The sequence below is a fragment of the Flavobacterium collinsii genome (genome assembly GCF_902804485.1).
Classification (GTDB): domain Bacteria; phylum Bacteroidota; class Bacteroidia; order Flavobacteriales; family Flavobacteriaceae; genus Flavobacterium; species Flavobacterium collinsii.
Window position 1 is genome coordinate 1 of the sequence record NZ_CADCST010000083.1, and the last position, 57,671, is coordinate 57,671.

The 57,671-nt window shown below is 36.4% G+C and carries 36 protein-coding genes (1 of these 36 running past the window's edge); 22 read left to right on the forward strand and 14 right to left on the reverse strand.

The window, feature by feature from the left end:
- The 7 genes from FLA105534_RS11245 to FLA105534_RS11275 all read left to right on the forward strand — a co-directional run bounded on the left by FLA105534_RS11245 (position 1) and on the right by FLA105534_RS11275 (position 9,602).
- Positions 1 to 177: a gliding motility-associated C-terminal domain-containing protein gene (locus FLA105534_RS11245; protein WP_262888447.1), complete on the forward strand. Its 177-nt coding sequence runs from the start codon at positions 1 to 3 to the stop codon at positions 175 to 177.
- A 624-nt stretch (positions 178 to 801) separates the two neighbouring features.
- Positions 802 to 1,152 (forward strand): hypothetical protein, encoded by a 351-nt coding sequence (locus tag FLA105534_RS11250; RefSeq protein ID WP_173966214.1) that lies wholly within the window; start codon positions 802 to 804, stop codon positions 1,150 to 1,152.
- Between the two features lie 81 nt (positions 1,153 to 1,233).
- Entirely contained in the window at positions 1,234 to 2,208 is a 975-nt protein-coding gene (locus FLA105534_RS11255) for a helix-turn-helix domain-containing protein (RefSeq protein WP_173966215.1), read from the forward strand.
- Complete coding sequence (locus FLA105534_RS11260) at positions 2,205 to 3,200, forward strand: helix-turn-helix domain-containing protein (protein ID WP_173966216.1); 996 nt, start codon at positions 2,205 to 2,207, stop codon at positions 3,198 to 3,200. The genes FLA105534_RS11255 and FLA105534_RS11260 overlap by 4 nt, the downstream gene beginning before the upstream one ends.
- 189 nt (positions 3,201 to 3,389) lie before the next feature.
- Complete coding sequence (locus tag FLA105534_RS11265; RefSeq protein WP_173966217.1) at positions 3,390 to 3,938, forward strand: hypothetical protein; 549 nt, start codon at positions 3,390 to 3,392, stop codon at positions 3,936 to 3,938.
- A gap of 20 nt (positions 3,939 to 3,958) precedes the next feature.
- Positions 3,959 to 8,605: a DUF6892 domain-containing protein gene (locus FLA105534_RS11270; RefSeq protein WP_173966218.1), complete on the forward strand. Its 4,647-nt coding sequence runs from the start codon at positions 3,959 to 3,961 to the stop codon at positions 8,603 to 8,605.
- Between the two features lie 295 nt (positions 8,606 to 8,900).
- Positions 8,901 to 9,602 (forward strand): DUF1963 domain-containing protein, encoded by a 702-nt coding sequence (locus FLA105534_RS11275; protein ID WP_173966219.1) that lies wholly within the window; start codon positions 8,901 to 8,903, stop codon positions 9,600 to 9,602.
- 371 nt (positions 9,603 to 9,973) lie between these two features.
- Here the strand turns inward: FLA105534_RS11275 and FLA105534_RS11280 are convergent, their stop codons facing one another.
- Positions 9,974 to 10,444, reverse strand: a complete 471-nt coding sequence (locus tag FLA105534_RS11280) for an Lrp/AsnC family transcriptional regulator (RefSeq protein WP_173966220.1) — start codon at positions 10,442 to 10,444, stop codon at positions 9,974 to 9,976.
- Between the two features lie 210 nt (positions 10,445 to 10,654).
- Between FLA105534_RS11280 and FLA105534_RS11285 the strand changes: the two genes are divergently transcribed.
- From FLA105534_RS11285 to FLA105534_RS11325, 9 genes are all read left to right on the forward strand, one after another.
- Positions 10,655 to 11,449, forward strand: coding sequence for a DUF1338 domain-containing protein (locus tag FLA105534_RS11285; RefSeq protein WP_246253219.1), 795 nt, complete (start codon positions 10,655 to 10,657; stop codon positions 11,447 to 11,449).
- A gap of 330 nt (positions 11,450 to 11,779) precedes the next feature.
- On the forward strand, positions 11,780 to 13,333 hold the full coding sequence (gene amaB / locus FLA105534_RS11290; RefSeq protein WP_173966222.1) for an L-piperidine-6-carboxylate dehydrogenase: 1,554 nt from the start codon (positions 11,780 to 11,782) through the stop codon (positions 13,331 to 13,333).
- Between the two features lie 155 nt (positions 13,334 to 13,488).
- Complete coding sequence (locus FLA105534_RS11295) at positions 13,489 to 16,620, forward strand: SusC/RagA family TonB-linked outer membrane protein (RefSeq protein WP_246253220.1); 3,132 nt, start codon at positions 13,489 to 13,491, stop codon at positions 16,618 to 16,620.
- Between the two features lie 24 nt (positions 16,621 to 16,644).
- Positions 16,645 to 18,144 (forward strand): RagB/SusD family nutrient uptake outer membrane protein, encoded by a 1,500-nt coding sequence (locus FLA105534_RS11300; RefSeq protein WP_173966223.1) that lies wholly within the window; start codon positions 16,645 to 16,647, stop codon positions 18,142 to 18,144.
- A gap of 255 nt (positions 18,145 to 18,399) precedes the next feature.
- Entirely contained in the window at positions 18,400 to 20,406 is a 2,007-nt protein-coding gene (locus FLA105534_RS11305; protein WP_173966224.1) for an MGH1-like glycoside hydrolase domain-containing protein, read from the forward strand.
- Positions 20,407 to 20,647: 241 nt separating this feature from the next.
- Positions 20,648 to 22,783: a beta-galactosidase gene (locus FLA105534_RS11310; protein ID WP_173966225.1), complete on the forward strand. Its 2,136-nt coding sequence runs from the start codon at positions 20,648 to 20,650 to the stop codon at positions 22,781 to 22,783.
- Positions 22,784 to 23,265: 482 nt separating this feature from the next.
- The gene (locus FLA105534_RS11315) at positions 23,266 to 25,563 is read left to right on the forward strand and encodes an aminotransferase class III-fold pyridoxal phosphate-dependent enzyme (protein ID WP_173966226.1); all 2,298 of its coding nucleotides are present in this window, start codon (positions 23,266 to 23,268) and stop codon (positions 25,561 to 25,563) included.
- 159 nt (positions 25,564 to 25,722) lie between these two features.
- Positions 25,723 to 28,674, forward strand: coding sequence for an FAD-binding and (Fe-S)-binding domain-containing protein (locus FLA105534_RS11320; RefSeq protein WP_173966227.1), 2,952 nt, complete (start codon positions 25,723 to 25,725; stop codon positions 28,672 to 28,674).
- A gap of 392 nt (positions 28,675 to 29,066) precedes the next feature.
- Positions 29,067 to 29,315 carry a hypothetical protein gene (locus tag FLA105534_RS11325; protein ID WP_173966228.1) on the forward strand — a complete coding sequence of 83 codons (249 nt, stop codon included), beginning with the start codon at positions 29,067 to 29,069 and terminating at the stop codon, positions 29,313 to 29,315.
- Between the two features lie 539 nt (positions 29,316 to 29,854).
- On the opposite strand, the gene FLA105534_RS11330 is transcribed toward FLA105534_RS11325, so the two are convergent.
- From FLA105534_RS11330 to FLA105534_RS11345, 4 genes are all read right to left on the reverse strand, one after another.
- Positions 29,855 to 31,351 carry a TolC family protein gene (locus FLA105534_RS11330; protein ID WP_173966229.1) on the reverse strand — a complete coding sequence of 499 codons (1,497 nt, stop codon included), beginning with the start codon at positions 31,349 to 31,351 and terminating at the stop codon, positions 29,855 to 29,857.
- A gap of 8 nt (positions 31,352 to 31,359) precedes the next feature.
- A complete protein-coding gene (locus tag FLA105534_RS11335) occupies positions 31,360 to 34,473 on the reverse strand; it encodes an efflux RND transporter permease subunit (RefSeq protein WP_173966230.1) in 3,114 nt (1,037 codons plus the stop codon).
- A 29-nt stretch (positions 34,474 to 34,502) separates the two neighbouring features.
- Complete coding sequence (locus FLA105534_RS11340) at positions 34,503 to 35,612, reverse strand: efflux RND transporter periplasmic adaptor subunit (RefSeq protein ID WP_173966231.1); 1,110 nt, start codon at positions 35,610 to 35,612, stop codon at positions 34,503 to 34,505.
- Between the two features lie 224 nt (positions 35,613 to 35,836).
- The gene (locus FLA105534_RS11345) at positions 35,837 to 36,199 is read right to left on the reverse strand and encodes a hypothetical protein (RefSeq protein ID WP_173966232.1); all 363 of its coding nucleotides are present in this window, start codon (positions 36,197 to 36,199) and stop codon (positions 35,837 to 35,839) included.
- A gap of 247 nt (positions 36,200 to 36,446) precedes the next feature.
- Here FLA105534_RS11345 and FLA105534_RS11350 point away from each other — a divergent pair, with 247 nt between their 5' ends.
- Together FLA105534_RS11350 and FLA105534_RS11355 are read left to right on the forward strand one after the other, a co-directional pair.
- The gene (locus FLA105534_RS11350) at positions 36,447 to 37,298 is read left to right on the forward strand and encodes a helix-turn-helix domain-containing protein (RefSeq protein WP_173966233.1); all 852 of its coding nucleotides are present in this window, start codon (positions 36,447 to 36,449) and stop codon (positions 37,296 to 37,298) included.
- An 86-nt stretch (positions 37,299 to 37,384) separates the two neighbouring features.
- Positions 37,385 to 37,948, forward strand: coding sequence for a DUF417 family protein (locus tag FLA105534_RS11355; protein WP_173966234.1), 564 nt, complete (start codon positions 37,385 to 37,387; stop codon positions 37,946 to 37,948).
- Between the two features lie 66 nt (positions 37,949 to 38,014).
- Here the strand turns inward: FLA105534_RS11355 and FLA105534_RS11360 are convergent, their stop codons facing one another.
- From FLA105534_RS11360 to FLA105534_RS11385, 6 genes are all read right to left on the reverse strand, one after another.
- Positions 38,015 to 39,046 carry a hypothetical protein gene (locus FLA105534_RS11360; protein ID WP_173966235.1) on the reverse strand — a complete coding sequence of 344 codons (1,032 nt, stop codon included), beginning with the start codon at positions 39,044 to 39,046 and terminating at the stop codon, positions 38,015 to 38,017.
- 243 nt (positions 39,047 to 39,289) lie between these two features.
- A complete protein-coding gene (locus tag FLA105534_RS11365; protein ID WP_173966236.1) occupies positions 39,290 to 39,961 on the reverse strand; it encodes a hypothetical protein in 672 nt (223 codons plus the stop codon).
- Positions 39,962 to 40,040: 79 nt separating this feature from the next.
- Entirely contained in the window at positions 40,041 to 40,787 is a 747-nt protein-coding gene (locus FLA105534_RS11370) for a DUF5018 domain-containing protein (protein WP_173966237.1), read from the reverse strand.
- A 14-nt stretch (positions 40,788 to 40,801) separates the two neighbouring features.
- Entirely contained in the window at positions 40,802 to 41,611 is an 810-nt protein-coding gene (locus FLA105534_RS11375; RefSeq protein WP_173966238.1) for an HmuY family protein, read from the reverse strand.
- A 9-nt stretch (positions 41,612 to 41,620) separates the two neighbouring features.
- Complete coding sequence (locus FLA105534_RS11380) at positions 41,621 to 42,340, reverse strand: HmuY family protein (protein WP_173966239.1); 720 nt, start codon at positions 42,338 to 42,340, stop codon at positions 41,621 to 41,623.
- Between the two features lie 26 nt (positions 42,341 to 42,366).
- On the reverse strand, positions 42,367 to 44,754 hold the full coding sequence (locus FLA105534_RS11385; RefSeq protein ID WP_173966240.1) for a TonB-dependent receptor: 2,388 nt from the start codon (positions 44,752 to 44,754) through the stop codon (positions 42,367 to 42,369).
- Positions 44,755 to 45,517: 763 nt separating this feature from the next.
- Here FLA105534_RS11385 and FLA105534_RS11390 point away from each other — a divergent pair.
- Positions 45,518 to 48,778 carry a T9SS type B sorting domain-containing protein gene (locus FLA105534_RS11390; protein ID WP_246253221.1) on the forward strand — a complete coding sequence of 1,087 codons (3,261 nt, stop codon included), beginning with the start codon at positions 45,518 to 45,520 and terminating at the stop codon, positions 48,776 to 48,778.
- A 14-nt stretch (positions 48,779 to 48,792) separates the two neighbouring features.
- On the opposite strand, the gene FLA105534_RS11395 is transcribed toward FLA105534_RS11390, so the two are convergent.
- On the reverse strand, positions 48,793 to 49,719 hold the full coding sequence (locus FLA105534_RS11395) for a phytanoyl-CoA dioxygenase family protein (RefSeq protein ID WP_173966242.1): 927 nt from the start codon (positions 49,717 to 49,719) through the stop codon (positions 48,793 to 48,795).
- 480 nt (positions 49,720 to 50,199) lie between these two features.
- On the opposite strand from FLA105534_RS11395, the gene FLA105534_RS11400 reads away from it, so the two are divergent.
- The 3 genes from FLA105534_RS11400 to FLA105534_RS11410 all read left to right on the forward strand — a co-directional run bounded on the left by FLA105534_RS11400 (position 50,200) and on the right by FLA105534_RS11410 (position 56,028).
- Positions 50,200 to 51,255 carry a hypothetical protein gene (locus tag FLA105534_RS11400; RefSeq protein ID WP_173966243.1) on the forward strand — a complete coding sequence of 352 codons (1,056 nt, stop codon included), beginning with the start codon at positions 50,200 to 50,202 and terminating at the stop codon, positions 51,253 to 51,255.
- A 3-nt stretch (positions 51,256 to 51,258) separates the two neighbouring features.
- Positions 51,259 to 52,524 carry an amidohydrolase family protein gene (locus FLA105534_RS11405; RefSeq protein ID WP_173966244.1) on the forward strand — a complete coding sequence of 422 codons (1,266 nt, stop codon included), beginning with the start codon at positions 51,259 to 51,261 and terminating at the stop codon, positions 52,522 to 52,524.
- A 597-nt stretch (positions 52,525 to 53,121) separates the two neighbouring features.
- The gene (locus FLA105534_RS11410) at positions 53,122 to 56,028 is read left to right on the forward strand and encodes a S8 family serine peptidase (RefSeq protein WP_173966245.1); all 2,907 of its coding nucleotides are present in this window, start codon (positions 53,122 to 53,124) and stop codon (positions 56,026 to 56,028) included.
- Positions 56,029 to 56,244: 216 nt separating this feature from the next.
- Here the strand turns inward: FLA105534_RS11410 and FLA105534_RS11415 are convergent, their stop codons facing one another.
- Positions 56,245 to 57,276, reverse strand: a complete 1,032-nt coding sequence (locus FLA105534_RS11415) for a hypothetical protein (protein ID WP_173966246.1) — start codon at positions 57,274 to 57,276, stop codon at positions 56,245 to 56,247.
- A 59-nt stretch (positions 57,277 to 57,335) separates the two neighbouring features.
- Positions 57,336 to 57,671: the 3' end of a sulfatase-like hydrolase/transferase gene (locus FLA105534_RS11420; protein ID WP_173966247.1), read on the reverse strand. It continues 1,197 nt past the right edge of the window; only the last 336 of its 1,533 coding nucleotides appear in the window; its start codon lies beyond the right edge, outside the window; the stop codon is at positions 57,336 to 57,338.

Consider the following 57,671-nt stretch of genomic DNA (forward strand, 5'->3'; position numbering starts at 1 on the left):
ATTTTCAAGACCAGTAATTATGGAAGCAATGGTAATGTTTTCAGAGGAATTTCAGAAGGAAGGGTTACAATCGATAAACAACGCGGAGTACCAACCGGAACTTATTTTTACATTCTTCGTTACGAAGCAGATGGTATCATGATCGAAAAAACCGGATATCTCTATGTTAAAAATTAAGAGAGAAATCATCTTTTTTTCTAAACCCTACAGATTTTTAAATCTGTAGGGTTTGTTTTTTAGATACCCTATTAATTAAACTGAATTAGTAACACATTTTTTAAGTGTTAGAAAATACACTTATGTATCTATAACGACCAGTTATTACACAGTTGCGCCAGTTATTACACAGTCACTTGGTTAACGGTAAACTGAAGTTAACTTTGTATAAAGGTTCAATAAAGAAGAAAAAAAATCTATTCACGGTTAGTAATCTAAAATATAGTATAAAGGTTTGCTACTTAAAATACCGTATAGAAGAAGATACAACTCTGTTTGCTTTACTATAGTAAAATACCTGAATTTATAGACTTGAATAAATAAACGTTCCTAATATGTCAAAACAAATTAAAGTTAACAGTTTAATATAAATTTAGTTTTTATAACATGTTTCAATTTTCAGGATTTATAGCTATGGCTTTTGCGCTATTTGTTGGCTCGATTTGTTTTAGATTATTAGAACGTATGAAACATGCTCCGGTATTATCTGGTAGAGATATTCAATCTATGGTTTTGTGAAGAGAGTTGTGGATAAATGTATGTTAGAGTTAATTGTCAGAAAGATAAAATGTAAAGACATTGATTATGGAAAAGAAAAAAGGTTTGGTGTTCGACAGTCAAAGTTATTTTGGCCGTTTTTTAAAGTATGAGTTTAAGCATGATTTTGTATTCGATTCGTACAAAAGTATCGAACACTTTGAAGACTCGTTAGAAAGTTATAGTCTGGTAGTTTTTATGATATATAATGAAAATGAAATAATCGACATGATGAGGCTTTATAAAAGGGGCGTCCCGCTTATCGTATCTTGTCTGAACAAGGAGTTGAAACTGAAACTGGAGAAAATTACAGACGTCGTTCTTTTTGATTGTGCCAAAGTTAAAGCCGAAATGAGATTGGAATTGGAATATTGTATCAATTTAATTGCACAAGTATAGTAGTTTAAATTGTTATACTTTTTTATTGGAATGGTTTACAATTCAGATTGGAGTATGTTCAACCGCCTAGATTTATTTTTTATGAAAAAGATTATATGTCATTATGATTCTGGTCTAAATTGGGCCGGACCGTTGGCCAAACAACTTAGAGGCAAAGTAGAAGGAAATTTTATTAAAGCTTCCCCCCAAATACATACAGGAAGCCGTTATTTTTTAGATTGTGGAGAAGGCATATCTGCATTGTATCTTGATATTGAATACAAAGCGGATGTTATTATGGTTCAAAAAAGTAAAAAGAACGACTTTATTGGAATTTATTATGATTTGACTGATGTAGGTGAAATTAAATTTTCCTCGAAAAATAACTCGAAAGCAATTGGAAGATGGGGATTTGATTTATCTGTTATTGATGGAACATTAGAATTGGAAAGTTTAGTTAAGAAAGGAAGTCGAACATTTGCTTTGTGCTTGTTTGTTCGAAAAGATTTATTCTATTCCTTTAATAAAAAAGATAAAAAGCTTCACAATCTCTTTCAGTCTGAAAATGGTATTCTGGCAAAATTTGGTAGAATGAGCCCTGAAAGTTTTTCCCATCTTACAGATTTGCGACGAAAAAAAGTTGGAAGCAGCGCCTTTGATATAGATTTGGCTGCTACAGCTTATTTGTTAATTTCGGATCTTTTAGATACCGTTTTGGTAGACAAAACTAAGAATTCGGGAATTACTGAAAACGATATATTGAAAATAATAGACACGGAAAAAGTACTGGCTCAGAGCTTAAAAGGCGCTTTTCCAGGAATAGAGATACTTTGTGATCAGGTGAATATGTCGCCTTCTAAGTTCAAACATGTTTTTAAAAAAGTACTAAAAACGAGTCCGCAATCTTATCATATGAACACTAAGCTTTACCGGGCAAAAGAACTTTTGGAACAGCAACAGTTGTCTGTAACTCAAATTTCGCAGCAATTTGGTTTTTGCAATGCGGCATATTTTGGATCAGCTTTTAAAAAAAGATATAATATGTCACCAAAAACATTCACACAACAACTGACATGAAAGAAATTGAATATTATTATGGATTATCGCCCTCCTGGTATATAGAGCTGGCGGAAAAAATGGGAGGCACGTTAAAAGAAGATAAAATCCTGATTTTACCGGATAGTATCGGAAACGGATTTTCGTTTTTTACGGAAGTCATTCCGGGAATGTCTGTTATTTTATTAGATTTTGTATTAACGACGCCGGTTAGAGTAAAGCACTTAGGAAATCAGGACGATTTGTACATTATAAACTTTGATCTTAGCGAAGAAGTCAACACGATTCAGATTCGCGATATCGCTTATAAAGTTGGAAGCAAGGCTAATTTAGGGCTTTTTGTCTGGAAAAATACTATTGAAAACACGTACGAACATGCGGCCGGAAAAAGAATATTTGCAATACGTTTGATAGTAGATCAAAAATTATTGGATCCTTTATTTGCAAAAAAAACAGACGAAAATGAACCTTCAAAACACAACGATAGATTTGATAGGAAAGAGCTCTATTTTCAAGATCCCATTGATAGTAACAGTAGAATACTAATCGATTCAATAATGTATAGAACAGCTTCGAATCAGTATTTTAATTTCTACCTGAAAGGGCTAGCTTTAAAACTGTTGGGGAATTTTATTCACCGTTATTCGGATGTTGTTCCGGTATCACAAGGAATCAAAAAAATAGATTTGGAAGCGTTGGAGGCTTCTAAAAAATATTTAATCAAAAATTTAAAAAATAAGTTTCCCGGAATCTTAAAGCTGACAGAAATAGCGAGTATGTCGGCAAGTAAGTACAAGAAACTTTTTAAAGAGATAGAAGGAGTTACACCAAATGATTTTTTTAAGAGAGAGAAAATTGTCCTTGCTCATAAATTACTTTGCAGCGGATCTTACAACTCTGTTATTCAGTTAGGATACGATCTTAATTTTACCAGAGTTGACCACTTTTCAAAAGAGTATTTTAAATTTTTGGGAAGAAGTCCGTCCGAAGATTTAGTTGTAAAAAACAGTTGAGTATTTTTTAATAATTAAGGACGCTTCTTTAAAGCTGAGGCTTTGGCAGATCCTTTTACTATAAGCCATAGGATATTCATTAGAAGAAAAAGATTTTAAGTTTTCTTTCGAGTAATGATTTCATTAAAATTATAATTATTGATTTTAGGTTTAAATTCAAACCTGAGTGAATAAAGTTCTAAGTTCATCATGATAAAAATTATTGCTATACTGATTTTAAGTTTAGTTTCCTTTCAGAAGAAAAGTGCAGCCTTTCCTGGGGTTAATTATCGCTCTGTTAAACCTATCGAAGTCAAAACTTCCGAACTTTTAGGTGATACTACTAAACGTAAATATCTGGATAAATGCATTCGGGTTAATGCTCCCGTTAAAATAATATCCTCGACTTTGATGAACAATGAATATTCGAGTTTTAAAGACATTCGTCTGACTTTTAAAAACGTAACAAAGAAAGACATTCAGGCAATTAAATTTCAGTGGTATACAGAAAATGCTTTGGGAGAGCCTTCAAACTTAAAGTCGTCATTTTATCTCCGCGGTGAAAGCTGTGGACTTTATACAGATCTTTTAAAAACAAAGAGAATATCAACAGTAGTTTTCGAAGAGTTTTCAAGTGATGCGAAACGTATTATTGCGGCACAAGCCTACGAAGTGGTTTTTTCAGACGGGACAAAATGGAAACCTAGAAATCAAAAGTACCTAGATGTTCATTTGATTAAGCATTATAGAAAATGGTAATTACAATAAATAGATAGAGCATGAAAAGTATAAAATTATTAAAGTTAGAGCAATATAATGATTCTAGTAAATATAAATTGGTTGAGGATGGAATATACATTGATTTAAATGATTCTGATGAAACTAAGTATAGAATTGCAATCTCTTATGAACTGGAAGAAGATGAAGATAATCAGTACCCGCTTGAAGACTTATTAGATAAATTCTCGTTATATGTTTCCAAAGATTTTCCTGACTCTAAAAATTATGGGAAGCACATCATAAAAGTAGAATTAGGTGGCAGACTTGAAGAAGTTCAGAAAATAAAAAACATCTTAGGAAAACGGGCCTATAATTACAAGTTTATAATAGAAGGAGATATAGTTTATAATAATCTAGTAATCGAAGAAGAAATAAAAAATGAAGATGAACAATACATTTTTGAATTAATTTCTCAAAACATAAAAAGAGGGTTTCTGTCTAAAGAAGAATTAAAAGAAATAATCGATGATTTAGTTTTAGAAGAAGAATTAGAAGAACAGATTTCATCTGATTGGATATACAGTGTGATTGAAAGTGAATTCGAGAAACTAATTTATGAAAGTAAATTTTGGAGTCATCCTACTGCTAATGAAAAACTGGAAAGAGTTTTTGACAAATTACGTACTGATTATAAATTTATTGCCTTACATGATGCAGGATATACAGTTGAAGAAGGCGAAGAGGCGGTACTCGAGGAAGAAATCAATTTAATAAAAAATAAAGGGTATTGTTCTGAAGGTTATTGTTTTTATCAAGAGCAGGATTCGCAAAGAGCAATAGAGTCTGGTATTTTACCTATTGCTTTTCAAAAACTAAACAATGAAGATGAGGAGATAACGCTACAGATTGGCTGTTTGGTTTACGCCAAACTTAAAGAAGAAGGATTTAAGGTAAACTGGAATGGGAATGCTTTGTCAAGAATAGAGATTATTAATTTTAATTGGCAAAAAGTATATGAGAAACCTCGTGCTATAGAGGAGAAACCTCGCATAATAGTTGTTCCAGAATACAAGAAATTTAAAGAGATAAAATATTTACTTCCTGCGAGCAGTTCGGCATTAGGTTATAAGGGAGACGGAGGTATTGATGATATGATTTGTCTTTATATTTCTGGCGATTGGGAAATCGAAAATTTAGATTTAGATGATATAAATGACGAATTTGGAAATCGGGTGTATCTAATCTTAATTATAGGTAATCTGACTGTAAAAAATATATACTGTAAGAATAGTGATATGGGTACATTTTTAACGGTTTTAAATTCGCTGGTTGCTGATAATATGGTTGTTAGTGGTCAGGAAATTTATATTGGCGGGAGATTAACAGTTAAAGATTTATTTTGGGGATATTATCCAGGTAACATAGTAGTTAACTTATTTCTTACTGCAAACGTTTTTATAGTTAGTAATTATACATACATTTTTTTAGATAAGGATGAATCCGGTCAACAACTATCAGTTGTAAATTACTTATTTTCAGATCAGGATGAAGAGTATGAATTTCAAAGATCAAAAGTATCTGCTTTTTTCAGAGAAGACTGCATAATGGGGTCGCCTAATATTGTTGATGATTTGAATGGTTGGAATGATTGGTTAAATGCGGATCAAATGATTGAAAATCTAAAAAAAGGAAAACCAATTTTACGCGAAAATTTCCAATTGCAAGAGCCGCCAGTAGTAGAAATCCCTTTTGTTTTTGAAAGTAAAGCATTTAACAATGCAAATTTGTTGCGGTTGAGGGAATCTCCATTGTTTTTGGATAATTATACGCCTCATGCAACGGAACGTTTCCAAATAATAGAATATTGGAAAGATGATGATTTCAAAAGAGTGTTGGTGAATAAAGAGGAGATGTTTTCTGAGATAGTATATTTTCAGCAGGATGATCGAGCTCTGATGATGCAGTATGTAAAAGTAAAACAAAATATACTTGAAAAGCTACGAGGGAATACATCCCAATATCAAATCAGTATTTCCTGCAGGACTATTAAAGATGGTACAGACGATAATTGGGAGGTATATAATTCTCTTTTAGAACAACATAAAAAATACCTTTCTTTAACACAAGATTTTTGGGAAGACCTGCTTACAGAATGGTCCGAAATGGAATATTATTACTTGCAATTTCAAAAGACAGTTACTGTAGAAAAAATAGAATACATTCTCTCCTTGCCAGTTGTTAAGGCAAAATTCAGTGATTACTATAATGTAAGAAATGAATCGATTTGGTTTAAGTTTAATTGGAAGTTCAGACAGATCGATACTGAACAAGGCCAGTGTCAACGCATTACAATTATCCGTGATTTCTCAACATTATATGGAGATAAGTATGAATTCTATCATTTTGATTTGAAGAAACTGGAGAATGGTAATGTGGTTCCGGTACTTTATACGCAAGATGAAAATGGAGATGAGTTCGATAACTACGAAGTAACGGTTTCTGACAGTGGTAAATTTAAAAATGCTGCGAAATATTTTAAAACATTAGAAAACAGAATGGAAGATATTAATCGGGAATATCTGAAAGGGCTCCAAAGAAGACAAGAGTACATTGATCAAATACCTAAGACCACTCCTTTTAAGACTATAAATTACAATGGCTTTGATTTTAAGTTAATTAGCCTGCACGAAGCCCACGAATTATTAAAAGACCTAAAAGATCTTGAAGGCAAAGAATATCTTTATGATGTATTTGATTTTTACAGTTTTCCTGTTGATGTTACTAAAGGTGGTTACTTCTTATTGGCGGAAGAAGATGTGGTTTTGTCTAAGTTGGAATTAGAAGGGGAGGTTTTTGAACTACAGGAAACTACTTCTGAAATACACGATCTCTATATTTTAGGGATTATATTTCTAAAAAATGTCATGGTAGAATCCCATATTTATACCCCTTGGGATGATTTTTCCCCTGCTTTAATTGTAATGGGTGATTTGAAATGCAGAAATATTCATTTGTCAGGGAACACGAATTATATTGAGGGATCTCTTTATTGTGAATTTTTGTTTGCAGAAAATCCAGGCAATTTATACGTAAAAGATAAGTTTAAAGGCGATTGTATCGTTGCGGATGCAATGCAGTGTTATTTTGGAGAAATTGTGACGATAGCGATTGTAAGCATGTATTGCATATATAGTTACAACAAGATAATGGATTCAGAGGGAAATATTCAGAAACAAATGAATTTTTATCCCGACACGCATTTTCTAGAAGATGTTTTGAAAGCAGAAATAATATATAACGACGGAACAGGATCTAGGTGGATGATTAACAGTAAAGTTCTGGATGATTGGATTACTAAAGGAAAATCACCTATTGACCGAAATAAAGATTTTCAATATCAAATATTAACTGATACCAGTATTTCTCCCAGATTTAATGCTATTTTTAATCAAGAACTACTCCTCAGCGAAAATTATAGAATTACTGATGACGAAACGAATCATACCTATGCATTTACCTCTTTTGAATGGAATGGTAAACCTTACAGAGAGATAAGTTGTAGTGAAGAGGATGTATTTGGTTATAGAGCTAGGATTTTGCATAGTATAGAAGAAAATGTCTACACAGCTCATCTGGATTATCTAGACATCGTTACAAAAGAACCGAAGCTGAGATTCTCGAGTACACTGGACGATACATTTACCTCTACAAAAGCAGCAAAACATGGCTTCTGTTTGGCAGAAATGGCTTTAAAGTCAGAGATTAAAATAGCTGAAATAAATAGTAACACTGAGAAAATAGCAGATTGTAATAAAGAACAAGATTTTCTAATGGAGACATTGATTCTCAAGACTCTTCCAATTGAATATAAAAATTTCATAGATGAAGATGATTTGTCAGATTTTGCACCATTTAAATTTGAGACGCAAGATGGAAAAATAGAATCTTTGGTAATGAAGTTTTTTACGCTTCAAGGAGATGATGATGTATTGTTGCTTAACAAAATTAAAGAGTTTACAACATCTCAAGTACTTCCCGAAAGTTTAATTCCTATAGCAGTCGATCCAATAAAGAATCTTATTCTAATTGCAGTTACGGGCAATAATATTGGAAAGGTCTATTATTGGGCAATGGATGAAGAAGACCATGAGGAGACATTTACACCTAAACATTTGCATTTAATATCGGAAACGTTTGGTGATTTTATAGGATTAAGAAAAACTTTTGAGAAATTAGATCCTGTGCAAGATCTTAATAAATATAGTTTTAAACCTGTAGAAGGAGAAAAGATAGAGTTTACAGATTTTAATTTTAAACTTGCGATCATTCAGGAGCTGATGTATGAAAAGGAATTGATTTTTCCGAAGTTTGATCTTTGTGAGTTTGTAGACCGTTACAGAGGAAGAGAAATAGACCTTGAAGAAGAAGGATATGATTTTATACCAGAAGTTACAAGCTATTTTGAAAAATTAGAAATCGATAAAAAGTTTGCAGCAGAAATTGTCGAAATATATCAGGATGGTAGTAACGGTGTTTATATGAATATGTTGTGGTTTTGGGATGGCGAGGATGATGAATTCAATATAAAATCATTTAAAGATGTAGAACAATTTCCAAATCTTAGAAAGATGACTTTGTTTTATGATACTCCTTTTAAGGAACGACAATATTTAAAGAGTAGAGGAATAGAGATTGAAGATGTTTAGATCAAATTAGAAATAAAGGAATAAAAAAGCACCCGAATTTGGGTGCTTTTTTTATAGAATATAGGTTTTGTTTCATAAACTATTTCTAATATTGATCGAGAGATTTATGTAAAAGCATAATCCTCTTAATCTGTAGCAAAAGGTTAGATATTGACTTAATTTTTATATGGCTCGTTCCTACGGAACTTTCTGTGTCCTGTTTTTTTCAACGGATTAAAATCCGTTGCTACAAAGTGGATCGTTCCTTTGGAACTATCCAGAATAAATAGTTGTTAACTTTAAAAAAAAATCAAAAATGGATGAAGTACAAAGAATAAAAAAACAGCTTGCAAAAACAGCTACTGAATTTATAAGTGGCGGATTTAGACCAACAAATTCAGCTTCTGAAAGTTGGATTGGAAGAGTTTATTTATATAAAGAAGCGGAAGGGATTCCTCTGGACGATAACAACGAATTGATGTGGCCACTGTTTCAATTATGTTTGGAGGGTTTGCCTTTTGTTCCCGAGATTTTAAAAAGTACAAAAACGATTTCTGTCTTTATTTCTAAGAATATTCCAATGGATTTGACTCCTAATGGAAATAATTGGACATTACGTGAATATGGCATTGACGATACACTTATTATTAAAGATTTAAAAAATCCTGTTTCACATCTAAAAGCTTTCCCATTATCAAATAAATTAATTGAGGAAGATTATCCTGTTTGGGAAGATTGTTCCTCCATACCAGAGGATGTTACGGACAAGATACTTGAACTTGAAGAATCAAAAACTATTGATAATTATTACGACATAGTTGAAAATAATTATAGTCATAAAATTGGAGGTTATCCTAGTTATTGCCAATCAGGAATCGATTTTGGGAACGATTTTGAGTTTGTTATACAGATTTCTTCTGATGAAAAAGTTAATTTAAATATTGTTGATAACGGCAATATTTATCTGGCAAAAAATAGCAAGACTGGACAATGGGTCTATTATTGTGATTTTTATTAGATAATTTAAGTGTGACACGATCCAAAAACTTTAATCGTTAGGTTCCGAAGAAAAGATTGATTTTACAGTAACGGATTTTAATGTGTTGGAAATAAAGAAACATGTTAAAAAAGTTTCGTAGAAACGATCCATTTTGTAGCAACGAATTTTAATCCGTTGGAACCAAAAACAATATGTGGAAAAAGTTCTATAGGAACGACTCATTTAAATTTTGAACCCTCGTGGAGTCACACATCTTGTTTTATGTAAAGATTATAATATTTTGCAACAGCTTTACGGCTCCGCATCTTAGCGAGAGATTCTAATCTCCACAAACAAAAGAAGCTGCGGCCTTTGCGTAGCCCCTTGTGCTCCTTGCGGTTTAAAAAAAATCAAACCGGAAGATTCTTCTCAAATGCCGATCCGAAAGAAAAAAACGAATCTGTACTTCCAACACCTTCAATCTGGTGAATTTGTTCGTATAAAATTTTACGAAGTTCTTCGTTATTGATAGCGACAATTTTTATGAACAAAGCATACTTTCCGGAAACCCAATGGCACTCTACAACCTCTGGAATTTCTTTTAATTTTTCGGCAATTGAATAGGAAAAACGCGCCTCTTTGGTTACAATTCCGGTGTACGTAGTAGTCTCAAAACCAATTTCTTTTGGATTTAACTTTACCGAAAAACCGGTAATCACTCCCGATTCCTGTAACTTCTTAACCCTTAAATGAACTAATGAATTGGAGATGTTTAATTCTTTGGCTAAATCCGAAAAAGAGATTCTTCCATTTTTGCTTAGCATTTGTATGATTTCGCGATCTAAATAGTCAGTATTTTCATTCTTCTTGATGTTTGCCATGGTTAGTGCTAGTTTAGAGATTTCTATTATTTTGACAATTCTTAAGTTAAAACGGGTTTTATAAATGTCAAAATTACAAAAAAAACAGTGTGAAGTGTCGAATTTTAAATAAACGTATATCTATGGTGTTATAATAACACTATTATATATAATTTTGTGTCATAATCACACTATTTTAACAAAACAGAAATGGATAAAAATCAATTACTTATGAAATTATGGGAGCAGTATGCCAATATTACCCCATCTGCAAGAAAAATACATGAATTACTAGAAGAAAGAGGTGAAGTGATAAAAAATGACCATATCGCTATTCGTACTTTCAATGATAAGCGTGTAAATATTGAGGTTCTGGAAAAGCCTTTTTTGAATGTTGGTTATGAAGCAAGAGGAGAATATAATTTTGAAAGTAAAAAATTGTTTGCCAGACATTACGAACACCTTACAGATAAAGATGCTCCAAGAATTTTTATTTCGGAGTTGGAGTTGGAAAAATGTTCTCCTGAATTGCAGGAGACTGTACAGGGTATTCTGAACAGTTGTGACGCAGATTTATTTAATAATCCTGAGTTGGTTTTGAGTGGTTCTGTGTGGAATGGAAATTCACAGGCAGTGTATAAATCATTATTGGACGAGTCAGAGTATGCGGCATGGATGTATGTATATGGATTCAGAGTCAATCACTTTACCATTAATACCAATGCTTTAAAAGAGTTTAAAACTTTAGAAGAACTTAATCACTTTTTGGAAGAGAGTGGATGGAAATTAAATGCATCGGGTGGAAAAATCAAAGGTACTCCGGAGCAATTACTGGAACAATCCAGTACACTTGCTGATTTGTATCTAGTCGATTTTGAAGAAGGTGCCTTAGAAATACCATCTTGTTATTATGAGTTTGCACTTCGTTACCCAATGGCAAACGGAGAATTGTATCAGGGATTTGTAGCCTCATCTGCCGATAAGATATTTGAGAGTACCGATGTAAAGTTGCAGGAAATTAAATAATTACAAGAAATAAATTAATTGAGTATAAGGAAAAAAATCTGATTTAACACATAGAAACATAGATTGTATGTGAAAAAAAAGAATGTAAAAAAAGAAATACATTTCTTTCACATAGCCGGTAATGTGTATTTAAAATAAGTGAAACGTCTTTTTATAAGTACAAAACCTATGTCTCTATGTGTTTAAAAGAAATTCCCCCAATTAAGTACAATCATTTTACAACCAGCTTTTAAGATAAAAAATAGTTGAAGAGACGAAGGTCATTTTTTGCCTTTCGAACTTCTTTTTAAAGAGATTAAAAGTTGAATAATCAATATTAAAAAAGTCGTAATGGCAGTAACAGAATTACAATTCGGAATAAAACAAGCTTTAAGCCAATTGGGCATAAAGGATATTAATGAGGGAACTTCAACCGGATTGAACCATTTTTCAAACGGCGAAATCCTTGAAAGTTATTCTCCGGTTGATGGGCAATTGATTGCAAAAGTTAAAACATCAACGGCTGCAGATTACGAGAAAGTAATGGAGTCGGCAACGGCTGCTTTTAAACAGTTCAGATTGATGCCGGCACCGCAACGTGGAGAAATCGTACGCCAGTTTGGTGAGAAGCTGCGTGAGCGCAAAGAAGCATTAGGAAAATTGGTTTCGTACGAAATGGGGAAATCCTTGCAGGAAGGTTATGGAGAAGTGCAGGAAATGATTGATATCTGCGATTTTGCAGTAGGGCTTTCACGTCAGTTACACGGATTAACGATGCACTCAGAACGTCCGGGACATCGTATGTACGAGCAATACCATTCTTTGGGAGTGGTAGGAATTATTTCGGCATTCAACTTTCCGGTGGCTGTTTGGGCATGGAATACAGCATTGGCGTGGATTTGTGGTGATGTTTGCGTTTGGAAACCTTCAGAAAAAACACCTATCTGTGCGATTGCCTGTCAAAACATTATAAGTGAAGTCATCAGAGAAAACAATTTACCGGAAGGTATTTCGGGGTTAATCAATGGTGATTATAAAATAGGAGAACTACTGACCAAGGATACTCGTATTCCTTTAATTTCGGCTACCGGTTCTACCCGTATGGGAAAAATTGTGGCGCAGGTAGTTGCAGGACGTTTGGGAAGATCATTACTGGAATTAGGCGGAAACAATGCGATCATTGTAACACCTGATGCCGATATTAAGATGACGGTTATTGGTGCTGTTTTTGGTGCCGTTGGAACGGCGGGGCAAAGATGCACGTCAACCCGTCGTTTAATCATCCACGAAAGTATTTACGATAAAGTAAAAGATGCGATAGTGGCTGCCTACAAGCAACTTCGCATTGGAAATCCGCTGGATGAGAACAATCATGTTGGTCCTTTAATTGATACTCAGGCGGTCGAAATGTACCAACAAGCTTTGGAGCAAGTGGTAGCTGAAGGTGGAAAAATTCTGGTAGAAGGCGGTGTACTTTCAGGCTCCGGATATGAAAGCGGATGTTACGTAAAACCTGCTATAGCCGAGGCCGAGAACTCATTTGAAATTGTACAGCACGAAACTTTTGCCCCAGTCTTGTACTTACTAAAATATTCCGGAACTGTCGAAAATGCAATCGCAATTCAAAACGGTGTAGGACAAGGTTTGTCTTCTGCAATTATGACTAATAATTTAAGAGAAGCCGAATTGTTTTTATCTGTTACAGGTTCTGACTGTGGAATTGCAAATGTCAATATTGGTACATCCGGTGCCGAAATTGGTGGAGCATTTGGCGGAGAAAAAGAAACAGGCGGAGGGAGAGAATCCGGCTCCGATGCCTGGAAAGTGTATATGCGCAGACAAACCAATACCATTAATTACACGACTAGTTTGCCATTGGCACAAGGAATTAAATTTGACTTATAAGCCGAATTAGAACTAAAGCTTATATAAAAATCAAAACAAAGAGAATACCTGCATTGAATAAGACAGTTTTACAAAAGACTGTCTTATAAGGTGCCCGCTTACAAATAAAAAACAAACAAAAAACGAAATTTTAATTAACCAAAACCATTACCAAAATGAAAAAACTACTCATTAGGAAATTAAATTTTATTCCTTTACTGTTATGCTTGTGGTTGCCAAACATCAACTTTGCGCAAGTAAATCAGGCGCAAAAAACCATTTCCGGAAAAGTCATTGATGATAAGAATAATACGTTGCCGGGCGTGAGTATTTCTATTAAAGACTCTAAATATAATGCCGCAACTGATATTGACGGAAATTATACTTTAGTATATTCATCAAGTCTTGTTAATCCGGTGATTGTTTTTTCATACATGGGATTTATTGAGAAAAGTGAAGCGGTAAACAACCGTTCGGAACTTTCAATTATCATGCAGGAAGAAACCAATAAACTGAATGAAGTAGTGGTTATTGGTTATGGTTCTCAGAAAAAAAGTAACGTTACCGGGGCAATTTCTACTGTTAAAAAAGAAAGCCTCGAAACAAGAGCTACAACAAGTCCGGCTGAAGCACTTCAAGGCTTGGTTGCAGGGGTAAACGTGCAAAAAAGCGGTGGTGTGGCAGGGGCTTCTGTGAGCGTAAAAATCCGTGGGGTAAATACCTTTGGAGCTACAGAACCACTTTATATTATTGATGGATTTCAAGGGTCTATTAATACTATAAATCCAACCAATATTGAATCTATGGAGGTACTGAAAGATGGTGCTGCAGCGGCAATTTACGGATCTGTTGCTGCGAATGGTGTTATTATTGTAACGACTAAAAACGGACAAAAAGAAGGTGTAAAAGTAGATTTTAGCTCTTTTTTAAGCATCACAAATCCATCCAAAACATTAGATTTATTAGATGCTGACGGATACCGCACCGTTCACAAAAGAATGTATGATGAATACAATAAATATGCAACTTCGCCAAAAGCGCTTCCTGCTTATATAAACGCTCCATCTGATATCAATACAGATTGGCAGGATGAAGTTTTTCGTTCCGGATTTACACAAAACTACGGTTTAGGAATTCAGGGAAGACAAGGAGATTTTAAATTTGCTTTGTATGGTAACTTCGTAAAACAGAAAGGAATTGTAATTGACAATCAATTTGGTTCGCAAACGGCCAGTGCAAGAGTAAGTTTTAAAAAATCTATTTTTGACATAGACGGGAAAATGGCCTATATCGGAACACAAAATGCATTGCCTAATTTTCAATTGAAAGAGGTATACACCATGTCTCCTTTAGTTCCTGTTTATGATGATAAAGAAGAATATGGTTATGGATTAACGAACAAAAATGGTCTGCCAGCCGGAACAAACCCTGTTGCCGAAGAACATTTTAAGAAAAGCAATGATGTAGGACAGGATATTACAGCTAATATTGCGGCAACAGCTAATATTGCACCTTGGTTAAAATATAAATTAGCGTATTCTTACCGTGTGAAGAACAACCAGCAAACTGCACATTTTCCACCGTACATTGCCAATCCAAAAGAGGTACATCTTTATCCGTTGCAAAGTGAGTTAAGAACAACCTGGAACGAGCAAATATTAGACAACATTATAACAATTGATAAAACTTTTGGTAAACATGTTTTTGGTTTAATGATTGGTAACACTTTTAATAGCCAGGCATCTAACTGGAATGAGGTAAGTGTAGAAGGAAAAACAACAGATTATACAGTGGATAACGGACAATTGGTTTCTATAGACCGTCCATCAGGATTTCTTGATCCGGGATTTGAAACTATTGGTGCCGGAAAAGGAGGAACGTATGCTGCAGACGGATCAAAGTTTCAGTACAATCGTGTTTCTTTCTTTAGCAGGTTAAATTATTCTTACAATGATCGTTATTTGTTACAAATGACCGTTAGAAGAGACGGTTCTTCTAAGTTTGGAGCCGACAGCCGTTGGGGAACTTTCCCATCTATTGCATTAGGATGGAAAATTGAACAGGAAGATTTTTTCCCGAAAGATATTTTTATCTCTACTTTAAAATTACGTGCCAGCTGGGGACAATTGGGTAACGAGGCAGCTTTAGGATATTACTCTGCAAATACATTGATTAATACAGGTAATAGCTTAGGTTCAGGTTATGTTCAGGGAATTGGAAGCAACCCTTGGCCAGGAAGCATTGCAAAAGCTTTGGAAAACAGAAACCTGCAATGGGAAACTACAGATTCTAAAAATATTGGTATCGATTATACCCTTTTAAAAGGAAAAATTAGCGGTTCGATGAACTACTACCACAATGTGACCGATAATTTATTAATCACAAAAAGACTGGCTCCATCTGCCGGAGTGGATGACCCGATTCTTAACGTAGGTAAAATTAGTAACAGCGGATTTGAATTTGAAGTAAATTACCGCGATCAGGTTAATGAATTAAAATACAATGCAGGTTTGAATTTTACAACGCTTAAAAACAAAGTGGTAGCACTTGCTAATGAAGGACAGACCATTTATGGAGAAGGATTAAAATTCGGAGACGAGCATTTTCCAACTCAGGCACGCGTAGGAAACCCTATTAGTGGATTCTATCTGTACAAAACAGATGGTATTTTTCAAACTACTCAAGAGGTAGCGGCTCATAATAAAAATGGTGTTTTATTACAGCCAAATGCTCAGCCGGGAGATATTCGCTTTAAAGATTTAAACGATGATGGTGTTATTGATGATAAAGATAAAGCCTATGCCGGAACCGGTTTACCAAAAGTTGAAGTAAATCTTACTTTAGGTGCAAGTTATAAAGGCTTTGATTTCTCAGCTTTGATTGGAAGCGGTTGGGGGAATAAATTGTACAACGGAAACCGTTATTTTTATGAGTCTATGAACTCCGGAACCAACATGCTGGCTTCGACTTTAAATTCATGGACACCTGATAACCACAGTGATATTCCAAGAGCTGTATTGCAGGACCCTAACGGAAACAGCCGTGAGTCAGATCGTTTTCTGGAAAGTGGAAATTTTATAAGAATGCGTCAATTGCAATTAGGATATACTGTCCCAAGCAGCATGTTGGGCAAAGCAAAAATGGACAAACTTAGATTTTATGTGAGTGTAGAGAATTTATTTACTATCACTAATTATTCTGGTATTGATCCTGAGTTTTCACGTGCATCTGTGCTTAATACTGGTATTGATCGTTTTGTGTATCCATTTACAAGATCGTTTGTATCGGGTATTCAGTATATATTTTAATTCTATTTTATAAAAGACACCATCATGAAAAAGATATTTTTATTATTATCCACTATAGGTCTGTTGACTATTACAAGTTGTAGTGATTATCTGGAGCAACAATCTCCAGACCAACTTACCTCAGATAATTTCTGGAGAAATAAGACTGATGCAGAATCAGCTTTGGCAGCAACGTACGGACAGCTTGAATGCGCCACTAACCGATGGTCTTTCGCCGAGATAAAATGGCCGGTAGAAGCATATCGTGAAGATATAAACGAACTGGGGAGTGATGCTTTAAATTACCAAAATTGGGTAGAACTTTCGACTTTTACTTATACCAATGGAAACAGCCAGTTTACCAGCTATTGGGGAATTAATTACAGAGGAATCAGTAATGCCAATCAGGTTATTGATAAATTACCACAGGTTCCGGCTTCTAAATTAACAGATGGGGATCGCAAACAAATTGAAGCTGAAGCTCGTTTTTTACGTGCCTATTACCACATGAAATTGCTTTTAAACTGGGACAAAATTTATGTTAGAGATAAATATGTAACCAAAGAAAGTGATCTGAATATTCCTCTTTCTACACGTGCAGAAGCTTGGGATTTTATCACAAAAGAATTTAAAGCGGTTGCAGATGTGTTGCCTGCAAAACAATCTACAGATAAAACAGGTCGCGCAACAAGTGGTGCAGCGAATAGTTACCTTGGTTTTGCATATTTAACCAGAGCTTACGAAGAAACAGCTCAAAAACAAAGTTTCTTAACCGAAGCACTTACTGCATTGAATAAAGTACAGGGGTATGAGTTAGTTAAAGACTATGTTTCCATGTTTGATGGAACGACAAAAAATAGTAAAGAGTCTATTTTTGAATTGCAATTTTCAGAAACTAGTGCCAATGGAGCTTTTTATCGTAATGCTCTTCACTATTGGATGGCAGCCGGAGAACTAGGAGGATGGGATGAAATTCTTCCAAGTGCGATGCTGATAAATGAATTCAAAAAAGAAGGAAAAATTGCTACTACAGGAAATTATGATACCCGTTTGTACAGCACAATTTTCTTTAAAGACCCTTATTTCAATGATGCGAATAATCCAATGGTATTAGGCGCTACTTATGATGAAAGATTTGAAGGTAAAGACAAACCAGTCTATCGCAGGTACATACCAAATACTCAGGAAAAAATGGATCAGGAGTTTACAGCGATCAACATTCCTTTAATGAGATATGCAAATGTATTGTTGATGCAAGCTGAGGTATTGAATGAGTTGGGACGCACGGGAGAAGCTATTCCATACATCAACAAAGTTCGTGAAAGAGCTGATATGCCAGCGATGACGGGAACTACTACAGCAGCTGTTAAAGCTCAGATCGAACATGAAAGAATTATAGAGTTTCCGTTAGAAAACTATCGTTTTTATGACTTACGTCGTTGGGGAAAAACTAAAGCAGCACTTGATGCAGTGGGGCGTACCGGTTTTGATACCGCAAAAAATAGCTTTTACCCAATTCCATTAACAGAAACACAAGCAAATTAACGATTTAACAAAAAGAAATCAATTCCTAAAAGTTGATTTTCAATAAAGATTTTAATCCTGCAAGGTCTTTTTCAGACCTTGTAGGTTTAATTTTTATATCCAGAAACCTCACATATTAAAAAGATTGAAAGATTGAAAGATTGAAAGATAAAAAAGATTAAAAAAAATCCACTAAATCTAACGCATAGCACTTAAGTTAAAGAAAGATTTATTACATTATCTAACTAAAAAACACACCAAAAAAAACAAAATAACATGAACAAAAAGGAAATACTTTTTATTCTTGCGTCCTTTTTTATAGTACAATCCGGTTGGACACAAAAGAGCTATCCAAACTTAGAATCGGGCAAAAACAGTCTGAACTATAAAGGAAACCCAATCAATGCCACAGACCGAAAATCACTGGCATTCTCAGACAAAGGGGCATGGTTCGCATTTGGATTTTTAGAGCCCTCAGCAGTTCAGGGGGGATTCTCGGGACCATTTTTAATGACAGAACAAAACGGTGTTTGGTTAAGTCCTTCGTTTGTTTCGTTGCAGCTTCAGGATGAAAACAAAAAAGAGGTTATCCAGTGGAAAAATGCTTTGGTTAGTCAAAACAGCTACAACAGCCATCTGGAGCAAGAGTTTAAAAATGATAAACTAACGGTAAAACAGCAGTTGGTTTATTTATCGGGACATTCAGCTTTACAAAAAACAAGCATTACCAATACATCAGGAAAAGCGATAACACTTTTTCCTTCGTACAGTTCGACACTTTTTTTAAATGATTTACAATTGTCTAAAGAAGGCAAAATGTTAAAAATTGTTTCTACAAAAAGTACTGCAACAGGTTATATTCAGTTTTTGAATAGTACTCCCGAAATTGAGATCACCAAAGAGGGGTACAATACCCAAACAGAGAAACTGGTATTAAAACCAAATGAAACCAAAGAAATAGTCGTTTCACAAACCTTTATTTTTCCGCAATACTCCTGGAAAAGTGAGAACGAAAACATTGCCAAAACAGTATTTACTACACTGCTGAACAACACACAAAAAGAAAAAGAAAATCAATTAACGCAATTAATTACCAGAAAGAAAAATATTTACAAAGACGTCGTTTACTCAGATCTGGTAGCTAAACTGGCATTGACTTTACAAAACAATACGCGAATTGCGGCCGAAGGTTTAAAACACGGAGGTCTCTTTCCTAGTTACAATTACGAGTGGTTTCATGGTTTTTGGGCGTGGGACAGCTGGAAACATGCGGTTGCAGTAGCCAATTACAATCCAGAACTGGCGAAAGATCAAATGCGCGCTTTGTTTGATTATCAGGAACCGAATGGGTTTATTCCGGATTGTATTTACAGAAACAATTTTCTTGAAGAAAACAACTACCGAAACACCAAAGCACCGCTTGCGGCTTGGGCAATCTGGAAAATTTATGAAAAAACAAAAGATGTTAATTTTATAAAAGAGTTCTATCCGAAGTTAAAGTTATACCACAACTGGTGGTACAAAGACAGAGACCACGATCAGGACGGTTTATGCGAATTTGGCTCTACCGACGGAACTGTGATTGCAGCAAAATGGGAAAGCGGAATGGACAATGCCGTTCGTTTTGATGATAGCAAAATCCTTAAAAATGGAGAGAAAGCATATTCCTTAGATCAGGAAAGTGTTGATTTAAACTCTTTTTTATATGCCGAAAAGAACTATCTGCAGAAGATGGCAGAAGTTTTAAAACTAACAGAAGAAGCAAAGAAATGGAAAGAAGAAAGTACTGCTTTGAAAGTTAAAATTCAAAATCAGTTTTGGGATGCTGCGACGGGTTGGTTTTACGACACGACCATCGACGGTAAAACACTGGTAAAAGCAATGGGTTGTGAAGGATACTTGCCTATTTGGGCAGAAGTCGCTACCGCGGAGCAAGTTCAGTTGGCGAAAAAGAATATGATGGATACCGCCAGCTTGAACACCTTTGTTCCGTTGCCGACACTGGCAGCCAATCATCCGAAGTTTAAACCAAATAATGGGTACTGGAGAGGACCGGTTTGGCTTGATCAAAGTTATTTTGGGATAAACGGACTGGAAAAATACGGATACACAAAGGAAGCAAACGAACTGGCCCACAAACTGATTTATAACGCAGAAGGAGTTTTGGACAAAGGAACTTCTATCAGAGAGAATTATCAGCCAATTACAGGAAAAGGACTAGAAGCTTACAATTTTAGCTGGTCGGCTTCCCATTATTTAATGCTTCTTTTAGAAGATAAATAGTTAAATAAGCTGTTGTGTATAAAATTTTAACACATAGAGACATAGATTATATAGGCACAAAAAAGACGTTTCAGTTAGCATTAATGTACAGAGCTACGTGTGAAGAAATGTGTTTCTTATTGTATTCTCTTTTTCAAGAAAAAATCTATGTCTCTATGTGTTTAATTAAACTTTTATAAATTACCAACAGCGAGTTAAGAATAACTATCTAAATTTGATTAACACAACAACAGTACAAAGTATGTTCAACCAAAAAATAGCATTCACAAAAATAGTAGCAACAGGGCTACTTATTGCAAATAGCCATTCGGCACCTGTTTTTGCTCAAACAAAAAAAACTACAGCTACAGAAAAAAAAGATCCACAGCGTTTTTTCTCAAAGCCTGATTTAATGCAGATCGGGGTTTATTATTATCCGGAGCAATGGCCAAGAGAGCAATGGGAACGTGATTTAAAAAACATTAAAAAACTAGGATTCGAGTTTACGCATTTTGCAGAATTTGCCTGGACATATATGGAACCTGAAGAAGGAAAGTACGATTTCAAATGGCTCGATGATGCTCTTGCAATCGCAGAGAAAGAAGGTTTAAAAGTTATTCTTTGTACGCCAACCCCAACTCCGCCGGCATGGATGGGGGAAAAATATCCTGAGATTTATCTGGTCGATGCAAGCGGACGCCGCAGAGAACATGGTAACAGGGCCAATCAATCGGTATCAAATGAAAAATACAGAGCCTTTGTAGAGAAAATGGTTACTGAACTTGGAAAGAGATATGGGAAGAATAAAAACATTATGGGTTGGCAAGTGGATAACGAGCCGGGAGCCCCGGACGATTTTAGTCCTTCTGCTCAAAAAGGATTTCAGAAATGGCTGAAAGCCAAATATGGTACGATTGAGAAGTTAAATGCCGAATGGCTGGGAAGTTTTTGGAGCATTCGCTATAACAATTTCGAACAAATTGCGATTCCAAATGCCGAAATCTATTTTGAAGATAAACTAAGTCCGCATGCTATATTAGATTTCAAGAGATTTACAGCAGATTCTCAAGCGGAATATTTGAATTTACAGGCCGAAACACTTCGAAAATATGTTGATCCAAAACAATGGATTACGACTAATTACACCAATGTAGTGTATGGAGCGGATCCGAGAAGAACTGATAAAATGGATTTTGCTACCTATACCATGTATCCGGTAAGCGGAAGAAACCAATTGGGTGGTCAGAACTTTAGAATGGGACATCCAAACAAAATATCAGAAGCCAATGATTATTACAGATCCATAAACGGGGTTACCGGTGTTATGGAAATGCAGCCGGGACAAGTAAATTGGGCAAGTATAAATCCGCAATTGCTTCCGGGAACGGTTCATATGTGGATCTCGCAAGCTTTCGGAGGAGGTTGCTCGTTTACTTGTACGTACCGATACAGACATCCGCTAGGAAGCAGCGAAATGTACCACGACGGAATTGTAGGTACCGATGGTGTAACCCTGACAACAGGAGGAAAAGAGTTTGTACAATCTATCGAAGACATGAAACTGCTTCGAAAAGAATACAATCCAAAAGCAGTACTTCCAGCGGATCTTGCCAAAAGAAAAACAGGTTTTTTATGGAGTCATGAGAATCTTTGGGATTTGGAAAACCAAAAACAAACGGAATTCTGGAGCACGTGGAGACACAGAAATACCTATACGTCTGCTGTAAAATCGACCGCTGCGCCAATGGATTTTATCACTGAAGAAGATGATTTCTCTGCTTATCCTTTTATTGTAGCTCCTGCTTATCAGCTTATCGATCAGAAATTGGTAGATAAATGGACTAAATATGTAGAAAATGGTGGTAATCTGATCTTGTCCTGCCGAACTGGTCAGAAAGATAAAAACGGACATTTCTTTGAAGCCAAATGGAGTGCACCGATCGTTCCGCTAATTGGTGCTGATGTAGACTTCTTTGACATGCTTGTAGCAGATGTAAACGGAACCATAAATGCCGGAAGCAGTACTTATAAATGGAATACCTGGGCAGATGTTTTAGAACCGAAACCGGGAACAGAGGTTCTTGCTACTTATGCCGATCAGTTTTACAAAGGAAAAGCCGCAGCAATTACCAGAAAATTAGGAAAAGGAACTGTTACTTATATAGGAGCAGAAAGTAAAGACGGAGATTTGGAAAGACAAGTGGTAAGATCGGTTTACGAACGTGCCAAAGTAACGATTGATGATTTGCCAAAAGGTGTATTTGTAGAATGGAGAGACGGTTTTTATACAGGTGTAAATTATACCAATGAGGCCATACAGTTACCAATTCCTCAGGGAAGCAAAATCTTGGTAGGACAAAACCCTTTACAACCGGCTCAGGCTATTATTTGGAAATAAAAGTTAGACACGAATTTCACGAATGAGCACGAATTTTTTAAATAGTATGCGGATAATAAGTCATGAATTCGTGGTAAAAAAAGGCTTAACAAGAACAACGCAAATAAGTAAAATATAATTCGTGCTCATTTGTGGAATTCGTGGCAAAAGAAACACTTTATCAGATTACGCAAACAATGTAATATAATTTGTGAAATTCGAGGCAAAAAAAATAATCCATTGCATTCGGCTCAGGCGATTATCTGGAAAAAAAGTTCGCCACGAATTTCACGAATGATCACGAATTTTTTAAATAGTATGCGCATAATAATTCGTGATTTTGCGGCAAAAAAACGCTTAACAAGACAACGCAAGTAAGTAAGATATAATTCGCGTTAATTTGTGAAATTCGTGGCAAAAGAAACACTTTACCAGATTACGCAAACAATGTAATATAATTCGTGGCTAAAAAAAATAAACAAAAACAATTTAATATAGTAACAATGATTTTTTCAGAAGCAACTATTCAGGATTTAGTAAAAGAACATTACGGATTAATCGTTACCGTAAAAGCATTAAATGGATATGACGAACTGAACTTTCTTTTATCGAATGAGAAGAATGAAAAGTACATTCTAAAAGTATCAAACGAAAGTCATCCGTTTCCTTTTTTAGAAGCGCAGATTAATATTATCCAACATCTTAAAAAGAGTAGTATTTCAAATTGTTTTCAGCATTTCAGCATCAACAAACACGGGGAGGAGCTGACCAAAATCGTTAGTAATTCGTATACCTATTATATCAGAATCTTAAACTTTTTAGAGGGGGTTTTTTGGGTTGATGAGAAAGCCAAAACAAGTGAATTGCAATATGATTTGGGAAGTTTTTTAGGTAAGATGGATCATGCCTTACAGGATTTCTCACATCCCGCCATGCACCGTAATTACACCTGGGATATAAGTCATGCGAGTGAAGCCGGAGATAATTTAAAGCACATATTAAATCACGAAAAAAGACGTATTGCAGGTTATTTTCTGCTACAGTTTGATACTGAAGTTTTACCTCAGCTACATCGCCTGCGTCATGCTTACATACATAACGATGCCAACGATTATAATGTATTGGTGCAGGACAATCGTGTTAGCGGATTAATTGATTTTGGCGATATGGTGTATACTGCTTTAATCAACAATCTGGCTATCGCCTGTACGTATGCTATGCTGGACGAAGAAGATCCTTTGGCAGTTGCGGCATCGTTAGTAGCGGGATATCATAAATCGTATGCATTAACTGAGCAGGAAGTCGATTTGTTGTATTATCTGATTGCAGGAAGACTTTGTATCAGTGTAACACAATCGGCTTATAATGCTTCATTAGACAGCAATAACGAACACCATTTTATTACCGAAAAACCGGCTTGGGATCTGTTGTTTAAATTGATACAGATTAACCCAATCAAAGCGCAGGATGCTTTTAGAAAAGCCTGTGGTTTTGATGGAGTAATTACTACCGATGATTACAGTGATTTACTGAAAGTTCGTAAAAGTAAAATTGGACGAAATCTAAGCATTGGGTATCAGGATAAATTAAAAATAGTAAAAGGAGCTCTGCAATATCTATACGATGATAAAGGAAGAACCTTTGTGGATTGTGTTAATAACCCTTCACATGTTGGACATTGTCATCCTGTAGTCGTTCGAAAAATGCAAAAACAAATCGCTACTTTAAATACCAATACCCGATATTTAAATGACGCTATAACAGCTTATGCCGAAAAACTAACAGCAACATTACCTTCTAAACTGAGCGTTTGTTATTTTGTTAATTCGGGTAGTGAGGCAAATGATTTGGCGATTCGTATGAGCCGTCATTTCACCAAACAAAAAGACATTATTGTATTGGATCATGCGTATCACGGAACGTCTACTGTGGCGATGGAAATGAGTCCCTACAAATTTGATAGTAAAGGCGGGTTTGGTCAGATGTCCTGGATACACAAAGCAATTAATCCCGATTTATACCGCGGCCCTTACAAATATGGTGACACTACTGCAGGAGAAAAGTATGCAGCCGATGTACAACGAATTATCGAAGAATTAAAAAAAGAAGACAAAGCTCCGGCTGTATTCATTTGTGAAACCTTATTAGGAGTTGGTGGTCAGATTCCGTTACCGGAAAATTATCTAAAAACAGTTTATGACTATGTCAGAGCTGCGGGAGGAGTTTGTATTGCCGATGAAGTTCAGGTTGGATTTGGAAGAATAGGAGATCACTTTTGGGGCTTTGAACTTCAAGATGTAGTTCCGGACATAGTAGTTTTAGGAAAACCAATTGGTAACGGACATCCGTTAGCCGCTGTGATTGTAACTGAAGAAATTGCTGATGCTTTCAATAATGGTATGGAGTACTTTAACACTTTTGGAGGTAATCCCGTATCTATGACCACAGGTTTGGCGGTACTGGATGTAATTCAGGAAGAAGAAATGCAGCAACATGCTTTGGAAACAGGGAATCATTTAATGAAAGGTTTAAGGGATTTAATGGCCAAGTACCCAATTATTAGTGATGTGCGTGGACATGGATTGTTTATTGGTGCCGAAATGGTAAAAGATAAAATCACTATGGAGCCCGCTGTTCCTGAAATTGATATTGTAGTAGAAAAAATGAAAGCTCAAGGCTATTTATTAAGTACAGATGGACCTTTACACAATGTTTTGAAAATAAAACCACCCATGACATTCAACAAACAGAATGCTGATGAAATGGTGAAATTCTTAGATGTCGCTTTAAGCGAATTGTAAAAGAAAATCTCGCAGAGTCGCAAAGGCGCAAAGTTTTTAGAGAATTTCTTTGTGACTTTGTGTCTTTGCGAGAGAATAATTAACCATGGTTAGCTTAAAAAAAACACTTTTTACCCTTACTTTGGGTAAAAGCAGAACTGTACATAATAGAGTATTAAAATGAATGATAATAATATCCTTTCTAAGAGCACGGTTCCTTTAGAAAGTTTAGAAAAACAAGTAGAAGGTAAATTATTCTACGATCATACCATGCGCTTGCTTTATGCGACTGATGCCAGTGCTTATAAAGAAATGCCTTTGGCCGTTGCAATTCCCAAAACAAAGGAAGACATCCAAAAAATCATTGCTTTTGCGAGAGAACACAAAAGTAGTGTCATTCCTCGTGCTGCCGGAACATCGCTTGCCGGACAGGTAGTGGGTAACGGAATTATTGTTGACATTTCACAGGAGTTTACCAAAATTATATCGGTTGATCAGGAGGAGAAAACTGCCTGGGTAGAGCCGGGTGTCATTCGCGATGAGCTTAATCTTTATTTGAAACCGTACAAGCTGTTCTTCGGGCCGGAAACTTCGACCAGTAATCGCTGTATGATTGGTGGAATGGTAGGAAACAATGCCTGCGGTGCAAGATCGGTGATTTACGGATCGACACGCGAACATTTACTCGAAATCAAAGGTTTTTTGGCCGATGGTCACGAAGTTACTTTTGGTGCTTTGACGAATGCCGAATTTGAAGATAAATGTAACGGAATTAATGTAGTAAGCCCTTTAGAACAGGCTATTTATGTTCAGGCAAAAGAGATATTATCATCAAAATCAAATAGAATTTTATTTGAAGATAACTTTCCAAAAAAATCCATTCCCAGAAGAAACACAGGTTATGCTTTAGATTTACTGGCAGATACAATGCCGTTTACAGATTCGGAAGAGAAATTTAATTTCTGTAAGTTAATTGCGGGATCAGAAGGAACTTTATTCTTTTCGACAGCTATAAAACTGAATCTGGTTGAGGCGTTAAAACCGTATTCGGCTTTGGTTTGTGTGCATTTTGAAAGCATTAATGAATCCCTTAAAGCCAATATCGAAGCTTTAAAATTCAATCCTGATAGTGTGGAGCTAATCGACCATTATATTCTGGAATGTACCAAAGAAAATATCGAACAAAGTAAGAATCGTTTTTTTGTAAAAGGAGATCCTCAGGCTATTTTAGCGGTTGAATTCTTAAGGGATTCTCCCGAAGAAATCGACAGTATAGCCAAAGAAATGGAAACCTTGATGCGGTCTAAAAATCTTGGTTATCATTTCCCGATAGTTTATGGTGACGATACCAATAAAGTCTGGGCTTTGCGAAAAGCTGGATTGGGTTTATTGTCTAATATTCCCGGTGATGCCAAAGCTGTTGCGGTGATTGAAGATACGGCAGTAGATGTAAATGATCTACCTGATTTTATCGAAGACTTTAATGCGATCTTAAAAAAGCGAAATCTAAACTGTGTACATTATGCACATGCGGCAACAGGTGAATTGCACCTGCGTCCGATTATTGATTTAAAAACCAAAGAAGGGACTGCCATTTTCAGGACCATTGCAACTGATATTGCCCATTTGGTAAAAAAATATAAAGGTTCCTTAAGCGGTGAGCACGGTGATGGAAGACTTAGAGGCGAATTTATTCCGTTGATGTTAGGGGAAGAAATTTACCAATTGTTTCTTCAGATTAAACAAGTTTGGGACCCGTGGGGCGTTTTTAATCCGGGGAAGATTGTCAATACACCACCAATGGATACCAGTTTGAGGTATACTCCCGGACAGGACACTCCTATGCCGGAAACCTATTTTGATTTCTCAGAACATAACGGAATTTTACGTGCAGCCGAGATGTGCAACGGATCGGGAGACTGTAGAAAAACCGAAAAAAGCGGTGGTACCATGTGTCCAAGTTATATGGCCACGCGGGATGAAAAACATACGACTCGTGCAAGAGCAAATATGTTAAGAGAAACCATAAGTAACTCGACAAAAGCAAATAGGTTTGATGACGAAAACCTTCTTGAAGTACTCGATTTGTGCTTAAGCTGTAAAGGTTGTAAATCGGAATGTCCTTCAAATGTTGACATGGCAAAACTAAAAGCCGAAACATTACAGCAATATCACGATAAGAACGGAGTGAAATTCCGTTCCAGACTTATTGGGAACACCCCCAAAATTAACCAATGGTTTGCTACGATGCCGTGGGTTTACAACTTATCGGCCAAAGGAGCTTTTGGAAATGTGATTAAGAAAGTAACTGGTTTTGCTACAGAGCGCAAACTTCCTCTCATGCATAAAATTACTTTTGCCAAATGGATGAAAGAATACATTCAGGAAGGAGACTTTGTAAACGGTAAAGTCTATTTGTACAATGATGAGTTTCTGAACTTTTATGATGTTGAAATAGGGCAGACCGCCGTTAAGCTACTGAATCGTTTAGGATATCAGGTTGGTATTCCAAAAATGGGTATCAGCGGTAGAACTTATCTCTCGAAAGGAATGTTGAAAGAAGCACGCGAAATTGCGGAAAATAACATCAGAAACTTTGAGTTTTCTATTCCCGACAATGGTATTTTGCTCGGAATAGAACCGTCGGCAATACTAACTTTTCGAGATGAATATCCTGATTTATGTCGTGGAGAATTAAAAACCAAAGCAAAAACATTTGCCGCAAGAACTTTTCTGATTGAGGAATTTTTAGCCAAAGGATTGGAAGAAGGAAGAATCTCGTCAGATAGTTTTACGAGGAAGTCAGAACGTGTACGCATGCATGGGCATTGTTTTCAAAAAGCATTATCGTCATTAGTACCTCTTAAAAAAATATTAAGCTTACCAGAGAATTATACGGTACTAAACATTCCAAGTGGCTGTTGCGGTATGGCAGGATCTTTTGGATATGAAAAAGAACACTATGAGTTATCGATGAAAATAGGAGAGCTGGTTTTGTTTCCAACAATCCGTTCTGAGGAAGAAGCTACTTTGATCTCTGCTTCAGGAACCAGCTGCAGACACCAGATTGCAGACGGTACAGGCCGAAAAGCGCAGCACCCGGTAGAGATATTGTTTAAAGCATTAAAATAGACTGAAACTGACGAGCTTTTGTTTCTAAGAAGAGCGGGATATTTTTTCTATTGGAGGCAAATGTTTCTAACACATAGAAACATAGTTTAAAATGTATAAAGGCGTTTGACTGCAAATAAAAAGGCATAGTATTATGTGAATGAAATGTGTTTCTTTTTAATATTCTTTGTGGGATAAAAACGCTATGTTTCGGGGTGTTTAATACTATTTTTCATAGGTTGACGCGAACGAGTTTTGAATTTTTAGTGATAGATATAGATGGACTTTTTGGACGATTGTTTATAGTTTGTTAATAAATAATGACAGATGAATATTTTTTTAACAACTAGGCAAAAGAATAATAATTAAATTTGATAGTAGGCTAAAGGTTTATCAATTTAAAAACATCTACTATGGAAAAAGCTATAAAACTAAAAGTTCGCAAGGAATTAGATGGTCGCCAACAGTTGAATATCATTAAACTTAAAGGAAGTTTGATTTCTAAAGGATACACAGAAATCATACATATCCTGGATCAGGATGATGAATTTCACATCAACTCTTTTGAAACTCCATCTGAAAGTACTAATGAAGTTCAGGAGTTTATTACAGCTTTTATCCATAGAGAAAACCTAACCGATACCATATCGTTTTTCAAATAAGGTTTTTCACCAGTTATAAAATAAAACAAGAGCCCCATTTCGGTATAGAAACGGGGCTCTTTGTTTTAGAAAAGCTTGTCTAAGTTCTAAACTCGTACGAATTCACAAGGCAAAATGTGAATTAGCAAGGATTTTGTATTCTTGCGCAAGAATATCTTGTGTTATTATGCCGATCATATTCAATGTAGTCTCATTAAATAGGACTGTTTTTTATATTAAAACTGATGATTTGCTCTGAAAGAGCTTTAGCAAAAGCATCGTGCGTAGCACTCTGAACGATGATGGCAATTATGGGTTACGCCCTGAAAGGGCAAAAGCCTGATCACAAAGAAAAGCATTCAGTATATTTCGCATAAGATTCTTTAAGAGTGGGAACGTTATTTAATAGGGATTTGTTGGGGTGAAAATTGCTATTACCCTTTCAGGGCAATTCTATACCTTAATCTAGTTCATAGTGCTTTGCACTATACTACTGCTTTTCGGGCTTTCAGCCCTTTTCTCCCCAACATTTGTTCTTGATCTCTTGAAACTCAAAAAAGTTACATTCCACCTCCTAAAGCTTTATAAAGTAAAATCTGTGCGTTTGCATTTTTCAACTGAATGTCAACAAAATCGAGTTCGGCCTGTAGTTTGTTTTTTTGGGCACTGATGATTTCGAGATAATTGGCATATCCGCTAAGGTATAAATCATTTGAAACATCCACGGCAATTTCAAGATGCTCGATTTCTTTGGATTTGTACTTCAACACATCTTCAAAAGCTTCGGTTCGATGTAGCAAAGCACTTAGCTCATTATAAGCCGTTGTAATGGTGTTTTGATACTGCAAAAAAGAAATTTCCTGTCTTCGATTAGCAGTAAAAAACTCCTGTTTGATTTGCCCTTTATTGAACACGGGAGCCGTAATTCCGCCAAGCAATTGCCAGGCAAATGAACCGCTATCAAAAAAAGTAGAAAACGAAAAAGAATTCATACCTACATATCCGCCTAAATTTAAAGTAGGAAAAAAGGCGGCACGTGCAGATTTTGCGTCTGCGTTTGTAGCCAGTAATTCAAAGTACGCTTCAGAGACATCAGGTCTTTTGTGTATGATAGAGTCTACACTAATTTTTTGATTTAAAATTTTAAGATGACCGGATAAAAACTCAGTGCTTCTTTCGACTTTTCCTCCATATTCTCCAAGCAGCGTAAGCAGTGCCTTCTCGGCCTGATTAATTTTTAGATTGAGCTGTTCTGCTTCTGCAAGTATATTATTGTTTTGTGCATGAAACTGCTGTACCGCAAGTTCTGTTGCTTTTCCAACAGATCGCTGTGCCGAAATAATATCCAATGCATGCTGCTGGGTATCCAGGTTTCTCTTATAAATGACAGCCTGTTTGTCTAAAGCTACCAACTCGTAATAAAGTTCAGCAATATCACTTAATAGTTTTGTTTTCAGTAATCGCATTCCTTGTTGTGAAGCAAAGTATCTTTGACGTGCCGCTTTTTTCCGGTTGCTTAGTTTATCCCATATATCGGCTTCCCAGGACACTTTTCCGCCTAAAAATAAGTTAGGAGTAGCGCCGGTTGCAATTCGTTGTCTTTCGGATATGTTTTGAGACAAATTGGTATCAAAGTTTCCAACACCTTCCATAGTGTACTTTCCGTAACGTGTTCCGGAAGCATCTGTCTGAAGATCAAAAGAAGGCAGTAAAGCAAGTTTGGCTACTTTCAAATGAGAGTTGGCGATTAAAATACGCTGCTCCATAACTAGATAATCCGGATTCTGAGCAACAGCTTTATCTAATAATTTTTCTAGTTTATCATCTTTGAAATAAGTTGCTGTTTGCAGCGGAACAAAAGTTGTTCCACTGTCAACAGCTTTTTTTGAGGTAACATCAAAATTCTTCGGCAGGGGTTTAGCGGCCAGATTGTCATTCACTTTTGGAGCAGAACAGGCAGTTAGCAGCAGCGTTCCGGTTGTCAGTATGAACGAGAACATCCTAAACTTATAGTTGAGATGAAGTGCTATTTTATATTGATTTAGTGATTTTTTCATTATTATATTTATTTTTTCAATGCTTTTTCAAATTTGGCAAACAGGATATAAAGTCCCGGAATGATTACAAGTCCGAAGACTGTTCCTATAAGCATACCTCCGGCGGCGGCAGTACCTATCGAACGGTTACCAATAGCACCGGCACCCGAGGCAATACACAAAGGAATTAACCCTGAAATAAAAGCAAACGAAGTCATTAAAATGGGTCTGAAACGTAATCGGGCTCCTTCGATTGCAGCCTCGGTAATATCACGTCCAATTTTGTTCTGGGCCATTGCAAACTCTACGATCAGAATGGCATTTTTGGCGAGTAATCCAATAAGCATGACGAGTGCCACCTGAGCATAAATGTTATTGTCCAGTCCAACCATTAACAAGGCGAGGTACGAACCAAAAACACCTACCGGTAGACTTAAAAGCACCGGAAAAGGGAGCAGTAAACTTTCGTATTGAGCAGCAAGAAGCAAATAGACAAACAGTATGCACAACGCAAAAATGTAAATAGTTTGATTTCCGGACAGAATTTCTTCGCGCGTCATACCCGACCATTCCAATTCAAACCTGCTTGGCAGTTTTTCGGCTGCAATTTTCTCTACGGCTGCGATTGCTTCTCCTGAGCTATATCCTTCACCAGGCTCTCCGTTGATCATAGCCGACATGTACATGTTGTAACGTGTTAGCACTTCAGGACCATAAACACGTTCCAGTTTGATAAAGGTGGAGAACGGAACCATTTCTCCGGCATCATTCTTAAGGTACATATCCAGGATACTTTCGGGATTTTTTCTGAACTGCGGACTGGCCTGAACCATTACTTTATACATTTGGGAGAAACGTATAAAATTGGTTGCATAAAAAGAACCCAGCATCGTTTGAAGCGTAGACATGGCATTGTCTACAGAGATCCCTTTTTTGGCAGCCAGATCATAATCGATATGGATTAAATACTGAGGGAAAGTAGCATCAAAACTACTAAAAGAGTTTTGTACTTCGGGTGCCGCATTTAGTTCCTTAATGAAGTTTTTGGTGACAGCATCCGTGTTGGTGATTGTTCCTCCGGATTTGTCGAGTAATCGAAGTTCAAATCCGCTTGTATTTCCGAAACCGGGAACGGTTGGCGGTGCAAAGATCTCAATCTGTGCATCAGAAATGTTTTTTGTTTTCTCTCCCAGTTTGGTGATGAATTCATTTACCGAGATGTCACGATCGCTCCAGTCTTTCAGATTGATCATTCCCATACCATAAGAAGCTCCCGCAATTTCGGTCACAATACTGTATCCTGCAAGCGTCGTCACATTGTCTACACCTTTAATTTCTTTGGCCAGACGGGTTACTTCATCCAGTACTTTTTCGGTACGTTCTACTGTGGCTCCCTGAGGAGTAGTCACACTTACATAAACCATTCCTTGATCTTCTGAAGGGATAAATCCACCCGGAACAAATTTACTGGTTCCCCAGGTGAGTAAACAGAATAAAACTAATAGACCGGCAGTAACAGTAGTGCGATCCGCAAATTTTGCCAATATTCTGATATAACCGGCCGTAACCTTATCAAACCATGTATTAAAACTGTTGAAAAAACGATTGATCAAAGAATTCTTTTTCTCCTCCGGATTATGTGGTTTTAATAAAATAGCACAAAGGGCAGGGGTTAAGGTAAGGGCATTGATTCCTGAAATTACAATACTGATAGCCATCGTTAAAGAGAATTGTCTGTAGAAAACTCCAACGGGACCACTTAGGAATGCAACCGGAATAAACACGGCACTCATTACGATGGTAATGGCAATAACAGCTCCGGTAATTTCTTTCATGGCACTAATCGTAGCTGGAAGTGGTGCCATATGCTCTTCGGAGATTTTAACGTGAACGGCTTCGACGACTACAATGGCATTGTCGACTACAATTCCTATCGATAATACAAGGGCAAACAACGTAAGAAGGTTGATCGAAAAGCCCATCATCGACATGAAGGCAAACGAACCAATAAGGGCTACAGGTACTGCCAAAACAGGTATTAAGGTAGAACGCCAGTCCTGAAGGAAGATAAACACAACAAAGGCAACCAGAATAAAGGCCTCGATAAGTGTTTTTAGAACTTCATCGATCGAAGCGTCAAGAAAACGTGATACATCGTAGGCAATATTGTAATCCATACCGGGAGGGAAGGACGTTTTTTGAAGTTCGGCCATTTTTTCTTTTACGCTGGCAATTACTTCAGAAGCATTTGAACCCGGTCGTTGTTTTAACATGATCGAAGCTGAAGGTTTACCATCGGTTTTAGAAACCATTCCGTAACTCATCGATCCAAATTCGATTTTAGAGATGTCCTTTAATCTTAGGATCGTTCCGTCTGAATTTGCCCGAAGCGGAATTTCTTCGTACTGTTTGGGTTCGTAGAATTTCCCTCCGTATTTGATAACATACTGAAGCTGATTGTCGAGTTGTCCTGAACCTTCACCTACTTTACCCGGAGCTGCCGATATATTTTGTTTTTGAAGGGAAGTAATCACTTCATTTGCCGAAATAGCATACGAAAGCATTTTTTGAGGATCAAGCCAAACCCTCATGGAATACTCTTTCTGCCCCATGATTTCAGCACGTCCAACACCATCAATCCTTTTCAGTTCCTGAAGAATATTGATATCGGTGAAGTTGAAAATAAACTGTTCGTCCTGCGTTTTATCTGTACTGGTAATGTTCAGATACATCAGCATACTGTTTACTTCTTTTTCGGTGGTTACTCCGGCACGAATTACCTCTTCGGGCAATTCATCCAATATAGTTGTAACACGGTTTTGGACGTTTACAGCCGCAAGATCCGGATCGGTTCCTACTTCAAAAAAGACCTGTATCAGTGTCAGACCGTCATTGGAAGTAACAGTCGACATGTACGTCATTCCGGGAACACCGTTAATGGCACGTTCTAAAGGCAGTGCGACGGCATTGGCTGAAACTTCGGCATTGGCCCCCGTATATTTAGCCGTTACCGTTACAGATGGCGGAACAATGTCAGGAAATTGTGTGATAGGCAGCTGAAACAAGGCCAGTATACCCAGGAGAACTATCATAACCGATATGATTAACGACAGTATTTTTCTTTTGATAAATAACTCTATCATTTTATGTTTTTTTTGATACTAATTAGAAACTATAAGCTTACGTTTTGTACGTCTTTGATGTTGATCTTGTCACCGTCCCGCAACGACTGTGTGCCTTCTTCTACAATCAGGTCATTGCTTTTCAGTCCTTTATTGAGGATAAATACATCGTCGAGCGTACTGCTAATCGTAATGTTGGTCATTTTTACAATTCCTTCTTTATTTACAAGAAATACAAACTGTTTGTCCTGTATAGAGAAAACAGCTTTTTGTGGAATTAATATCACATTTTTTTTAGGTTCCGAAATGATCAGTTTTCCGGATGTTCCGTGTTTGATGAAACCTTGTGGATTGTGAAATTTAGCTTTGTATTGAATAGAACCCGTTTGGCGGTCGATTTCACCATCGGCAGTTCTTAATTCGCCTTTTTGGTTGTAAACGGCACCGTTGGGTAAAACCAGTTTGATATCACCGCCGGCTTTGTTTAAACTTTTGTCGGCCATCATTTGAAAATAAATGTTTTCCGGAATGGAGAAATAAGCGTAAACATCATCCAATTGCGAAACCGTTGTCAGCAAAGAACCATTTTCTACAAGGCTTCCTTCTTTGAATGGAATACGGTCGATTGTTCCGTCAAAAGGAGCTCTGATGGTAGTGAAACTAATTTGCTGGTTGATTGCTTTTCGTTCCGCTACAGCATGCGCAACTTTAGCGGAAGCGGCTTCGTGTTTGGCTTTAGAAAGTTCCAGTTCCTTGTCGGCGATGACTTTTTTATTGAAAAGTGTTTGTGCCTGCTCCAGTTCGACTGTTGCAATTCGGAGATCTGCCAAGGTGCTTTTGTACACGGCCTGGGCTTTCAGTAATTGTATTTGCAGTTCGACATCACTGATTTTAAACAACAATTGACCTTTTTGCACCTTTTGTCCTTCACTCACAAAAACTTTGTCCAGTAATCCGGGGATGCGAACATGTATTTCTACATTATTTTTGGCGTGCACGTCAGCGACAAACCGGTTGGAGACAATGGTGTCCTGCAGCGTAACCTTGTAAACAGGCAGCGTTTTAATTTTTGAAACATCTTTTTTGGTTTTATCCCCACAAGAGGTCAGGAATAAAACAGATAAAACAATTAACAAGAATTGATTTTTTGTAGTGTTCATAATGAATTTTTAAAAAGGGTATATAAATGGAGGCTCTCCCTTATACTGAGTGATAGGGAGCTGTGAATTACTTAAATGTTAAACATGAAAAAAGCAACGATCACCGCTTTTAGAAAGCAGTATCAGTCTGATGGAATATTTTTATAGTACAACATCTCCTTTGTGCGAAACAAAAGAGTGCATTACAGAAGATTTCTGAATATAAAAATGATGAAATTGTTGATCTAGAAAAGTTGGTAAAGATGCAGATGAGTATGTCGCTGAATCTGATATATAGTCGCAATACCATAGATTAAGCCATTTTCAAAAATCTTAAAATGTACTAGTTTAGTAAAGTACGGTGTTTTTAAAGTACTGCTATCAGAAGTTGTCGCACGATGTTTGATCTTCTTTTTGACTATAAAATGGATGTCAAGATCTTTAGGCGTAACAAGAGCAGAAGAAGAATATTGAGGTACTTCAGAAGCTAAAAAGTTTTCCTGTTCCTGGCAAATAGTAAGTTGTACAGGGGTTTTGACCATTTCTGCTCCACCCACAAGAGGAAGCAAGAATAGCAAAAATATACCTATGAACTTAAATGATTTCATGTATGCCGTAAAGAATTGTAGCTTGTAGTCTGAAAAGACAGGCTTATATTTGATAAGGGACCAAATATAGTCAATTGCAAAATAATGAATTCTTAAAATTTTTAGAAAATATTAAAAATTCAGGATAGGATAACATTCCGTTAAAAGACAGCCTCTTTTTTAGTATTGTTTTGTGAGGATTGGGTGTAGTAAAAGAACAATTCATTCTTAATTTTGTAGAAAAGCAGAGATGCATTAAAAGGATAACATGAACAAAGTATATTCAGAACAGGGTACTTTTTTATTAGGAATAGCCAACTCAGAACAGTTTGCCTTAAATAAGCCCGTTCAGTTTAGCGAATACACGGTTTTGTTTGTTAGTGAAGGGGAAGGGATCTATCATGCCGATTTTGCTTCGTTTCATTTTTCGGGTCCCGTTTTATTGTTTTCCACACCTCAACAATCTATTCACATAAAAGAAATGAAACCAATTGTGTATAGTGTTTTACAATTTCATGGTGATTTTTATTGCATTGAATACCATAGAAATGAAGTGGCCTGTAATGGGGTACTCTTTAATAATATTTATATAGAACCGTCTATACAACTGTCTGCCGAACAACATGAGTTGTATGCACAGTTAATGAATCAGATTGGGGATGAACTAAGGCAGGAAACATCTTCCGAGATTGTATTGAGAGCCTATATTCAGCTTTTTCTGGCGAAATCGAGCAGTATCAAAATGAGTTGCATCGAAAAACTGGAACTTCAAAAAGATGAAAAAATGGATCAGTTTAAACTGCTGCTCGAAGAACATTTTTTAGACCTTCATAAAGCAAGTGATTATGCTTCTTTATTAGCGATGACTTCTAATAGTTTAACCAAACAATGTAACAAACGTTTCAATAAAACTCCGACACAAATGATTCAGGAGCGATTGATTTTGGAAGCCAAAAAACATCTGCATCTTACCAGAATGAGCATTAAAGAAATTGCTTTTGCTTTAAAATTTCAGGACGAATACTATTTTAGCAGGGTCTTTAAAAAAATGACTAACGTTTCTCCACAGACCTTCAGAAAAACAACCGGAATCTCGATCGTGGCAGATTTGTCTAGGTAATATCCTTTTTCGTCCATTCTTTGCGGAGGTTTACGGACGTAGTTTTGCGCTGTAACTTTTAAACAATTAATTTAAAAACAGCAGCAATGAAAAATACCCTTTTAAATGCCATCGCCAATTTAGATCAACTCGGAAAAAAAGCAGTACGTGCCGGAATTGTAGTTGTTTTTCTATGGATTGGCGGACTTAAATTTTTTACCTACGAAGCAGATGGAATCGTGCCGTTTGTCGCCAACAGTCCTTTTATGTCCTTCTTTTATGAGCACCCTTCTGAATACAAAGAATATGGGAATAAAGAGGGAGAGTTAATTGCCAAAAATCACGAATGGCACCTTGAGAACAATACCTACGGGTTTGCCAACGGTTTGGGAGTTTTATTAATTGGAATTGGGATTTTGGTTGCCCTTCATCAGTGGGCACCTTTGGCGAGTATGATTGGCAGTATATTGGTTTTTATACTAACGATTGGTACACTTTCGTTTTTAGCAACAACGCCCGAAAGCTGGGTCCCGCATTTAACTGATGATCAATACGGATTTCCTTATTTGTCCGGCAGGGGACGTCTGGTTTTAAAAGATATTGTTATTCTGGGAGCTTCATTAATTACCATGAGCGAATCGGCAGCATTGTATTTGAGAAAGAAACATTGAAACAAAAAAGAGCCTTTAGCGTGCAGCTAAAGGCTCTTGGTTCTTTGTCTAGTAAAAGATTTGCAACTATTGAACTGTTACAGCATAACTTAGATTGGAAGTGCCAGACGCTCTTTTAAATCTCATTCTGTCATACACTCCGGCGGGAACTCCGGCAGGAATTTTTAAGGTGGCTTTATAAGAAGTAAGTTTTACAATTTCTAAAGGATAAGTGACAGCCGTATTAGCAGTGTTATAAATTTCAACTGAAGTCAATAAATCTAGTAAACCGCCTCGTACTTCAAGCGTTTCACCGGAACGTTTGGTAGTTGGAAAACCAAATCTTTCCGTTTTAAAATAATCGGGCTCGACCACTTCAATTTTAAACCTGTTTTCTACACTGGCGTTCTGAAGAGTGTAAGCTCCGTTTTTGATGCGCAGATCATACATTCCCAATGGCATATTTTCGGGAAGAAAGTAATACACTCCATATTCCAGAAACGGAGCGGTAGTTTCACCACTGCCTAAATAAGCAATTTCTGCGGTATACTCTGTTTTTTGGTCGGCAGCAGACACAAAATAAACTCTGGTGTCTTTAAGGCTCATCCACAAATCATTGATGATGGCCGGATCACTGGTACCGCGATTGGTCATCTTGGCCATAAAACCTTTGGTTATAGGTTCTTCGGCGGTCGAAGTCCATGTTCTCGGCTCTTTTTGCCTGAAATCTATTTTCAGCGTGTACTTTTTTGTCGTACCAGCTTTTGAAGTAACGGTATAAACGGTACCGTCCTTAAAAGGCACTTCTGTACCTGATGCAGGAGAAATAAGAGCTTCTGTACCCAGAATAATTTCGGGTTTAACGGTTTCGGGAAGCAGCAGGTGGTTGCTCCAGGTAATTACGATATTCTCTTCTGTCAGTGCTGCACTGATCGAATTATTATCAGCATCTTTAATAGTAAAGGATTCAATATGGGTATATCCCGGCACTTTTATAACATCTGCAGGGATAGTATTGACTTTGTCGATATATTCTGTTTCGCACGAAAGGCATAGCAGTGTTATAAAAAGAAAGGCAATCTTATATAAAAAGACAGGATAATGGATTCTTTTATTCATGATTGTATTGTCTATTTAATTTTTAATTGATTTTATTTATTAGTTTTGCCACTTATTGGATAAGTAGGCTTTTATTTTTAAAATGCCTGTTTTACAATGCTTACGGTAATTTTATAAAGCCGTTTGTGGTCATGGGGGAATGATATAGGGCAGGGGTATTTAGCAGTGGATCGCCGGTCAGCTTTTGCTGCAGTTACCTTTATCTATTTCGTGCTCCCATGTTCTTTTTTACGCTGTTATTAATTATTTTACCTGTGTCCAGTTGTAGTTTACTGTACTGTTAGAAGATCCCGGAGTAATGCTTGTTACTTTAACCAAATAAGCTTCTAAAGCTGATGCAGGGCTGGTAACTGATTGTGAATTTGTTCCTGAATTTGTTCTCCAGATCACAATAGCTTTCGCAGGAGTCATAACGTGTGTCAGGATGTTGTAAGAGTAATATCCCAAACCATAGTTGGCTCCGGATATAGTTCCGTTGTATCCCAATACATTGTAAGGATCTGCGGGAGAAGTACCAACATTACCTGATGCGTTTTTAACTACGATGTTTGCATTCCAGCTATCCCAGTCATCACAAGTCTGGTTTAAGTTCACAGTACCAACATACCATTTACCGGTATTGCCTACCGGACGGATTGAACCTCCGTAGATGCCTTCCCATTGAACATTAACACCTCCAATTGCGGCAGCAACAGGAGTCCAGTTTGTGTAAGTAGACGAAGGGGCTGCAGTTCTGTTTACTGTAACAGAAGTTGAAGTAACCGTGCAAAGGGCCAAAGCCGATTTCTTAGTTAAATTGGTTCCTTGCGATTGTTCTTTTGCTACTGCTTGTGTTTCTGCATTTTGTTCGTCGGTACTACAAGATGTAAATGTAATAGCAGCCACTGCTAAAATTGATAGAATTATTTTTTTCATAATGATTTATATTTGATAGATTAAGTGGCTTCTTTTATTACCTCGGCAGTATAAACAGGCATTTTTATGTTTCTGAAATTTAGTTTGTTATTCGGAACGGATATTTCATTGTGGCCGATAGGTTGTAACTTTCCATCATGAACCAGTAATCGGTATCCGGTTTAAGGGGGATAACAGTATTGGCATTGTCTGCAAAAACATACATTGCATAAAAACTTCCAATGTCCAAACCTTCATTGTATTGTTTCATCTGCCATTTTTTATTGCCCTGCGCATCTACTACAAATATTTTTGTAACTTCATACGACGGCAGGAAGTTTTGTCCTTTTACAGTAAGCGGACTGTCTGTACTGATTAAAAAAGGATCGGTTGTATTTGAAACCTCATTTACCACTAGTTTAGGCTGTTGTATCACCACATTCACCGTGTAGACAGCGGTGGTTCCGTCGGCCGCTTTGGTGGTATACGTTACCGGAGTTTTGCTGAAAACAGGTATAAGTTCCTTAGCAGCAGGCGAAATAGTAGTATTGGTAGGTACTGTTATGGCTGCTTCAAGATATTGGTATTCATAATAAGAAGGCAGGTAAACCGTAACTGTTTTCTTTAAATTGTTTACGGCACTATGGATCACCTGTGTAGTCCCCGGATTTGTTACGCGAAAAGAGATAATTCTTTTGGCATCCAGAGCCGTAACTATTTCTGTAATGGGTTTTTCTTTTACATCTGTCCATCTTTCTTCTTCGTTGCTACAGCCTGTCAGAAGGGCAAGCAGCGTAAAAGCAGAAGAAAGGAGGCTTGATTTTAATGGAGTAATTTTGGTATTCATGTGAATTAATTAGGTTATTTGATTTCAAATTTGGTGCTACCCGCAGGTACCATTACATAGTCAAAAGTGTAATACATGTGAGGAGTGTCTTTGTACCAGTCCTTAGAATTGTATACGTCTTTATAAACAGAGATCATTTTGATTTTGGCATAACTACCGTTGGCAGTCTTAAGGATAACCGTTCTGGCCGGAATCACAGTACCGTTTGTAATTTTAAGAGATTCTCCAAGCGCATAAGCAACATGTGCTTTTTGTGGATTCTTTCCGTCCGATACTACATCGCCACCAAAGTCGTACAAGTACCAGCCAGTTCCATTTCCGAAAGAGCCGGCATCATCGGTACCAATAAGATCAATCCCGGTTTTGAACTGATTGTCGGCCGGGATATCAACCACCTCATTAAAAGGCTTGGCTACAATCGTGATTCCGCCTATACCACCTGCAAGCGATCCGTTATTCTGCGAGTTGCTGCCGTTATTACCGGATAAAAAGCTGGCATAAAGTCCGCCGAAAGCTAAGTCCCATTTACGGGTTTTTTTATAGGATCCCTCTACGGCTTTATTCTCTTCAAGGCTATAATAAAGTGTTGCCGATGGAGCGGTAGGATTGGCATCAGAGGTGCTTCCCTGATAGTTTTTTACATGTATTACTTTATAGAATAAGCCTGTTGCAGGCACTTCAGTTCCGGGATTACCACCATTTCCGTTTTCCGGATTGGTCACTTTGGGATCATCTGAAGAGCAGGCTGTAAGCAATGCAGAGAGAAGAAAAACGGTCAGTAGGGGTCTGGACAGTTTTTCGGTTAGGGTTTTGAATTTTGTCATGTTATTAAATTAATTGGTATTTAAATTTTTGCTTCCGTCCTGTTGCACATAATATTTAAAAGTAAAATAAGGTGCAGGCCAGTTAAGGTCGGTCACTGCCGGGGGATTGCCTTTGTAGGCATTTACGAGCTGTAGTTTTGCATATTTTCCATTTGGCAGTCGCAATACGTAAGTACGATCGGGAATGGCCTGCATAATATGACTGCTTAGACTGTAATAAAACCAGCCAGCAGAGCTTTCAGAAGAAGACCATCCAATTTTAGTGATTTCACTATTGTTAAAATCAGCATCAGCCGCCGCCTGGTTTACATTTTTGTACGCCTCTTTGACTAAAACCACTGCTGTATATTTGGCAGGGCCGTTGTAACCCGGATTGTACTGGTATTTGCTGTTGTTTATAAAAACCTCGCTGTTGTAAGGTCCGGTAAAGGCAATGTCCCAGTCGTTTGTTTTCATAAACTGCAACGAGTCTGCTTTTGTATGCAGCCAGATCTGTTTTTGATCGCTAAAGCGGAAAAGAAAAGTATGAAAGTTTCTTTTTTCTTTGCCTTTTGTTTCACCTCCCATTGCAGCTCCGGTATCTCCGGCAAGATCTGAAACTACAGTGCTTTTACCATCTGCAAGAGTGGTTACCGTATTTTCTTCGTTACTGCTGCACGAAACAGCCTGTAGTGTTATAATAAGTAGTAATGCTAAAAGTCCTTTTTTGAATATATGGTTTGTTATCATTGTGAAATATTTAATGTGGATTAGTTTTATTGATTTTTAAAGAAGCGGTAGCTTACACCAAGAAGTAAAATTCGTCCCGGCTGCCCCGGCATTAGCGGATCTGTATAGTCAAAAATGTTATCGGCCGTGAATCGGATACTGAGGTGATCTTTTAAAAGTTGTTTTTCAAAACTCGCATTGGTCAGCCAATAGTCCTTAACAAAAATGTCGTATTTGTCGATGAATTGATTTCCATTGCGATCTCCGAACGGATATTTACCTCTGAAATTGATTCTGATATTGGCATTGAATTTCCATGGTTCGTACCGATAAAAAATAGAAGTATTGGCCATGTGGCGCGAGCGATTTTCGATGCCCCAATAATCGGATGGCCTTGGTTTATAAGAGTTGCCGGTTGCCGGATCATGTATGTTTTGACTGTACGGCCATTTTCCTGCACTAATGCTGTCTTTAACGCTAAGATCCTTGGCAATGAGGTATTGATAACCCGCACTTACTTCCATATTTTTGATCGGACTGAATTTTAAAGCAAATTCAAATCCTTTGTTAACGGCTTCCGGCAGGTTTTGATAGGTATAAATAATTTGGCTATTGGTTCCGGTAGCCACCTGTATGCTATTGATTTGATTGGTGATTTTATGATAAAAAGCATTTCCTTCTATTTTAAAACTTTTGGCAGGTTCGAAGACTAATCCCGCATTGTACGAAATACTCTTTTCCGCCTGAAGATTGCCGGCGGTCTGATTTAGTACATACTGTCTGATTTCGCTTATCTGACCGTCCTCTTTTAATTGCTGAAGCGTAGGAGCAAGGACTGCATTACCAATAACCAGATAATTTCCGTTCGGATTAAAAAACACCAAATAGTTTGTTTTAAAATCGGGAGCTTTAAACCCGGTTCCAATACCGGTTTTAAAAGTCAGTTTGGGTGTAAGGTAGTATTGTAATCCAAAACTAGGATTGAGTCTTCCTCCAAAATTATTGGTATGGTCGTAACGCAACCCTCCAACCGCTTTTATTTTTTGAAACGGAGTCCATTCGCCCTGAATATAGGAGAAGAAAGTTTGGAGAGAATTGACACCATTAAGCGATTTGTCGTTCATGTGCTCCAGACTTCCGCCAAGACCAACAACAAGCTGGTAGGAATTGTTGTTGCTGTACGAAAATTGCTGTTCCAAACGGTGTAACGTCTGTTTAAACACATCCTGACTTACGGCACTGTTGCTTTGCTGCCAGGCTACACTCATGTCGGCCGTATAGTGGGTAAGGTAATATCGGGTAATACTTCTTAGATTACTAGTAAAACGATGATCAAACGAAAGCGAAAGATTGAGATCCTGCTCGTCCTGATTGTCTCCCGAAATATGACCAAGGCCAAAATCCTTCTGCATAAAAGAACGGCGCAGACCGTAACGACCGCTTAAATTTAAATAACTGCTTTCACCGGTTTGATAACGGGATCTTCCCTGAATACTATAATTGTCATAGGGTGGGGATGTGGTGCCTTTGATGAATTTGGAGTTGGTGTTATAACCATCGGTTCGGTAATAATTTGCCGCCAGATTTACGGTTCCTTTATTCTGCAAAAAGGGTGTTTCGCCTTCCAAAGTAGCATCAATAATATTCAGAGTACCATAACTTAGAGAAGCTTGCAGCTGCGGATCAATTACGCCATGGCGTGTAATAATATTAATCGTTCCGCCCAGAGCTTCGCTACCATAAAGACTGGAAGAAGCTCCTTTTATGATTTCAATACGTTCTATATTGGATACACTGATTCTCGAGAGATCGAAGTTGCCGTTATTCCGTCCAACCATAGGCTGACCATCAATAAGCACCATGATATACTCGCTGCCAAAGCCCTGCATTTGCACTCCTACAGATCGGGCACCGCCACTAATATTATTGACAATAGCGATACCGGTTTGCTCTTTTAAAACCTCGTCAAGTCTTCTGCTGCCCATCAGTTCAATGGTTTTACGGTCTATGACTGTAACAGGCATAGCACTATATTGAGCATTGATAAGAGTTTCAGGATTGTTTTTCTTTGAACGGCTTTTTATACTCACTTCATTCAGATCGATACCTCGCTCCATGTTCACCTGCAAGGGACGTATTGCTTTTCCATTTAAAACTAGCTGCTGGATGTAATCTTTATATCCCATGGTTGTGATTCTGATAGTGTAAGTTCCATTTGATAGTCCTTTAAATGAAAAAAAGCCAGTAGGATCGGATACCACTGATTTACCGGAAGACTCTAATGTGACCAATGCTTGCGGCAGCGGATTTCCGGCATGAGATACAAAACCGTTGATGCTAGTGCCGTTTTGAGCCTGAGTTAACGTTATATACAATACAAAAAAACAAGTGATAATTGTTTTTCTGGCAGGACCGTAAATGTTTTTGTTTTTCATTCTTATTGTTATCCATTGTCTATAGTGATCAAAGATTAATTTTGCACTATTCTTATTTAGACTTGGTAAAAATAATAATTAATACAGTAGTAATAGTACTTTTTTTACAGAATGAGCAAAAATTAAGTAGGTAAAAGATTATGAATATGAATTTAAACTTGAGTTGGTGTGTTTTATGTAGTTGTTAATTAGGTTTTTAAATACATATGAAATGCAATGAGCTTGTTTTGGATTTAAGAAAAAATTAACAATAAAAAAACAATAAAAGTGCCGGAAATATAGGCCGTTTTTTGAGTTATTTAACACTTATTTACTTTAAATTGGTTCCAAAAAAGAAAGAAAACGATGGTTTTTCATTTAGTGTATCATAATTTTGATGCTCGTATTGTTCTAAATTCTGTGTAATTTGATCCTTAAAAGAACAACAAAATCCCATCTCTAATTGAAATGGGATTCCTGAATTTTAAATAGCATTATTAGACAGAAAATTATGTTTTAGAACTTATTATTCTCGCTCTCGAAATAGTGTGATCATTTGGTAAATTTAGATTAGAATTTTATTGTAGATGTACTTTATATCTTTGATTTTTAAGTAATCACATTGTTAAAATATAAATGAATAATTAGAATTCCTTTTCTTATTTTAGCTGCCTGATTGTAAAACTGAGAGTAGGTGTACAAATAAAGTTTTAGTATATGATTACTAATGCTTTAAAAACTAGTGGTTAGACATAAATAATTAATAATGATTCAAAAAAATAAGTTGAAAAATACAATTATAGCTTTCATTTTTCTTTCTTTTCAATACATAAATGCCCAAATAACCCTAACTAATAATATCGGAACAACATTAATTAAAACCGATATGTATTCTTGCGATGAAAGTGAAACTTGGTCACGAGTATTTAAATTATCAGATTTTGGCATAGCACCAAATGAACAGTTCATAATTAAATCGGGGCAGGTTGGACTTAGTAAATCTGATGTTGGTGCAAAGTTATCCTTTTCTGTTTACACTATTGATTCAACTTTTCCTGTCTTTTTTTATTCTTCATTCCCGAGGACAGTAATTGGAACTCGTGGCTCAAAACAATCACCTTTGATTAATGGTGCTCCAGAAATTGTTCAAATTGATTTTGATGAACCTATAGTTGTTCCGGCAGGTACTCAAAGAATTTTGGTAACAGTTAACAAGTATAAAGAAGTTTATAATACGTCATCGAGTGAAGTTTTTATAGCCGGAACTGAGCATGATACCGGAGAATCATGGTATTTAGGCTGTGACAAAGAACATGCTTTATCTCCTACAACAGATTTAACCATCCCTGTTCCAAATGCCAATTTTTATATAAATGTTACTGGGGATGTCTTTGATACAAAAAGTTCAGGATCAATCACGAGATTATCTCATAATGTTTGCGATGATGTGATAGAAACAGATATACATTCATGTAGTTCCAGTAACATTTATTGGGCCAGAGCTTTTACTTTAAAAGATTTCGGTATATCAAATAATGAAGAATTTGTGATTAAGTCTGGTCAGGTCGGCATCAATAAGACAAGTTGGGGTGCGGATGTAGGATTTAATATTTATAAAATAGATGATAATTTTCCTGCCTCATTTTCAAAAACAGATTTGATAGGAAGTAGTCAGCGTAAAGGTCTTCAATATAACATCGGCCCTGAATCTCAAATTGTGGAAGTAAATTTTGATACTCCAATAGTAATTCCGGCGGGTGTCAAAAGAATTTTGGTAGAAGTTCATAAAGGAATTGACGGAGGCGAAGGGACGGCTTTTATTGCAGGTTCACAGCAAGATAATGATGTATCGTGGCAGCGTGGCTGTACTATGTTGCCCGGTGGTCCTGATTTTGGAGATAAGTATGTTTCCACCGCTGATTTTGGAAAACCTAACGCTAATTTTTACATCAATGTAACAGGAAATGTAAAGCATGTTTCAAATAAGTTTGAAATGAATTTTTCAAATATTTGTACTGAATTTTTAAAAGAATTTAGTATTGATAACCCATCAGAAATTGCCTCGGTAGAATGGAACTTTGGTGACCCTGCATCCGGAGCAGCCAACACTTCTAATGATTTATCACCTTTTCACGATTTTTCAGTAGATGGAAAATATGCAATTACAGCTACTGTTAGAGGTAAAGATGGTACAGTAGAAATTTTAACAGAAACAATTGATGCTAAAGAACCACCAAAGGCATATGGAATCAACAATATCTATGGTTGCGAGAGTAATTTTAATACTGGTATTTCGGCATCATTTGATACTTCAATCATTACACAGCAGGTTTTAGGAGGGCAAACAGATAAAATTGTTACTTTTATTGATGGGAAAGGAACGAAATATAGCACACTGCCAAATCCTTTTACAAATACTATTAAAAATAGAGAAACAATTACGGTAAGAGTGTCTCATAAAGGTAATTTTTGCTGCTATTCTGAAACTACTTTCGATTTAATTGTAAATCCATTGCCAGAGTTGGCCACCATTTCAAACTTAAGTCTATGTGATGATGACAATGATGGTTTTGCAATGTTTAATTTGCAACAGGTAGAAACTTTGATTATAGGAACTGCTCACAATATTAAAGTTGAATTTTATCATCAGGATGGTCAAAGAATACAAACTCCTTTAAATGCGGTAAAAAATTTAGTAATCAATGAAGAGGTAATAAAAGTAAAAGTTATTAATAGTAATACGAACTGTTATAATGAAACAACTTTTAAACTTGTTGTAAATCCATTGCCTAAGGCAAATCTTTTGGACGAGATAATTGGTTGTGACGACAATAATGACGGAATTTCAGAGTATTTTGACACTTCAAAGGTAGAAACTAATGTTTTGGGGCATCAGATTGGAATGAAAGTTTCTTATTTTAATGCCAGTGGAATTCCATTACCAAGCCCATTGCCTAATCCGTATACAAATACAACAAAAAATGAGGAATTGATAACTGTAAGAGTTACAAATACCTTAACGAGTTGTTATACAGAAACAAAGTTAGTTTTAAAAACAGCTTCACAACCAAGAATAAAAAAGCCTTCTAATAAATATAGTTGCGATGAAGGTGGTGGATTTGCTTTTTTCGAAATGTCTGACCTACAGACAGAGATTATTGGAAATCAATTGGGATTAAAAGTAACTTACTTTGATAATAATGGAAATCAATTGGCCAGTCCTCTACCTGTTTTATTTAAAAACACCCAAGCCTGGTCTCAGACGATATTGGTAAGGGTTGAAAATGAAATAAATAAGCTGTGCTATTCTGAAACAAGTTTTGATTTATTTGTAAATAGCTTGCCAACAGTAAATATCCAGAAAACTTATTTTTTGTGCAATCTGGAACCTTCGTTGAAGATAACTGTCGATAATAATTGGGATAACTATATCTGGAAGTCTCAGGATAATGTTATTGTTTCAAATATTGCAGAGGCAAATTTAGAAAATGCAGGAAAGTATACACTGACTATTGGTAAAACTAAAAATGATATTTATTGTGAAAATAGTTTTGACTTTGAATTAATACGATCCGTTCTTCCAAAAATCAAAGAAGTAAAATATAAAGAGTTGTCCGATAATAATTTTATTGAAATTGTTTCAGCAGTTATGGGAAATTATGAATATTCAATTGACGGCATGAATTATCAGGAAAGCAACTATTTTGCAAATATTCCGGGAAAAACCTACACTGTTTATTTAAGAGATAAAGAGGGGTGTGGTCAGGATTTAAAAGAGGTTACTTTAATAGATTATCCAAAATTTTTTACTCCAAATAATGATGGGTTTAATGATTTTTGGAGAATAATTGGGGTCGAAAAGTACCCAAATTCAAAGATTGTTATATTTGATCGATATGGCAAAGTGTTAAAAGAATTATCTTCAAATGATTATGGATGGGATGGGTTATATAATGGAAATGAACTACTCGCAGACGACTATTGGTTTACTGCTAACTTAAGTGATAAATTAGTTTTTTCAGGGCATTTTTCGCTAAAAAGATAAATGTGTTATAGCATTTATATCCATTCTCCTGCGATGTTATGATCGTTTGGTAAATAAGTAAGGTACTGCACCATCCTTGGGCTTTGACCTTTGTTGGGTGTTGCACAATGGGGCAGTGCACTATTCCAAATGATAAAATCACCTGCATTCCCAAGTATGGGTTTTGGTTTCAGTGTTTTTACAGCTTCTTCCCTTGGGTTAACATTCGGATCAAGGTTATTCAGCCAATCGTCTATTTTGTTATGAAAACCCGCAACACAATGAAAAGCACCATCCTCGACACCACAATCGGTGAGGTAGAGCAGTCCCTGCAGTTCGAATTTTATAGGCTGTTTTAAGCTGGTATCCCAATGTAACGGACTCCCTAGAAAAGTAAAATTTTTAGTTTCTGGAGGATTAAAACTTACCTTATCAATCGTTTTGTATATTTTATCTGTGTTGTAAAGCTGCTCGTAAGCCTTTTTAATTTTTACCGAAAACCGATTGCGATTTAAAGTTTCGTGATCGGAGAAATTAAGCATCAATCCTTTTTGATCCTCATGTCTTTCATACCAGCTTTCTTTTTTACTAGGATCCATTTTTAAAAAGTCCCAGATAGCCAGTTGAGTTTTTTCGCAATCTTCCTCTGAAATTGCATTTTTTAGAATAACGTAACCATTTTCATCCCAAAATTTAAGATCCTCTTGAGAAAGAACATTAGCAGTAGCGTCTTCAGATTCATAACTTGCATTTCGCATTCTGTTACTAATCCAGTTTTTAAACGTATCAAAATCTGGTTTTTCAAAGTACAAAAACTGCAAGGTGTCTTCCATACCAATACCTAATTGGAATAAGATTTTAATTTCTGCATTCCACGTCTCATCATTGTTTTGTACGGTAGTGCTGTCAGGGTGTAAAGTTCGTTTCCATAACTTTTCAAGAATGGTCAGGGACTCTTTCATTTGGGGAGTTTTTATAATTTAAGAATCAATCGTTTCAAAAATAAGACATTTAAAGTTGCCCGTTTAAAGTAAAAACACCTGTTTTTATTGTTTTAAAGAAGACTCTCTGTCTGATTTCCTTTTAATGCCAACGGATGATATAGTGTTAAAATCAAGTGTATTTACCTGTTAATAATTCTGTAATTTTACCTATACTTGTTGTGATTTTGTGTTTTAAGATGTCGATTATAAGTTGGTAGAGTGAAGAGTGAAGAGTGAAGAGTGAAGAGTGAAGAGTGAAGAGTGAAGAGTAAAGAGTAAAGAGTAAAGAGTAAAGAGTAAAGAGTAAAGAGTAAAGAGTAAAGAGTAAAGAGTAAAGAGTAAAGAGTAAAGAGTATAGATTTACGGTTTTGGAATTTGGGTTTTGGAATTTTCAGAAGAAGAGTAAGGAGTAAGCTAAAAATCCTTTAAAGAGTAAGCAAAACTTTAAATTTAGAGATAATGGATGTTAGTTTTTTTTCCTCGACGATTGTACAGGTTGCTATTTCATTGGTCATCAGCTGGGCGCTATTTGCTTTGTTGTGCAGTATGATTCTTGAAACAACCGTACAAATAAAAAGTGAAAGAGGTCGTTTTTTCAGAAACAAAATTGTAGAGAAGCTTTTTGATTATTCGAATCAGATTAATTGGGGATTGTTGATGTACAACAATAGTAATATTAGATTACTGACCAAATCAGAAAAAGCACCTCCAACAGAAATTACTTCCAAAACTCTGGCAGAAGTATTAATTGATACTGTCGCTAATGCTCAGGCTGCCAAAATACTTCTGCAAGATCATAAAGAAAACAATATAATAAGGTATGACAATGACTTGCTGAATAATTTTGAATTTGCGATTACTTATTTAGGACAAAGTGATTTGATTATGATGCTCAAAAATGCCTTGAATAAGGCAAAAATTAAAGCTACTGAGCCCGGAGATAGGGTTGTAGAAAAGACTCTTTATGAGGAACTAGTAAAAGAAGTTACTATTTGGTTTGATCAGTTTAGCGACAGAACAAGTGTATGGTATAAGAAGCTTTCGAGAAAACGTCTGTTTATCATTGGGCTTTTAGTGAGCGGAATTATAAATATTGATAGTATTGTTCTATTTAAGTATTATGACAGTAATCCGACGGCGAGAGCCGGGATGATTGATTATTATTCAAAGAACAGAGAACAATTAGAGGTACTAAGTGCAAAATATAGTACGGCAGGACAAAATAGCGCTGTAGATCAAGCCTCTATTGAGTTGACCAAAAAAGATATTAAAGATTTAACGAAACAAATTGATAGTCTTAGAACGAATCTTGATTTGCCTATTGGTTGGAATAAAGCAGTATGCACAGATACGAAAAACACTTCGGGACAAGATCGTTTTACTCTCTCTTGCATTTTGTTAAAACTATTAGGTATCATTATTTCGGCTTTCGTGGCAAGTTTAGGAGCTCCATTCTGGTTTGATGTTTTGAAAAAAGCAACTTCTACAGCTCAAACAGTAACTAAAGTAGTATAAATCATGAATAATAATTATAAAAATGCTCACACGCATATATTCACGATGAATAATGCACCGAAAAATTTCCTGGAATTATATTTGCCACCTTTTTTGGCAAAAGGAGTTGACAATTTTACCAATACCGATCTTGGTGCCTGGACAATCAGGCTTTTGGCCAGTGGAAATAAAGGAATGGCTAAAAGATATGCAACATTCCTGCAAATTGGTAAAAGTAAATATCAGACTGATATTTTTGAAGATCTGATGTCCAGATATCCAAACGAAACATTTCAGTTTGTTACACTATGTCAGAACTTAGAATATTTGGGTGTTGGCAGATCAGTTAGCGGATTTGAAGGGCAAATTGAAGAAGTGATTGATATAAAAAGAAAATACCCAACTAACATTTTGCCTTTTTTCGGACTCGATCCAAGATGGAAAAGCAGCGGTGACGAAATTCAAAAAACGGTAGAGCGCTATTTTGAAACTAAAATCGAAGTAGGCGGAACCTATATTTATCCTTTTCAGGGATTAAAAATGTATCCGAGTACCGGTCATTATGCTTTTGATGCAAAACTGAAAAAAACCATGGAATGGGCCGCTGACAACGGTGTGCCGATAATGACACATACCTATTATTTAGGCGGAATTTATAATTATGATAAAGATTACATTATACGAAACCTTAACCCTGTTGATCCTTATACCGGAAACGTATATGGAGTACCTAAATTTATTGAGGAGAAGGGAGGCTGGTTAGGCAATCTTTTTAAAGAACAAAGCCGAAACAGTTGTAAAAGCAGTTGCTCTTATTTTCTCGAGCCACATTCTTACGAATCAATGTTAAATCAAATTAAAGACCTTAAAATATGTTTTGCACACTTTGGTGGTGTAAAGCAAATACAGGCAACAAGAGAAAATAATAAAGAGAGCAATCAACTTAATCCTTATGGCGTGTTAAGAAAGAACTGGTTCAATCAGATACAAAATCTAATGTCTCAGCATTCAAATGTTTATACAGATATATCGTATGATGTAGCAGAATGTCTTTTAAAAGAGAATAATGATCTTTATGAAGTATTTTATAAAGAGGTTGATAAATCATATGGAAATCAGATATTGTTCGGAACCGATTATTTTATGACCGAAAAGGACAGTTTGGAGCAGGTAGCTGTTCAGGGTTTTAGAAATTATGCTTCGAAAGCTACACTTCAAAATGGAAATTCATTATGGGATCAAATGGCAAAGAACAACATTAACAGTTATTTAAAAAGCAAGTACTATTAATGGAAAAATTACTGAAATGTTCAAATTATCTACATTAATAAAAACGATAATTTTTTTGAATTGCCATAAATTTTATTAAACAAGCTAATTATTCAAAAGAATAGCATAAAATCTTTAAACCTTCAAGATCATTTGATTTTGGAGGTTTTTTTTGGGGGGATATGTCTCTACTTATTTTTCATAATATTTTCAGTTTTGTTAAGTCATTTAGAAACTGAATTATGTCTTTGTAGTCAACTTGACGAGCAACAAGTTCAAAAACTTATATTTAGAACTGTAATTCTTACAATTCTGCTTGAGCTTGTGTTTTTTTTAATAAGAAACTAATTTGTAATCAATCGGCTTTAAATCAGGTATTTATACTCTTTTTTACCTCGTTTGGTTTAACGAGTTTTGTTGTGTTTGAAATAAAATCCTACAAATAATTAAACGTTTTGTAGGTAAATCATACTATGGCTTACTATTCAGTCAAGTCTTACAACATGCTACCTATTTATTAACCTTTAAATAATTCAAATTATGGAAACTAGAAGCCCTCCTTTTGTTTGTACAGATTTTTGAGATATAAAAAATGATTAACCCCTTAAATCAAATTATATGAAAAATTTATACAAAATTATGTTACTGTGTGTCTGTGGAGCCACTTACGCACAAACCCAGAATGATATTGCAAAAATTAGGTCCGGAAGTAATGTGTCTGAACTACAGTCTCTGAGTCAGAGATACCAAACCGAGGCCGACCAGAAGAAACAAAGAATCAGTAATCTCGCAAAGACTAATGGCTGGCGTACTTCATTTACTAATAAAAATGGAACCACAAGCGAATTAGTAGATGTAAGTACCGATGGTAAAACGCCTATTTATTTTGCTACTGAAAATGTAAATGCCGCAAAATCCACACGAGCAAATTACTTGAATTCCGGTGGTGGTTTAGGATTGAACCTTAACGGACAAAACATGACGGCTTATGTTTGGGATGGCGGTGCTACACTTCCTACTCACAATGAGTTTGGCGGAAGAGTGTCCATTAATGATGGTGTTACTACTATTGTTGCCGGAAGTAACAACAGTCAACACGCCAATCACGTAACAGGTACTATTGTTGCGGCAGGTACTGTAGCGGCGTCCAAAGGAATGGCCTTTCAGGGAAATGCCAGAACTAACGAATGGACTAACGATTTGACTGAAGCCACTACAGCAGCGGCAAACGGAATGTTGATCTCCAATCATTCTTATGGATGGGCTACAAGAAATGCTTCCGGAGCTGTTCTGATAGCTCCTTGGCAGTTTGGTGCTTATCAAACTACCGCCAGAGACTGGGACAATCTGATGTTTAATGCTCCTTACTACCTGCAGGTGAAATCAGCCGGAAATGATGGTGGTGATAACACTGCAAATACAAGTCCGTTAGGAGGTTTCACCGCTTACGACAAACTTACAGGATTTTCGACTTCTAAAAACAATCTGGTGATTGCTAATGCTAACGATGCTGTGATAAGTTCAACAGGAGCTTTAACAAGCGTTACCATTAGCGGGTCCAGCAGTCAGGGACCTACAGACGATTTGAGAATCAAACCGGATCTTGCCGGAAACGGAGCCTCCGTTTATTCCACAGCCACACTCACAAATCCGGTAACACCATTAACCAATAGCAGTTATGGTAATGCCAGCGGAACTTCAATGGCAGCTCCAAACGTAACCGGAACTTTACTTTTATTGCAACAGCATTATAAAAATCTGACCGGAAACTTTATGCGTGCTGCCACTCTAAAAGGATTGGCTTTGCACACAGCAGACGACGCGGGAGCTGTTGGTCCTGATGCTATTTTTGGATGGGGTTTATTGAATGCAAAATTTGCAGCGGAAACCATTACAAAAAACGGAACAGCATCTATCGTTCAGGAAAGTACACTGGTTAACGGAGGTACCTATACATTGTCGGTAACCTCAGATGGTGTTAATCCGTTAATTGCTTCTATTTCCTGGACAGATCCTGCCGGTGTTGCTTATTCCGGCAGTACACCAAATATTGGTACGGCAAAATTGATAAATGATTTAGATATTCGTGTTACCAATGGAGCTGGTACTAATTTTCCATATAGATTATTAACAGCAACAACAAACGGATTAGGCGATAATACCAGAGATCCATTTGAGCGAATCAGAATTGTTGGAGCAGCCGGAACGTATACCATAACCGTAACTCATAAAGGAAGTTTGGTAAATGGAAGTCAGAATTTCTCAACAGTTGTGACCGGAATTACCGTACCGGATCTTTACATCAAAGACAGACCTTTTGATGTTGGATTACAGCCTAATCCGGATTCAGGACCTATGTGGATCAGTGATGATATCTGGGTAAGACAAACGATTGACGGAGGAACTGCACATGAAAACCCTGAGTTTAAATTAAGTTCTCCAAACGGAGTTTACGTTAAAGTTACGAATAAAGGAACCGTTGCCAGTGCTTCCGGAAAAGTGAAACTGTATTTTGCAAAAGCTTCTTCAGGATTAACATGGCCTACGAACTTTGTTAATTTTTATGTTGGACCTGTATTACATGGTGATTACATTGGAGAGGTAGCTATCCCGGCAATTGCTGCAGGTGGAAATGCTACGGTGGTTATTCCTTGGTATCCGCCAAATCCTGCTGATTTCACTTACGATGTACATCATTTTTGTTTAGCTGCAAGAATAGAATCATCAGAAGATCCTATGTTTAATGAGCAAAACAATGTTAGTATTGCTGCAAATACCAAAAACAACAACAATATTGCCTGGAAAAATTTAAGTGTATATAATCTGAATACGACTGATTTTGTTCCTCCAACTGCGGTATTCATTAGAGGAATCAGATCTAAAAACATCAATGTAAGATTTTTAGACAGAGGATTTAATGAACAGTTGAAGAATAATTTCTTTGATTTAGGCGGTACAATCGAAGCTACACTGGACCCAAAACTATTTGAAAGAGCACAAGCCAATGGAAGTCTGAAAGGAGTACAGATTTTAGATAAAAATAAAATCCTTATTACTTCCAGAGATGCATCCATAGCAAATTTACCAATCGATATAGATGAAACTTTCGGAATTACCTTTGATTTCAAGGTAGCAAAAGACTTCCCGGCTGAAGAGCAAATTACCATAGATCTTGTTCAGGAAGATGCCAGAACAGGTGAACTTGAAGGAGGAGAGCGTTTTGCACTGGTAAGAGCTAAAGCCAACACTAAACCGGGTGCTATAGCGCTTGCTGAAGCAGCTGAATCGCGTATTGTTACCATTTACCCAAATCCTACAAACGGAATCTTTAAAATAGGAATCAATAACGAGGAGCAGGGAACTTTAAGAATAACAAGTGTTTTCAATAGTGTTGTTTTTGAAGAAAAAACGAATAAACAAAAAGAGTTTAGTGTGAACATCTCCAAACAAGCTCCCGGAATTTATATCGTTCAGTTTATTTCTGATAACGGAAAAGTAGTGACGAGAAAAATAATTAAAAACTAATATTTTTCTATTGAAGTACTTATCCTTTTAAGGAATGTATGAAAATGAAGAAAGTCGTCTCAATGTAAAAGTTGAGACGATTTTTTTATAGCAATCAATTAAGGATCAGCATTGGCCGTCAGGTTATCAGTGGGAAAAACAGAAGCGGTTAAGCTGAAAGATTTTCAACTTAACCGCTTAAAAACTATAATCATTTAAAGGAATCTTGCCTTATTTTCACGGATGAACTTTTGCAACATACGAAGACACTGTTAGGGTATCCGAATCATTTTTAACCGTATAAACGCCTAAAATACTATTTTGATAAGCCGTATTAGCACTTGTACTGTTAGCATCCGGAAAATCAATATCTATCCAGTTGGCTTCTCCAAACGAGCCATCTGAATTTCGATTTACAGCAACAAAGGAAGCTCCCATCTCTTTTCCGTTGATACTAATCCAGTCAGACGGCATATGATAACCATTATCTTTGGCAGCAGTAATACCTTCAAAATGCGTAACGACAGAAAGAGCTGTTTCATTCTTATAACTAAACGATTTTAAATTACTTGTTTTCTGCGTTTTGGAATTATAATCAACCAGAAAAGCCTGGCTTATTTCCCCCAGTTTAGCACTCGAATAACCACCTGCCATAGTGTAATGATCACCGCCATTGTGCCAGATACCATACAACGTAGTTGTTAAGGAATCGGGAACTTTAAAATCAATATATTCTTTAGTGGCAACATCATACAGAAATGCATATCCATTTTTGTCATTCTCAACATCATAATTCCCAACAGCGATTCCGCCCATTATACTATGAACAAATACATTATTGGTATTACCGCCATTTGGTGACACCTGAACCCAGGTTCCTGAACCGTCCACTGGTCCTTCGTAATAAAAACCAAGGTTTCCGCTCGGAGCTTTACCGGTAGAGGCAGAGATTTTATAGGAACCAACTAATTGCACTTTGCCATCATGTCCGTTATTAGGGCCGTAACAAGAGGTATTGATAACCGTTGCTGTTGGTGTACTTGGAAAATTTACAATGTTCCATTTACCTTTATTGCCACTTCCATTAATTGGGCCTTCATAGATTAAGCCCTGAACAATATCATTAAGCCCTATTAAACTGCCTGAAATGTATACATTTTCAGATCCCGTTACGCCTCTTATACCTTGTATACTGGTTTCTCCACCAGCAGGATAATTGAAATCCGTATACTTTGCAGTATTGACTTCCAGATTTATATTTTCTGACATAATTTTTCTTTTTAGATTATTGCTTTATACTTTTTTACAACTGTGTCCTGTAGTTACTTTTAGTTAAACGTTGTGGTACTATAGACATCTTTTGGAGCGTTTACCCAAAGTTTTTCTACCTCCAGTTGGTGCAATTGCTCTTCTAGTTCGTGTCTGATTTCACTATAAGCCGGATCGTAGGCAAGATTTGTAATTTCCAGCGGGTCATTAACTAAATCATAGAGCTCATATTGTTTAAAATAGGCTGTAGCGGCATCAAAATAGTAGTCAAATTTCCATTTTTCGGTTCTGATACAGCGAATGCGGTTGGCCGCTCTTACGATGGTCCACGTACTATTTGCCCCCGCCTTAATATCATCGTAAGTAAACAAAAGACTATGCTGAACCGGCGTATT

Bases quoted from the DNA above. Each gene is read 5' to 3' on its own strand.
- FLA105534_RS11250 (WP_173966214.1), top strand. From the start codon at position 802: ATGGAAAAGAAAAAAGGTTTGGTGTTCGACAGTCAAAGTTATTTTGGC.
- FLA105534_RS11255 (WP_173966215.1), top strand. From the start codon at position 1,234: ATGAAAAAGATTATATGTCATTATGATTCTGGTCTAAATTGGGCCGGA.
- FLA105534_RS11260 (WP_173966216.1), top strand. From the start codon at position 2,205: ATGAAAGAAATTGAATATTATTATGGATTATCGCCCTCCTGGTATATA.
- FLA105534_RS11265 (WP_173966217.1), top strand. From the start codon at position 3,390: ATGATAAAAATTATTGCTATACTGATTTTAAGTTTAGTTTCCTTTCAG.
- FLA105534_RS11270 (WP_173966218.1), top strand. From the start codon at position 3,959: ATGAAAAGTATAAAATTATTAAAGTTAGAGCAATATAATGATTCTAGT.
- FLA105534_RS11275 (WP_173966219.1), top strand. From the start codon at position 8,901: ATGGATGAAGTACAAAGAATAAAAAAACAGCTTGCAAAAACAGCTACT.
- FLA105534_RS11280 (WP_173966220.1), bottom strand. From the start codon at position 10,444: ATGGCAAACATCAAGAAGAATGAAAATACTGACTATTTAGATCGCGAA.
- FLA105534_RS11285 (WP_246253219.1), top strand. From the start codon at position 10,655: ATGAAATTATGGGAGCAGTATGCCAATATTACCCCATCTGCAAGAAAA.
- amaB (WP_173966222.1), top strand. From the start codon at position 11,780: ATGGCAGTAACAGAATTACAATTCGGAATAAAACAAGCTTTAAGCCAA.
- FLA105534_RS11295 (WP_246253220.1), top strand. From the start codon at position 13,489: ATGAAAAAACTACTCATTAGGAAATTAAATTTTATTCCTTTACTGTTA.
- FLA105534_RS11300 (WP_173966223.1), top strand. From the start codon at position 16,645: ATGAAAAAGATATTTTTATTATTATCCACTATAGGTCTGTTGACTATT.
- FLA105534_RS11305 (WP_173966224.1), top strand. From the start codon at position 18,400: ATGAACAAAAAGGAAATACTTTTTATTCTTGCGTCCTTTTTTATAGTA.
- FLA105534_RS11310 (WP_173966225.1), top strand. From the start codon at position 20,648: ATGTTCAACCAAAAAATAGCATTCACAAAAATAGTAGCAACAGGGCTA.
- FLA105534_RS11315 (WP_173966226.1), top strand. From the start codon at position 23,266: ATGATTTTTTCAGAAGCAACTATTCAGGATTTAGTAAAAGAACATTAC.
- FLA105534_RS11320 (WP_173966227.1), top strand. From the start codon at position 25,723: ATGAATGATAATAATATCCTTTCTAAGAGCACGGTTCCTTTAGAAAGT.
- FLA105534_RS11325 (WP_173966228.1), top strand. From the start codon at position 29,067: ATGGAAAAAGCTATAAAACTAAAAGTTCGCAAGGAATTAGATGGTCGC.
- FLA105534_RS11330 (WP_173966229.1), bottom strand. From the start codon at position 31,351: ATGAAAAAATCACTAAATCAATATAAAATAGCACTTCATCTCAACTAT.
- FLA105534_RS11335 (WP_173966230.1), bottom strand. From the start codon at position 34,473: ATGATAGAGTTATTTATCAAAAGAAAAATACTGTCGTTAATCATATCG.
- FLA105534_RS11340 (WP_173966231.1), bottom strand. From the start codon at position 35,612: ATGAACACTACAAAAAATCAATTCTTGTTAATTGTTTTATCTGTTTTA.
- FLA105534_RS11345 (WP_173966232.1), bottom strand. From the start codon at position 36,199: ATGAAATCATTTAAGTTCATAGGTATATTTTTGCTATTCTTGCTTCCT.
- FLA105534_RS11350 (WP_173966233.1), top strand. From the start codon at position 36,447: ATGAACAAAGTATATTCAGAACAGGGTACTTTTTTATTAGGAATAGCC.
- FLA105534_RS11355 (WP_173966234.1), top strand. From the start codon at position 37,385: ATGAAAAATACCCTTTTAAATGCCATCGCCAATTTAGATCAACTCGGA.
- FLA105534_RS11360 (WP_173966235.1), bottom strand. From the start codon at position 39,046: ATGAATAAAAGAATCCATTATCCTGTCTTTTTATATAAGATTGCCTTT.
- FLA105534_RS11365 (WP_173966236.1), bottom strand. From the start codon at position 39,961: ATGAAAAAAATAATTCTATCAATTTTAGCAGTGGCTGCTATTACATTT.
- FLA105534_RS11370 (WP_173966237.1), bottom strand. From the start codon at position 40,787: ATGAATACCAAAATTACTCCATTAAAATCAAGCCTCCTTTCTTCTGCT.
- FLA105534_RS11375 (WP_173966238.1), bottom strand. From the start codon at position 41,611: ATGACAAAATTCAAAACCCTAACCGAAAAACTGTCCAGACCCCTACTG.
- FLA105534_RS11380 (WP_173966239.1), bottom strand. From the start codon at position 42,340: ATGATAACAAACCATATATTCAAAAAAGGACTTTTAGCATTACTACTT.
- FLA105534_RS11385 (WP_173966240.1), bottom strand. From the start codon at position 44,754: ATGAAAAACAAAAACATTTACGGTCCTGCCAGAAAAACAATTATCACT.
- FLA105534_RS11395 (WP_173966242.1), bottom strand. From the start codon at position 49,719: ATGAAAGAGTCCCTGACCATTCTTGAAAAGTTATGGAAACGAACTTTA.
- FLA105534_RS11400 (WP_173966243.1), top strand. From the start codon at position 50,200: ATGGATGTTAGTTTTTTTTCCTCGACGATTGTACAGGTTGCTATTTCA.
- FLA105534_RS11405 (WP_173966244.1), top strand. From the start codon at position 51,259: ATGAATAATAATTATAAAAATGCTCACACGCATATATTCACGATGAAT.
- FLA105534_RS11410 (WP_173966245.1), top strand. From the start codon at position 53,122: ATGAAAAATTTATACAAAATTATGTTACTGTGTGTCTGTGGAGCCACT.
- FLA105534_RS11415 (WP_173966246.1), bottom strand. From the start codon at position 57,276: ATGTCAGAAAATATAAATCTGGAAGTCAATACTGCAAAGTATACGGAT.